Genomic DNA, 57671 nt, shown 5'->3' on the forward strand with positions numbered 1-57671 from the left:
GTTTATTAACGTCTGACAAGGCTTTATGCGCAAAAAAATACTGATCGGTTTATTTTTCGACAACAAATGTAGAAATTCAGGGATCGCGGCAGCATTTACAACATTTGTCCCGCCATCAAGACGCGCGAAAGTTTACTATGAAGTTAATTAAATCAGTACAGGACAGGCCACGATGCACTTAACAGCGCAACAGCAAGCCGCACAGCGAAACCTCTCCTACCTTCTGGCCGAAAAACTGGGGCAGCGTATTTTGGCCGGTGAGTATGTTGCTGGGGAGATACTGCCCGGAGAAATTGAACTGGGCGATCTTTTTGGCGTCAGCAGGACGGCGGTAAGGGAAGCGGTAAAAATACTGGCCGCGAAAGGGATGCTTTTACCCAGGCCGCGAATCGGTACCCGGGTATTGCCGCGACATCAGTGGAATTATCTCGACCAGGAATTGCTGAGTTGGTGGGTGACCCGGGAAAACTTCGATGATGTCATGGCGCATTTCTTGATTATGCGCACCAGCCTTGAACCGCAGGCCTGCGCACTGGCCGCCATCAACGCGGCGGAAGACGAGAAGTATAAACTGGTGCTGCTAATGGAGGAAATGAGCACGCTGCATAAGTGTTTTGACCGGGAAAGGTGGATAAGCGTAGACGCCGAATTCCACAGACACATTTACGAGATCAGCGGAAACCCGTTTCTTTCCTCGTTTGCCAATCTGTTCAGTTCCATTTATCAGAACTATTTTCGCGCCATCGTCAGCGATGAAGTGGTTAAATTAGGTTCACATCAGGCAATCGTGGACGCCATATTGGCATCCGACTCGCCGGCAGCCTTGGCCGCCTGCCAGCGATTGCTGGCGGAAAATGATTAATTGCTGACAGCGGCGATGGAGAAAAACCTACCCGGTGTGAAAGAACATTCGTCTAGAGCTGCACCGGGCAAGGGCCGTCAGATTTCCACCTGGGTGCCCAGTTCAATCACCCGGTTAGGGGGGATCAGGTATTGATCCGGCGCCCGCAAGGCATTACGGCTCAGCGCTATAAACAGCTTACCCCTTACAAGCAGATACCATGGTCGTTTACCCAGAATCAGCGATTCATGGGACATAAAAAACGATGTCTCCATCATCCGGCAGGATAAGCCTTCCAGACCGCAGCGGTGAAAAATTTCCTCCATGTCAGGGGTTTCCTTAAAGCCATAGTTAGCCACAACCCGCCAAAACGTCGGCGAAAGCTGCTCTATGGTGACGCGGCGGACATTATGTACAAACGGCGCGTCTTCTGTTCTGAGGGTCAACAGCACCACCCTCTCATGCAGGACCTTATTGTGTTTGAGATTATGCAGCAGTGCAAACGGAATGACATTCATGGCACGGGACATAAATACCGCCGTACCGGACACTCTTACCGGCGGAGATTTTTCCAAAGACGCAATCATGGCCTCAAGGGAATTGCCATGTTCATGCAAGCGTCGCAACAATCGAAAACGTTCGCTTTTCCATGTTGTCATAACGATAAACATCAGGAAACCCAGCAACAATGGCAGCCAGCCGCCGGAAAATATCTTGAGGGCATTGGCGGCAAACATCGGGATATCCATTCCCAATAACACCACCAGCAAAATAATCACCAAAAAGCGATTCCAATGCCAGTTTTGCACGGCGACGGTACAGGACAAAATACTGGTAATCACCATGGTACCCGTCACGGCGATGCCGTATGCCGCCGCAAGATTGCTGGAGTGTTCGAAACTCAGGATCACCAGAACTACTGCCGTATAAAGCAGCCAATTTATAAAGGGGACATAGATCTGTCCGGATTCCATCTCGGAAGTATGGACGATACGCATGGGGGGCAAATACCCCAAACGAACCGCCTGGCGCGTTAGAGAAAAAACGCCGGATATCACCGCTTGCGAGGCAATAACCGTGGCGAGCGTCGCCAAAATCAATAAAGGAATTAACGCCCAGTCCGGCGCTAGTAAAAAGAAGGGATTTTTTATCGCAGCGGGATATTTCAACAATAACGCCCCCTGGCCGAAATAATTCAATACCAGAGAAGGTAATACCGCACTGAACCAGGCGAGGCGAATAGGCAGTTTGCCGAAATGCCCCATATCGGCATAAAGCGCTTCCACCCCGGTGATGGCCAGCACCACTGCGCCAAGGGCAAAAAAGGAAACCGCTTTATATTGGACAAAAAAGGTCACAGCCCATTTAGGATTCAATGCATACAGCACTTCGGGATTGATCCAGATTCCCCTGATGCCGAGAACCGCCAAGGTAAAAAACCACACCACCATGACCGGGGCGAATAATTTACCGATCCCGCCGGTCCCTTTTTTCTGTATGGCAAACAATAGGGTCAGGACCAACACCGACAACGGAACGATGTAGGTGTCGAGGGAGGGGGCGGCAATCTGCAGACCTTCAATCGCAGAGAGCACTGAAATAGCCGGGGTTATCACCACCTCGCCATAGAAAAAGCTGCCGCCAATCAATCCCAGGATAACCACAAACCAGGTTAAACGAGCAGAGGTGTTCCTGCCGGCTAACGACATCAACGTCAATATCCCGCCTTCACCGGAGTTATCCGCTTTCATGACGAAGGTCAGATATTTGAACGAAACGATGAGTATAAGCAGCCAAAAAATTAATGAGAGGAAGCCGAATACCGCTCCCCGCTCAACACCAAAGCCATAATGACCGGCCAGGCATTCTCTGAGGGTATATAGAGGACTGGTACCAATATCTCCATAAACCACGCCGATTGCAGCTAAGGTGACCGCCGGCAAGGATTGCTTTGTCTCTCTGCTCATAACCTCTTCGCGCTGTTGTGTATCCGTTAGCGTTTGGTGGGCTTCGTCCTGAGCTCATCAAAAAGCGCACAGTATGCATGAAACTTGAAGAATACCTAATTTAATATCATCTTTATAAGTATTAAAGATGGTTGATGGGTTCGCCCACCGGCCGTTCAGTATACCGTTTCAAGCCTATCATTCTAAAAATGAGAGGTTTATTGTTCTGGAATCATTCCTTTTGGGTTAACGCATTCATTATGGCTCATTCATCCCTTCTGGTTGAGAGAATTTATCGTCTGAGCAATGCTTTGGAAAGCGGACTCTATGAGCGGCAGCATACTATCCGCCTCTGTCTGCTGGCGGCATTGTGTGGTGAAAGCGTTTTTTTACTCGGACCGCCCGGTATTGCGAAAAGCCTGATTGCCCGGCGAATTAAACTGGCGTTCAACCATGCCAGGGCCTTTGATTATCTCATGACCCGCTTCTCCACGCCGGAAGAGGTATTCGGTCCACTGTCTCTTCAGGCATTAAAAGAAGACGGTCGTTATGAACGCCTGACCAAGGGATATTTGCCGGAAGCGGAAATCGTTTTTCTCGATGAGATCTGGAAAGCGGGCCCGGCTATTTTAAATACGTTATTAACCGCCATAAATGAACGTCGATTTCGTAACGGTGATAAAGAGCAATCTCTTCCTATGCGATTACTCATTACCGCCTCCAATGAATTACCGGATGCCGAAAGCGGCCTGGAGGCCCTTTATGACCGCATGTTAATTCGTCTGTGGTTGCATAAGGTAAAGGATAAGTCCAATTTTCACGCCTTGCTGACCCATCCGGCGGAACCTGGCGCGCAGGCCATACCCGAATCAGTGAAAATAAGCGATGAAGAGTATCGTTCTTGGCAGTCGCAAATCGACCAGGTCAGTTTATCTTCGGAATGCTTTGAGTTGATTTATCAATTACGCCAGCGCCTGGATGCACTTCCGGATGCGCCCTATGTTTCCGATCGGCGCTGGAAAAAAGCGTTACGTTTATTGCAAGCCTGCGCATTTTTCAGCGATCGGCAGGCCATAGCACCAGTGGACATCATTTTGCTCACCGAATGTTTGTGGCATGACCCCGACAGCCTAAGCCTCATTGAACAACAAGTGGAAGGGGTAATGCTGGAACACGGTTACCAGCAGCAGGCCATGCTATTGAAAATACAGGACATCGTCCGACAGAAAGTAGAGCATCGTCATCAACATAACACGAGTGAGTCCATCACGGTGGATTCGCGCAAGGGTCTGATAGCCCGTCGGCCCATCTACTCCCTGCCGGAAACGCTGGATGACAAAACGCTGTTGCTGGTATTACAAACTCCCTTGGTTTTACAGGATATTCCGGTCACTCATATCACCGTGGAACGGGATATTTTACAGCAATGGCTGGTAAAGGGCGGGACATTAAAAGCACGACTGAATAATATTGGTTTTGCCCAGCCGCTGGAGGCGAGGATAAATGAACATCAGCAGTTGGAAGTGCTGGATATCAGCCGGCGAGTATCGCTTCTGGCGCGGGAGAGCCGAACCCCCACGGCGGAACTTCCCGCCGAGCTGAATGAAGCGCTTATCGCTGTGGAACGGCAATTTAATCAGCAACGCAGCCGTTTCAGCGAGCATCAATCCTGTCTGTTTATCACCAAAGACTGGGTGGCGAAGATCGAAGCCAGCCTGTTGGAAGTCTCACAACAGCTTCAGCTAGCCAGACAAGGCTAACCTATCATGCTGGCCTTAACCACGCTGGACATGTTTTTGTCGATTAACGACAGCGAGCTGCTGGATAACTTTATCCTGACGCTGCTTGCCAGTCCGCAATTGGCGGTGTTCATGGAGAAATACCCTTCGCTTAAGAAAGCCCTGCTCCATCGTACGCCGCTGATCAAACAGCGATTGGAACAAACGGTAAAAGAGACCCGGGTGCCTCCGGATCTGGCGGCGGAATTCCAAGCGTTCCAAGAGTGCCAGCTCTTGCCGCTAAACGCCTTTAATACGGCATTGCCGCAAATATTGACTCGGCTGGATCAACTGGGTTCGCCTTTTTCATCTCAGGCCCGGACGCTGACCAGAAACGCAACTCTGAACAATACCCGGCCCGAAAACAGCTTCCAGATACTTTTTCTCCAACGCTGGCGGATAAGCCTGACCTTACAGGCCACCACGCTGCATCAACAACTGCTGGATCAAGAGCAAGAGATATTGCTCGATGAGTTGCGACAACATCTGGTGGCTAGCGCTGCGTTGGCGCCTTTATTAGCGGAAAACGATAATTCGGCGGGAAGATTGTGGGATATGACCGCCGGCCAGTGGCAGCAGTTGGATTATCGTCAACTGGTGCATTATGGCGAATTTTTGCAGCAACAACCTGAACTGCGGGCCTTGGCCGATCAATTGGGCCGCAGCCGGCACGCGAAAACCCTGGCGGTGGCGGAAACTACCCAGCAATGGGTACGATTGCGGATCCGCGAACCGGCGGTTCTCCCCGAGGAGGTCAACGGTATTCATCAAAGCGATGACCTGCTGCGATTATTGCCTTCCGAACTGGTCACCCTCGGCATAAGCGATCTGGAGTTTGAGTTTTATCGCCGCCTGCTGGAAAAGCGCCTTCTGACCTATAGACTGCAAGGGGATACCTGGCGAGAACGAATAAGCCAACGGCCGGCACGAAGCGAACGTATGGAATCGCAGCCGCGGGGACCTTTTATTGTGTGTGTGGATACATCCGGTTCCATGGGGGGCATTAACGAGGAGTATGCAAAGGCCTTTTGCCTGGCGTTGATGCGTATTGCCCTGGCGGATGACCGACGTTGTTATATCACCCTTTTTTCAACCGGGATGGTCAGTTATGAACTGACGGCGCCGTCAGGACTGGAACAGGCCATCCGGTTTCTCGGGCAGCGTTTTAGGGGAGGGACCGATCTTGTCGCCTGCCTGAGCACATTGGCGGATAAACTGGATACCCGTCCCTGGCGGGATGCGGACGCGGTGGTGATCTCCGACTTTATAGCCCAACGCCTGCCGGATGAGCTGATTTCCCGCATCAAGCAGCAGCAGCAGTGGCAAGAACAGCGTTATCATGCCGTCGCCCTGTCGGCGATGGGAAAACCGGGTATTCTGAAGATATTTGATCATATCTGGCGGTTCGATACCGGCCTGAGAAGCCGGATGATGCGTTTCTTGCGCCGTAGAAACTAAAAAAATTTAGCCTGATGCGCCGCTATGGCGTGGATTGTCCATCGGCAATACAGAGGGAACCATGTCGGACATATACCAGATAGATGACCTTGACCGCGCTATTTTGAAGGCATTGATGGCTAATGCCCGTACCGCCTATGCCGAGCTGGCCAAGCAGCTGGCGGTGAGTGCGGGAACTATTCATGTGCGGGTGGAAAAAATGAAGCAGGCAGGCATTATCACCGGTGCTCGCGTGGATGTCAGCGCCAAGCATCTGGGTTATGACGTGTGCTGTTTTATCGGCATTATTCTGAAAAGCGCCAAGGACTATCCCTCGGCGCTTAAGAAACTCGAGGATCTTGAGGAAGTGGTGGAAGCGTATTACACCACCGGACATTACAGTATCTTTATCAAAGTCATGTGCCGCTCCATCGATGCCCTGCAACAGGTACTTATCAACAAGATCCAGACGATTGATGAGATCCAGTCCACCGAGACCCTAATCTCCCTGCAGAACCCCATCAGCCGCACCATCGTCCCCTGACGGATATTTGTTATACCCCTATTATCCACAGGTAGATCCCAGGCCGTACACAGCGTACAATATCGGCTCATTTATCAGGCGGGAATACTATGGCCGACGTAACGATCGTCTCCGGCAGTACCTTGGGTAGTGCCGAATACGTAGCCGAGCATATTGCCGGTCTGTTGGAACAACAGGGATTTACCACCGAAGTCTTGCACGGTCCCGAATGGGAAGAGCTGAATCCGCAGGGGTTTTGGCTGATTGTGACCTCTACCCACGGCGCCGGCGATCTGCCCGACAATTTACAGCCTTTATTTGAACAGTTGGCTGCCGTGAGTCCCTCGCTTTCCAAGGTGAAATATGGCGGCATCGGGATCGGCAGCAGTGAATACGATACTTTCTGTGGCGCGATCGAAACGGTGGATCGTCAAATGATCGCATTGGGAGCGGAGCGGATCGGCGAGATATTGAAGATCGACATCACCCAGCATGAAATTCCCGAGGATCCGGCGGAAGAGTGGGCCAAAAAGTGGATCGGTTTAATAAATTTATAAAAAAGATCTTCTTTTTTCTGTGTATAAGTAAGCGTAAAACCGGCCTATAACCGGTAGTTATCCACTGTATAACCTTTGCTCGCTTATTGAGCTGTGTATAAGTAGCGATCTTGATCCCAGCTTATACCGTTCAGGATCACCACTCATTCACAGCAAACGATCGGATCCAATAAGTTGTTTTTCAAGCTGAAAAATGGGTTATCCACAGAAGATCGCGATCCTAGTAGTAGTGATAATAAAGAGATCTTTAAATAAAAAGATCTTTCTTTAATTACCCGGGGATCCCCGGGGCTTGTATCACTTCCAAAGTTGAGTAGAATCCACATTCCCGGAAGCCCCAGACGAACCTTTGCCCCCAAAATGAGGTGTATGCAAGATGTTTTATCCCGATCAGTTTGACGTCATTATCATTGGTGGCGGCCATGCCGGAACTGAAGCGGCCATGGCGTCGGCTCGCATGGGATGTAAAACACTGTTATTGACGCATAATATTGATACCCTTGGGCAAATGTCCTGTAACCCTGCCATCGGCGGCATCGGTAAAGGCCATTTGGTGAAGGAAATCGATGCAATGGGCGGTCTGATGGCAAAAGCCATCGATCGGGCCGGTATCCAGTTTAGGATACTAAACGCCAGCAAAGGCCCGGCGGTTCGCGCCACTCGTGCCCAGGCGGATCGGCTGCTCTATCGTCTGGCGATCCGGACCGCCCTGGAGAACCAGCCCAACCTGATGATCTTCCAGCAGGCTGTGGAGGATCTGATCGTTGAAAACGATCGGGTGGTGGGCGCGGTAACCCAAATGGGGCTTAAATTCCGCGGTCGTTCGGTGGTATTAACGGTCGGAACCTTCCTGGACGGCAAGATCCATATCGGCATGGATCACTTCAGCGGCGGTCGGGCCGGCGATCCCCCGTCCATCGCCTTGTCAAAACGCCTGCGGGAATTGCCTTTCCGGGTGAAACGACTGAAAACCGGCACCCCGCCGCGCATCGACGCGCGCACTATCGATTTCAGCGTCCTGGCCACGCAGCAGGGGGATAACCCGCTGCCGGTCTTTTCGTTTATGGGTTCCGTGAGCGATCACCCCCGCCAGGTGCCTTGTTATATCACCTATACCAATGAACAAACCCATGAGGTTATCCGCCAGAATCTCGATCGTAGCCCGATGTATGCAGGCATCATCGAAGGCGTGGGTCCGCGCTATTGCCCTTCCATCGAAGATAAGGTCATGCGCTTCGCCGATCGCGATTCCCACCAGATTTTTCTTGAACCTGAGGGGCTGACCAGCAATGAGGTCTACCCAAACGGCATATCCACCAGTTTGCCCTTCGATGTACAGATGAAAATCGTGCATTCCATGAAGGGCCTGGAAAACGCCCTGATCGTCCGTCCGGGTTATGCCATCGAATATGACTTCTTCGATCCCCGCGACTTAAAACCGACGCTGGAAAGCAAATACATCGCCGGCCTGTTCTTTGCCGGTCAGATCAACGGCACTACCGGTTATGAAGAAGCCGCTGCCCAGGGCATGTTGGCAGGTATCAACGCAGGGCGCGCATCCAAGGATCTGGAGGGATGGTTCCCGCGGCGGGATCAGGCCTACCTGGGCGTTCTGGTGGACGATTTATGCACCCTGGGGACGAAAGAGCCTTATCGTATGTTCACTTCTCGCGCCGAATACCGCTTGTTGCTGCGTGAAGACAACGCTGATTTACGGCTTACCGAAACCGGCCGGGCCTTAGGGCTGGTGGATGATGAGCGCTGGGCGCGCTTTAGCGAAAAACAAGAAGGCATCGAACGGGAACGCCAGCGCCTACGCGACCTGTGGGTACACCCCCGCACCGATGAAGTGGAAAAGATCAACGCCCTGCTGAAAAGCCCGTTGACCCGTGAGGCCAGCGGAGAAGAGCTGCTGCGCCGTCCTGAAATGACCTATGACATCCTCACTTCTTTACCGATGTTTTCGCCGGCGTTAGCCGATGCGCAGTCGGCGGAACAGGTGGAAATCCAGGTCAAATACCAAGGCTATATTTCACGCCAGCAGGATGAAATCGACAGGCAGCTGCGCCATGAAAATACTCTGCTGCCGGTTGATATGGATTACGTGCACGTGGCGGGCTTATCCAATGAGGTGATTGCCAAGCTCAACGATCACAAACCGGGCTCCATCGGTCAGGCGTCCCGGATTTCTGGGGTGACACCCGCCGCCATCTCTATTTTGCTGGTCTGGCTTAAAAAACAGGGTTTATTGCGCCGCAGCGCCTGAGAGGCTGATAAGTCAGGACATTCGGCACCGTAAAAGGATGTATCTATGTTGAGTAAACTGGACGCCTTACTGGCCCAGGCGGAAATTATCCTGTCCGATGGTCAAAAACAGCAACTGCTGCTTTACATTCGGCTGTTGGACAAATGGAACAAGGCTTATAACCTTACGTCGGTGCGTAACCCTGAGCAAATGTTGATACGCCATATTATGGACAGCATCGTGGTGAATGACCATTTACAGGGGCAGTCCTTTATCGATGTCGGTACCGGCGCCGGCTTGCCGGGCATTCCCTTGGCCATCGTCCGTCCCACCTCCCGCTTTACCTTGTTGGACAGCCTGGGCAAGCGTATCCGGTTTTTACGCCAGGTACGGCATGAGCTGCAGCTGGACAATATTGAAACAGTGCAAAGCCGGGTTGAAGACTATGTTCCGCTTGCGCCCTATGACGGCATTATCAGCCGCGCCTTCGCTTCCGTTAACGATATGCTGTCCTGGTGTGAACATTTGGCCGCGCCAGGCCAGGGGCTGTTTTACGCCCTTAAGGGAACCGTTCCGGAAACCGAGCTGGCGATGCTGCCCGAGGGGTTCGACATTGAATCGGTGATAAGACTCAACGTCCCGACATTGGCTGAAGAGCGACATTTAGTCGTTCTGAGGCGCCGCTAAAATTGTTTTTTATCAATAAAAAGTTGAATAGCGTCTTAGGGAAAATAGAGCAATAAAACGGACATTGAATCCTAACTATTTCAAATATCGTTCACTATTATTTAACAATTAATTATCATCATTACGATCGAATATTTAGTTTAGACCCTAATAATCACTATGGAAAATATATGTGTCTAAAAATGTCAATGATATTCCCTAATATGTTTGGAAAAAAAAGCAAGAGTATTTTCCCTTTGACAGGATTGGAAGCCTATAAGGCTTGTTTTTCAATAAATAATAGATAACTTGCTGATTAAAAATCTGTTTCCGTTAGATTCGCTGCTAAAGACCATAATGTGAATCCAGCTGACAGGGAGAACAACGTCTTTTAAATGTGATCATGCGCACAGTTTGATATGTAATAATTGCTGAAGCAGTATGAAGTTATGCATGGTATGATTCCTGCGCTTTATAGCGAAAAGCGGGCAAATCCACGGGATTTAAATTATTGTTCACCTTTTCGCTACTTATGGATTGAATTCATAGTATCGACCCGTATAATTTGCACGTTTTTAGCTGCTTGACTCATGACGCTAAAGGCAGTTTTATACTCCTTCAGTCTGACCAGAACGGGTGCGGAGAGAAGTTAAGTCATGTCCTTATCCCTCTACAGCGGGAAAGTCGCCGGAAAGTTGTTATTTATCCAGCTAATGACTTTTGTTCTGGTAAGCGCACTGTTTGCGCTGTTCAATTCGCATTGGAGCGCCTCCGCCCTGGGCGGTGGACTGGCGGCTTGGCTGCCGAATTTATTGTTTGTGCTGTTTGCCTGGCGCCATCAGGTAAAAGTTCCCGCCGCGGGACGTGTTGCCTGGTCGTTTGCCATCGGAGAGGCGCTCAAGGTCGTCGTTACGATAGTCTTGCTTATCGTGGCGCTTGGGGTGTTCAGGGCTGCGTTTGTTCCATTGGGCCTGACCTATTTATCGGTGCTGATTGTGCAGATATTGGCACCGGCCGTAATTAACAACAAAGGGTAAGAGGCATCATGTCTGCATCAGGAGAAATCTCTACTCCACAGGAATACATAGGGCATCACCTGAATAACCTTCAGCTGAACCTGCGTACTTTCGAACTGGTTAATCCCCACAACGGCCCGGCAACATTCTGGACGCTGAACATCGACTCCATGTTCTTTTCCTTGCTGCTGGGCGTGATCTTTATCTGGATCTTCGGTCGTGTCGCCAAAAGCGCCACCAGCGGCGTTCCCGGTAAACTGCAAACCGCCGTTGAACTGATTATCGGGTTTGTTGATGGCAGCGTAAGGGATATGTTTCACGGTAAGAGCAAGCTTATCGCTCCGTTGGCCTTAACCATTTTCGTCTGGGTTTTTCTTATGAACCTGATGGATTTGCTGCCAATCGATTTGTTGCCTTATATCGGCGAGCATGTGCTCGGGTTACCGGCGCTACGTGTTGTCCCTTCCGCCGATGTGAATATTACGATATCGATGGCGCTGGGCGTTTTTATCCTCATTCTGTTCTATAGCGTGAAGATGAAAGGCATCGGTGGTTTTATCAAAGAACTCACCATGCAGCCGTTCAACCATTGGGCCTTTATCCCCGTCAACTTTATTCTCGAAGGCGTCAGCCTGCTGTCCAAACCGGTTTCACTGGGCCTTCGGTTGTTTGGCAATATGTACGCGGGTGAGTTGATTTTCATCCTGATTGCCGGTCTGTTACCGTGGTGGTCTCAATGGATCCTCAATGTGCCATGGGCCATTTTCCATATACTGATCATTACGTTACAAGCCTTTATCTTTATGGTGCTGACGATTGTCTATCTTGCGATGGCGTCTGAAGAACACTGATACTTTTTACAATAATGTTGCGTTTAATCTGAAACAAACTGGAGACTGTCATGGAAAACCTGAATCTCGATCTGCTGTACATGGCTGCCGCTGTGATGATGGGTCTGGCGGCAATCGGTGCTGCGATCGGTATCGGCATCCTGGGTGGTAAATTTTTGGAAGGTGCTGCGCGTCAGCCGGATTTGATTCCCCTGCTGCGTACACAGTTCTTTATCGTTATGGGTCTGGTTGACGCCATCCCCATGATCGCTGTAGGTCTGGGACTGTACGTGATGTTTGCTGTAGCGTAGTGTGTATCACTGCGTGATTTTAATACAACATCAATCCGTTAACTTTATAAGAGGCATTGTGCTGTGAATCTTAACGCAACAATCCTCGGCCAGGCCATCGCGTTTGTCCTATTTGTCCTGTTCTGCATGAAATACATATGGCCGCCGCTGATGGCTGCCATCGAGAAGCGTCAAAAAGAAATTGCTGACGGCCTCGCTTCTGCGGATCTTGCCAAAAAAGAGGTGGACATAGCGCAAGCCAATGCGACCGATCAACTGAAGAAAGCGCGAGCCGAAGCCCAGGGAATCATTGAGCAAGCCAATAAACGGAAAGCTCAGATTGTGGACGAAGCGAAAGCGGAAGCAGAAGACGAACGCAATAAAATCGTGGCGCAGGCTCAGGCTGAAATCGAAGCCGAAACCAAACGCGCTCGCGAAGAGTTGCGCAAGCAAGTCGCACTGTTGGCTTTAGCGGGTGCCGAGAAGATTATCGAACGTTCCGTGGATGAAGCTGCCAACAGCGACATCGTAGATAAACTGGTCGCTGAACTTTAGGGAGGGAGGGGCTGATGTCTGAATTAGTAACCGTAGCTCGCCCCTACGCCAAAGCAGCTTTTGACTTTGCCGTCGAGCACCAAAGCGTTGAACATTGGCAAGATATGCTGTCGTTTACCGCTGAGGTAAGCCGCAACGATCAGATGGCAGAACTGTTGTCCGGTGCTGTTGCTCCGGAGACGCTGTCGGAAACGTTTATCGCTGTATGTGGTGACCAACTCGACCCGGCGGGCCAAAACCTGATTAAGGTCATGGCCGAAAATGGGCGCTTGGCAGTTTTGCCTGATGTGCTGGAACAGTTTATTCATCTGCGCGCGGCGCAGGAATCAACTGTGGAAGTGGAGGTCATTTCTTCCAGCGCACTGAAAGATGAGCAACTGGCGAAGATTACTGCCGCGATGGAAAAACGTCTGTCACGCAAAGTTAAGCTGAATTGCAAAATTGATAAGTCTGTCATAGCCGGCGTGATTATTCGCGCGGGCGATATGGTGATAGACGGCAGCGTTCGCGGTCGTCTCGAACGCCTGACAGACGTATTGCAGTCTTAAGGGGACTGGAGCATGCAACTGAATTCCACCGAAATCAGCGAACTGATCAAGCAGCGCATTGCTCAGTTCAATGTGGTGAGCGAAGCTCACAATGAAGGTACTATCGTCTCCGTGAGTGACGGTATTATCCGTATTCATGGTCTGGCTGAAGTGATGCAGGGCGAAATGATAGCGCTGCCCGGCAATCGCTTCGCCATCGCCCTTAACCTGGAACGCGACTCTGTCGGTGCCGTGGTGATGGGGCCTTATGAAGACCTGGCCGAAGGCATGAAGGTTAAATGTACCGGCCGTATTCTGGAAGTGCCGGTGGGTCGCGGCCTGTTGGGTCGTGTGGTAAATACCCTGGGTGCGCCTATTGACGGCAAGGGCCCGGTGGAAAACGACGGTTTCTCCGCTGTCGAGGCGATTGCCCCGGGCGTTATCGAACGTCAATCCGTTGACGAGCCGGTGCAGACCGGTTACAAATCCGTCGACGCCATGATTCCTATCGGTCGCGGACAGCGCGAACTGATTATCGGCGACCGTCAGACCGGTAAATCCGCTCTGGCAATCGATGCGATCATCAACCAGCGCGATTCCGGCATAAAATGCGTTTATGTCGCCATCGGCCAGAAAGCCTCCACCGTCGCTAACGTGGTGCGTAAACTGGAAGAACACGGTGCCTTGGCTAATACCATCGTTGTGGTGGCCACCGCGTCCGAATCCGCAGCCTTGCAATATCTGGCGCCGTATGCCGGCTGTGCCATGGGTGAATATTTCCGCGACCGTGGCGAAGATTCCCTGATCATCTATGATGATTTGTCGAAACAGGCCGTGGCATACCGTCAAATTTCCCTGTTGCTCCGTCGTCCGCCAGGACGTGAAGCCTATCCTGGGGACGTATTTTATCTCCACTCCCGTTTGCTGGAACGGGCATCCCGCGTAAATGCCGAATATGTTGAAGCGTTTACCAAGGGTGAAGTGAAGGGCAAAACCGGTTCCCTGACCGCATTACCGATCATCGAAACCCAGGCGGGCGACGTTTCAGCGTTTGTTCCGACCAACGTGATTTCCATCACCGACGGCCAGATCTTCCTGGAATCCAGCCTGTTCAACGCCGGTATTCGTCCTGCGGTAAACCCCGGTATTTCTGTTTCTCGCGTGGGCGGTGCCGCTCAAACGAAAATCATGAAAAAACTGTCCGGCGGTATCCGTACAGCATTGGCGCAGTACCGTGAATTGGCGGCCTTCTCCCAGTTTGCATCCGACCTGGATGAAGCCACCCGCAAGCAGTTGAATCACGGTCAGAAAGTTACTGAATTGCTTAAGCAGAAACAGTATGCGCCCATGTCGGTGGCTCAGCAGTCACTGGTGCTGTACGCGGCGGAACGCGGTTACTTGGAAGATGTTGAACTGGCGAAAGTCGGTGACTTCGAAGCCGCACTTATAGCTTATGTTGATCGCGAACAGGGCGATTTGATGCAACAAATCAACCAGACCGGCGCTTATAACGACGATATCGAAGGCAAGCTGAAAGGTATCCTCGATAACTTCAAGGCAACCCAGTCCTGGTAATGCAACGTGGCCTGCTTGAGTGGGCCGCTAAGCTATGAGGAGGAGCAGAGATGGCCAACGCAAAAGAAATACGTACCAAGATCGCCAGCGTGCAGAACACGCAGAAGATCACCAAAGCGATGGAGATGGTTTCCGCTTCTAAAATGCGTAAATCTCAAGATCGCATGGCGGCCAGCCGTCCTTATGCAGAAACGATGCGTAATGTGATTGGTCACCTTGCTTTGGGGAATCTGGAATATAAACACCCCTACCTGGAAGAGCGCAAAGTTAAGCGTGTCGGGTATCTGGTGGTATCCACCGACCGTGGTCTGGCCGGCGGTCTGAACATTAACCTGTTCAAAAAAGTGCTGACTGATATGAAGGGTTGGAGCGAGAAAGGCGTTGAATCCGAACTGGCTGTTATCGGGTCCAAGGGCGTCTCTTTCTTTAACGCCATCGGCAGTAAAGTTGTTGCCCAGGTCACCGGTATGGGGGATAACCCCACCTTGTCGGAACTGATCGGTCCGGTAAAAGTCATGCTGCAGGCCTATGACGAAGGCCGTCTTGATAAGCTCTATATTGTCAGCAATAAATTCATTAATACCATGTCCCAGGTTCCGCAGCTTTTGCAGGTTTTACCCCTGCCGCCCGCGGAAGACGATGAAAATCTGAAGAAAAAAACCTGGGATTATCTGTATGAGCCTGATCCTAAGTCGCTACTGGATACGTTGCTGCGTCGTTATGTGGAATCACAGGTTTATCAGGGCGTCGTTGAAAATCTGGCCAGTGAACAGGCCGCGCGCATGGTGGCGATGAAAGCTGCAACGGACAACGGCAGCAGCCTCATTAAAGAGCTGCAACTGGTTTACAATAAGGCTCGTCAATTCAGCATCACTCAGGAAATCACCGAGATCGTTTCGGGAGCCGCCGCAGTTTAGGTTAGGGTTACGAATTACGTAGAGGATTCAAGATGGCTACTGGAAATGTTATCCAGGTTATCGGCGCCGTGGTTGACGTCGAGTTCCCGCAAGATGCCGTACCTAAGGTGTACAATGCGCTTGAAGTGGAAAACGGTGCCACCAAATTGGTGCTGGAAGTTGAACAGCAATTAGGCGGCGGCGTCGTACGTTGCATCGCCATGGGCACATCCGACGGTTTGCGCCGGGGCCTTAAAGTGACCAACCTGGAACGTTCGATTGAAGTCCCAGTGGGTAAAGCCACATTGGGACGTATCATGAATGTGCTGGGTCAGCCTGTTGATATGAAAGGCGATATCGGTGAGGAAGAACGTTGGTCAATCCATCGTCCGGCGCCGAGCTATGAAGATTTGTCGAGTTCCCAGGAACTGCTGGAAACCGGCATCAAGGTAATCGACCTGATGTGCCCGTTTGCGAAGGGCGGTAAAGTGGGTCTGTTTGGCGGCGCCGGTGTCGGTAAAACCGTTAACATGATGGAACTTATCCGTAATATCGCCATTGAGCACTCAGGTTATTCGGTATTTGCCGGCGTGGGCGAACGTACCCGTGAAGGGAACGACTTCTATCATGAAATGACCGAATCCAACGTAATCGACAAAGTATCGTTGGTTTACGGCCAGATGAACGAGCCGCCGGGAAACCGTCTGCGCGTGGCGTTGACCGGGCTGACCATGGCGGAAAAATTCCGTGATGAAGGCCGCGACGTCCTGCTGTTTATCGATAATATCTATCGTTATACCCTGGCCGGGACGGAAGTGTCCGCGCTGCTTGGCCGTATGCCGTCGGCGGTAGGTTATCAGCCGACACTGGCGGAAGAAATGGGCGTGCTGCAAGAACGCATCACCTCCACCAAAACCGGTTCAATCACCTCCGTACAGGCCGTATACGTCCCTGCGGATGACTTGACCGACCCGTCTCCGGCAACGACCTTTGCCCACCTTGACGCCACCGTGGTATTGAGCCGTCAAATCGCTTCCCTGGGTATCTACCCGGCGGTTGACCCCCTCGACTCCACCAGCCGTCAGTTGGACCCGCTGGTTGTCGGACAGGAACATTACGATGTGGCCCGCGGTGTGCAGTCCATTCTTCAGCGTTATCAAGAGCTGAAAGATATTATTGCCATCCTGGGTATGGACGAGTTATCGGAAGGCGACAAGCTGGTGGTATCCCGTGCTCGTAAGATCCAGCGCTTCCTGTCTCAACCGTTCTTCGTTGCTGAAGTATTTACCGGTTCGCCGGGTAAGTATGTTTCCCTGAAAGACACGATTCGTGGCTTTAAAGGCATCATGGACGGCGAATATGATCACCTGCCTGAGCAGGCGTTCTATATGGTGGGTTCCATTGATGAAGCAGTGGAAAAAGGCAAGAAACTGTAACGCTGTGAAAGGAGGGTGATATGGCTGCAAATACTTACCATCTGGATGTCGTCAGCGCGGAACAGAAAATGTTCTCCGGGCTGGTGGAAAAAATCCAGGTGACGGGGAGCGAAGGCGAGCTGGGTATCTATCCCGGTCACGCCCCGCTGCTCACTGCCATTAAGCCCGGTATGGTGCGTATCGTTAAAGAGCATAACGAAGAAGAGTACATTTACCTGTCCGGTGGTGTGCTTGAGGTGCAACCCAGCATCGTTACCGTGCTTGCCGATACCGCTATTCGAGGCAAAGATCTGGATGAAGCGAGAGCGATGGAATCCAAGCGCATGGCGGAAGAGCATATTAATAATTCCCACGGCGACGTGGATTATGCTCAAGCCTCGGCTGAGTTGTCCCGGGCTATCGCCAAATTGCGGGTTATTGAATTAACCAAACGTTCCATGTAATCAAGCAATCATTCGTAAAAGGCCGGTTCATATTGACCGGCTTTTTTTATAAAAAAAATTCTCTATTTTAAAAATCCTCTATTTCAATAAATTATCCAATCTATTAAAAATAATTCAATAACTCATCAAAACGCTGTTATACCACTGAAAGTGGTTCAGCATTAAATTGGCGTTGACACGTTTCATCACGAGTGATAATCATAATCCTGAGGTGATTTGATAAAAACGCTTAAGTTTAACGTTAATTGATTTCTATAAATTATAATCAATGAAGGTATAAAAAATAATATATTAATCTCATTGATGATAAAGCTAATGAGATAACTAGTGCACCAAATGGATTTCAAATAATTAAACCAGGGAAGATAACACTATGAATTATGGCTTCAACAAAAATCCGTCTTATTTCAAACACAGCTATTGGAACAACAATATTGGAGCAAGTGGCTCACAATTTAATTTTTCTTCCCCCTATCAAGTAGGGAACATCCCACACCATTTTAATGCGCCTCCGGTAGTGCGGTTTTCCTCGCAGGGTCCACAGGTTGGTAGAATGGTGTGGGGTTGGCAAGTCAATGCTAAACCCTGCTCGACTCCACCGAGAAAAAATAATGGCATTGAGGTTATTACACTATGTGGGGGACTGCAACCTCAGCTCAAATACGAATTTGTTCCCTATAAAGACGGGCCTTCAATAAGCACTATCCGCAACGATATCAGCGCTCGCTTATTGAAAGCAGGGCAAGCGCCTGATATCGGTCATCATGTCCTTGCCGACCATGAGCGTCCTGATTTTATGCGGGTGATAAGACAGCCAACGCGAGAATTTCATTTAGCGCATCCCGCAACGGCAGATGCGCAAGAATGTATAAATGCCGGCCATAAGGAGCAAGAACACTACTTTAACTCGCCGATGCCGTTTACGCTCCCTGAAGCGGAGCAAGCCTTGGCGTGGAGAAACCAGGAATTAGATAACCTCATAAAAGCCAGAAATGAGGTAGAAGCGAAAATCAAAGAAAATCATGAGTGGATTTCCGGGATCCAAAGGGGCACGCGTGGTCCTCGAAGTAAGAAATTCTTAGCCCAATTACGCGGTCAAAATCATAAATTATGGCAAACCAGTCAAGCCCTTGAATGGCGTTGTCAAAACGCCACCACGCGCAGAGATGAAACCGCCGAAAACCTGCAAAAAATCAAGCAAGCCCTCGAGCATAATAAAGAAGCTTATCGAGATAGCATAAAGTCTGTCGAGAGGCAGCGGTTTCCAAAAGATCATGTCATTTTTAATGATGAAAGGGCGCGGACTGATGCAACCAGGCAAGAGGAGACGAGATTAGCCGCTTTAGTCAGGCAAGAATTGGAGAATTACTCTAACGCCTCAATGCCCGCAACGTTGGATGAAGCCCGTGCCACCGCCGAGTCAGGGAAAAAGCATTTAGAGAACTGCGTCAGGGATAAAAACGCCAGTGAGGCCCTGTATAATGAAAAGCAATCGCGCCTTGAAGCCACCAGAGCTTTGTTAGCGGAAGAGTGGAACGTTATCGCGGAGCATGAGGTGGCGTTTCTGGAGGAAGAAGTCGCGGCACTCAAGCGCAGCGTTGAAATCCAGGATCAGCGGATTGCCAATGCCCTCACCCGTGCAACAGAATCTTACCGACAAAAAATACTGGGCTTACACTCAAAAGCTGATTTCGATACGTCTCATGCACTGGCTGAGGAAGCGCAGGCGCAATTCTTTCAACGCCTGGCGAATCAGCCTGATGACGCTTTAGCGCCGGCGGAGGCCGACGAAGGACAATCGCCAGCGGCGCATATCTCCCCTACACCGCCTGTAAATCAGGAAAACAGGCCAGAAAGCGCAACGACATCCTTAGGCAAACAGCGTATTCCCGCATTGGTCAGCCTGGCCGCCCTCTCTTCTGAGATTGTCGACAGAGCCGCCCGGCGTGCTGAGCGGCAAGCCAATCAGCACGCTGTTTTAGCGAGCCCTGGAGGGGCGGTATCGGCTGTGGCTGAACATGAATCCAGCGCACACCCGAGCAGCACAAACCCGCCGCCGGCAAATCACGCGGTCGTAAGCACCGCCCTTGGCGCTTCAGCTCTAGCTTTAGCGTCTACCAACACCTTAGCCGCCTCAGGCGCAATCACCGGTGCATCAGTGGATCTCGGCGGGCTTGCGGCAACAGCGGCACGAACACTAGGCGCAGAGTTTGCCGGGGCAGCGGGCCAAATGCTATCAGCTCCAGCCATCGCGATAGGGGCGATGCTCTACTCGCCAAAAGTCGGGGTAGGCAGCGATATTGTGCCGGGCCGTAGTCAAAAGCCGATTATCAAACCCAAGCCCCAATTTGGCGCCAAAACACCGGCACAATCAATCAATAGACCTGTTACTTCAAGGGTCCCGGCCGGAAACGGCATAAAACCGCCGCTGGCGACCAAGCCCGCGTTTGACCGTGCCAGTCTTGATGCACAACGGCTTCAAGCATTGAAACAGGCAACCGCTCAAACTGGTATAACTCCCTTGTCGAGCCCCGTCGCCGCAGAACCATTCAAACAAGCTGCTGCGGCGCTTGATAAAGCTGCCGCCGCGCTGCAAGACGCCGCTTGTCTCGACAATCCGCTGTGCGTGGGGAAACTGATTCTGGGAGGAGATGGCCGTAATACCACGGAAACCGTGCCTGTCGCGGATAACCTGACAGGCGGTAAACTTGAAAACCCGCTACCGATCCATGATAATAAAACCGTACTGATTTCACCGGATCAGCGGGGGGAGCAGGGAGCCCATCATACCGGGAACGCGGATAGCATGGAGAGCCGCGACGAAGAGAACGGTAGGTCTAAGCCAAATTTGGGCAAGGACATAGCGAATGCCACCGTTGCTGATAAAGCCGAACTTGGCGGAGTAAGCTCGGGAACGCCAGGGAGTTGGGAACCTGGGGATGAGCAAAAAGCCCGCAATGAAGAATCTCAAAAGACAAATGAGATTCAGAGTCAGGATAAAACTTCGCCTGAAGGTGCTGAAAAATTAGTTTGGGATTCTTGGCAAAATCAGCCTAAGGCAACTATCAATGGCCGTCAATATGCCCAAATTGGTGATCGATATTACGCGCAACATGCGGTAGACAGGATGCAGCCATCAAGCCTTGGCTCACCCGCAGGTACAGTCGGACCTGGCAGGAACGTCACTCCTAACATGGTAGAACACGTTATCAAGACAGGTTCGCCTCAAAACAATATTGTTGATGGAGTAGCTCGTACTACTTTTTGGAGCGGTGACGTAGGAGTTGTAACTGAAAACAATGGCAATGTAGTTGTTACTATTTTGCGTAGGAGTGGCATATGAGTGATTGGATCTATCCTGAGGTAATTAATCATCTCAAGAAATCATGTAATGATTTTCTCGATGAAAAAATAACGATTCAAAATATTCAAGAAGAGATTCTTAGTGCCGAAAATCAGGTGGTTGCGCTTGAAGAAAAATGGCTTCGTACTATCTTGTTTGACGCAGAAAACAAGATTGAACTTTTAAATTATACCATCAATGAAAATGAATTGGTAAGTTCAATAAAACCTATAGTCCAGCATGTCTTGAATAAAATACAATAACACCCCGACGGCCTCATGGTGTGAGGATGGGGCCTAATAGTCATAATACCGCGCCAGCCGCTCAACAGTTGTAACGACAAAACTATTGCTAAGCAAAAAAGTCGGATGTGGCCGGAAACGGCATAAAACCGCCGCTGGCGGCCAAGCCCGCGTTTGACCGTGCCAGTCTTGATGCACAACGGCTTCAAGCATTGAAACAGGCAACCGCTCAAACTGGTATAACTCCCTTGTCGAGCCCCGTCGCCGCAGAACCATTCAAACAAGCTGCTGCGGCGCTTGATAAAGCTGCCGCCGCGCTGCAAGACGCCGCTTGTCTCGACAATCCGCTGTGCGTGGGGAAACTGATTCTGGGAGGAGATGGCCGTAATACCACGGAAACCGTGCCTGTCGCGGATAACCTGACAGGCGGTAAACTTGAAAACCCGCTGCCGATCCAGGATAATAAAACCGTACTGATTTCACCGGATCAGCGGGGGGAGCACGGAGCCCATCATACCGGGAACGTGGATGGTAAGCCGGATACGGACGGAAATACGACGGTAGGTCCGATATATGATACAGTAAATAAAGTTGTTCCGAATTATGTTTCTGAAAATCAGGAAGACCGCGATAATTTAGGTGATTTTACAGGGAAAAGTGGTGCGCCAATTAATGTATTACCGGGTTCGAACGCTCCTACGACTATCAATGGTAGAGAATTCTCAGCTCATGCACTAGATAGAATGCAGGAAGAGGTATACCACCGTCAGCTATTGATAGTGCCATAAAAAATGGTAGTATTTATCCAACCAAACCAGGAACTACCGGATATTTTGATCCGATTAATAAAATACGAGTTATAATTAATTCTGAATCAGGAGCGGTAGTTACTGTGATCCCTGGAGCACCCACTAATGAAAAAAAATGAAAATTTCTCACAACAAGTGAAAACAATCTTGTTGAATGATTGGGATCCGATTGGAATAAAAGATCTACCAGAAGCTAATGATGAATATGATGATTATGTGTTTACAGTATGTGAAATGATTTCAGAGGGTAAACATGAATCTGATTTTTATGATTTTTTATTCTGGGTAGAGTCAGAAAGGATCTGTTTACATGTAAATACTGAGCATATTAAATCAATAGCAGAAAAATTAGAGAGATTGACATTAGCATCTTCATCTTAAACAGTCTGGCCGGTTGAAAGCCCGGCTTCTCCGTTAGCATTATTCTCAGCCATAGTAATTTGCCTTATTTGTCGCTTGTGGTAAGCGTGTCGGAGGGTAGCGCGGGCGAGTGTCGCAGCTTTAAGGACGCTCGACGCCGGTGGACTATAAACTTAAAGGCAGTCTCCGGCTTCTGCTATAGCCGCTGTGCCTAGTGTGGAATGAAGTACTCTCTAGATGTTCACGTCGTAGTCATCATTCCCCAACTTATTTTGTATTCAAAAAAAAGTCTTCTCGTTATGTCGCCTTACATCGCTCGTTTTGACCTGTTTTTCCTCCTGGAACCCCCTTCCGCCGCCGCCAATTGCCCAATTCACCCGGTTCAGGGTAATATTTTATCCACTACGGCTAATCTGCGGCCATAATGCATTTTGCTGACCAAAATATGTAGTAATCCCGGTTATGAACGGGTTTACTTTCGTCTATTGAATTTGATTCATCAGGATAGTTATGTCGAATCGAGCAATGAGCGTGGTGATACTTGCCGCGGGTAAAGGTACCCGCATGTATTCCGATCTGCCGAAGGTGTTGCATCCCCTGGCGGGCAAGCCACTGATTGGCCATGTTATCGATGCCGTTAATACGCTGAACACCGAACATATCCATCTGGTTTACGGTCATGGCGGCGAATTGTTACGGGATAAACTGGCCGGCTGCAACCCGCGGTTGAACTGGGTTTTACAATCCGAACAGCGCGGCACCGGACATGCGGTACAACAGGCGTTGCCCTTTTTGTCCGATGATGAAGATGTGCTGATCCTGTATGCCGACGTTCCGCTCATCGCTCCGGGGACCCTCCAGCGTTTGCTGGCGGCCAAACCGGACGGCGGCATCGGCCTGTTAACCGTGACGCTGGACGATCCTTCCGGCTATGGTCGCATTGTGCGTGAAAACGGACAGGTCACCGGCATCGTGGAGCAAAAGGATGCCTCGGAAGAGCAGCGCCGGATTAACGAAATCAATACCGGCATTATGGTGGCGGCCGGTGGAGATTTGAAGCGCTGGCTAGGCTCGCTGAACAATAATAATGTGCAGGGCGAGTATTACCTTACCGACATCATCGCCATGGCCTGGAATGAAGGACGGCAAATCAACACCGTGCAGCCCGGGCGGCTGTGGGAAGTGGAGGGGGTGAATAACCGCCGCCAGTTGGCGGTGCTGGAGCGGGTTTATCAGCAGCAGCTGGCGGAGGGGCTGCTGCTGGCCGGCGTGATGATTTGCGATCCTGCGCGCTTTGACCTGCGCGGCGAGCTTAAGCACGGGCGCGATGTGACCATCGACACCAACGTGATTATCGAAGGCCGGGTGGTGCTGGGCAATAACGTGGCCATCGGTACCGGCTGTGTGCTCAAGGATTGCGACATCGGCGATAACGTGATTATCAGCCCCTATTCGATAATAGAGAGCGCCGTGTTACGCGCCAACGTCACCGTCGGGCCGTTTGCACGCCTGCGTCCCGGTTCTGAACTGGCGGAAGGCGCCCATGTGGGTAACTTCGTCGAAATGAAAAAGGCCCGGCTCGGTAAAGGCTCCAAAGCCGGCCATTTGAGTTATCTCGGTGATGCGGAAATCGGTGCCGGGGTCAATATCGGCGCCGGCACCATCACCTGCAACTATGACGGCGCCAATAAACATCAGACTATTATCGGCGATGACGTTTTTGTCGGGTCGGATACCCAGCTCGTCGCCCCGGTTACCGTGGCCAAGGGAGCGACCATCGCCGCCGGGACCACCATAACGTGCGATGTGGGTGAAAACGAGCTGGTGCTTAGCCGGGTGAAGCAAACGCATATTAGCGGCTGGCAGCGGCCGGTAAAGAAAAAACAATAATACATAGACCTTAAATAGTTCGAGTTGCGGGAAGGGGCCGAGTATTGCCAACGCAGCTGCAACGTGAAGTATGACGGGTATAACAATACCCCCGCTCTACAGGCTCGGGGGAATCCGGATAACCGGAATCGGTCAGATCAACGACATCGAAACGGCGTGTCAGCGCCGTTCATTTAGGAATAACACAGATGTGTGGAATAGTAGGTGCAGTTGCCCAACGTGATATTGCTGAAATACTGTTGGAAGGGTTACGCCGCCTTGAATATCGCGGTTATGATTCCGCTGGTTTGGCGGTAGTGGATAATCAGGGACATTTGCAACGCATACGCCGGGTAGGCAAGGTAAGCGTGTTGTCCCACGCGGTGGAGGAACATCCCCTGGGCGGCGGCACGGGTATAGCCCATACCCGTTGGGCCACCCACGGCGAACCGTCGGAATCCAATGCCCATCCCCATGTTTCCGGTCATATCGTGGTGGTGCATAACGGCATTATTGAAAATTATGAACCCTTGCGTAATGGCTTAATGGAGCGCGGTTACCGCTTTGCTTCCGAAACGGATACCGAAGTGATTGCCCATCTGGTCCATTGGGAGCAGTCGCAGCGCGGCGGTACGCTGGCGGAAGTGGTATTGCGGGTTATCCCGCAATTACGCGGCGCCTATGGCACGGTTATTATGGATAGCAACGACCCCAGTGTGCTGGTGGCGGCGCGTTCAGGCAGTCCGCTGGTGATTGGCCGGGGCGTGGGTGAAAATTTCCTGGCATCCGATCAGTTGGCCTTGTTGCCGGTTACCCGCCGCTTCATGTTCCTGGAAGAGGGCGATATTGCCGAAGTAACCCGCCGTACCGTGCGGGTGTGGGATACCCAGGGCAATCCGGTGGAACGGGAGGAGATTGAATCTCAGGTGAAGTACGATGCCGGTGATAAAGGCCTCTATCGTCATTACATGCAAAAAGAGATTTTTGAACAGCCCCAGGCTATTAAAAATGCCCTGGAGGGCCGTTTCAGTCACGGCGAAGTTACTCTGCCGGAGTTGGGCGAACAGGGTAACCAGCTGTTATCGCAAGTGAAATATGTTCAGATTATTGCCTGCGGGACTTCCTTCCATTCCGCCATGGTGGCGCGTTACTGGTTTGAAGAGCTGGCCGGTATGCCTTGCGACGTGGAAATCGCCTCTGAATTCCGTTATCGAAAATCCGCCGTGCGGCCCGGCAGTCTGCTTATCACCCTGTCCCAGTCCGGCGAAACCGCCGATACCCTGGCGGCGTTGCGTCTGACAAAAAGTCTCGGCTATCTGGGTTCCCTGGCGGTTTGTAATGTGCCCGGCTCCTCACTGGTGCGGGAATCGGATCTGGCGCTGATGACCAAAGCCGGTACTGAAATCGGCGTGGCTTCCACCAAGGCTTTCACTACCCAGTTAACGGTGCTGTTGATGCTGGTGGCCCGTATCGGTCGTCTGCGAGGCGTCGACACTGAGGTTGAACGGCAAATCGTTCATGCCCTGCAAGCGCTGCCGGCGCGCATTGAGCAAATGTTGGCGTTGGATGATACCATCGAAGCGCTGGCGGAAGGATTCATGGACAAACACCACGCCTTGTTCCTGGGCCGGGGCGCTTTGTATCCCATCGCCATGGAAGGAGCGTTGAAGCTGAAGGAAATATCTTATATCCATGCCGAAGCCTATGCCGCGGGGGAATTGAAGCATGGCCCGCTGGCGCTCATTGATGCCGAAATGCCGGTCATTGTCATTGCGCCGAATAATGAATTACTGGAAAAGCTGAAATCCAATATCGAGGAGGTCCGTGCCCGGGGCGGCCAGCTGTATGTTTTTGCCGAACAGGATGCCGGATTTATCGATGATGAAAATATGACAATTATTCCTTTACCCCATGTGGAAGAGATTGTTGCGCCAATTTATTATAGTGTCCCTCTGCAATTATTAGCTTATCATGTGGCATTGATTAAAGGCACTGATGTAGACCAGCCGCGTAATTTAGCGAAATCGGTTACCGTTGAATAATATTTTTCAGCTCAATGGCCCCTGTATGGGGGCCATATTTCACCCGGCAGACTGTCATAAAAATGTCACATTACTGACATGTGACTGTCACCCAATTGTCCTATTTTCCTTCCTGCAGCTCTATAATTAAAGCAAGCGGCCTATGGCCGATTTTAATATCCCACAGGAGGGATTATGAAACAGATGCATACAGCCGTTGCCAGTCTTGTTGCAGCCACATTCGCCTTAGCGAGTTTCTCTTCGTTTGCTGCAGCCAGCCTGACCGGTGCCGGCGGCACATTCCCCGCCCCGGTTTATGCTAAATGGGCCGACACCTATCAAAAAGAAACCGGCACCAAAGTAAACTATCAAGGTATCGGTTCCTCTGGCGGCATAAAACAAATTGAAGCAAATACCGTGGATTTCGGCGCTTCCGACGCTCCGTTAAGCGATGCTGATCTAAAAGCAAACGGCCTGTTCCAATTTCCCACCGTTATCGGCGGTGTAGTGATGGCGGTTAATATCCCCGGCATCAAAACCGGCGAGCTGACCCTGGACGGCCATACCCTGGGAGAAATCTACCTGGGCAATATCAAAAAATGGAACGATCCGGCCATCACCAAGCTTAACCCGGGCGTGAAATTGCCTAACCAGAGTATCGCCGTGGTTCGTCGCGCCGACGGTTCAGGCACCTCTTATGTTTTCACCAGCTATCTATCCAAGGTCAATGATTCCTGGAAACAGAAGATTGGCACGGGCACCACGGTTAACTGGCCGGTGGGTTTGGGCGGTAAAGGCAATGACGGCGTAGCCGCTTTTGTTCAGCGTTTACCCGGTGCCATCGGTTATGTTGAATATGCTTACGCCAAGCAAAATAACCTGCCTTATACCAAACTCATCTCTGCCGACGGTAAGCCCGTTCTGCCGAACCAGGATAACTTCAGCAACGCGGCTAAAGGGGCTAACTGGCAGCAATCATTCGCTCAGGACCTGACCAATCAGACTGGCGATAACGCTTGGCCTATCACCTCAACTACCTTCATAATGCTGCATACCGCGCAGACCAAGCCGGAACAGGCAAAGGAAGTCTTCAAGTTCTTTGACTGGGCTTATAACAAGGGTGGCGATCAGGCCAATGCTCTTGACTATGCTACCTTGCCGAAAGACGTGGTTGCACAGATTCGCGCCGCCTGGAAAGCCAATATCAAAGACACTAACGGTAACCCGCTGTATTAAGCAAATGTGTTTCGTCCCTTCCTTGACAGGAAGGGAATACGAACCCACTAAAAGAGTAATCTATGGCTGACAATATGCCGGTACAGCATGCCCCCGGTAAAAAAGGCGACCTGATTTTCGGTGCGTTGGTCAGACTGGCCGCCCTCATTACGCTGTTAATGTTGGGCGGCATTATTGTCTCGCTGATTGTTGCCTCATGGCCGAGCATTGAAAAATTCGGTTTTGCATTTCTCTGGACCAAGGAATGGGATCCCCCCGGCGAGCAGTTTGGTGCTCTGGTGCCGATTTACGGTACGCTGGTCACCTCTTTTATTGCTTTGCTGATAGCCGTGCCGGTGAGTTTCGGCATCGCGCTGTTTCTGACTGAATTGGCGCCTAATTGGTTAAAACGGCCGCTGGGCGTCGCCATTGAACTGTTGGCCGCTATCCCGAGCATCGTTTACGGTATGTGGGGCCTGTTTGTCTTTGCACCATTGTTCGCCCAATATTTCCAACAACCCCTGGGTGACGTGCTGTCCAATATTCCCTTCGTCGGCGTGTTATTTCAGGGACCTGCGTTCGGTATCGGCATTTTGGCGGCCGGTATCATTTTGGCCATTATGATCATTCCCTATATTGCCGCGGTAATGCGCGATGTCTTCGAGCAGACACCGGTAATGATGAAAGAGTCGGCCTACGGCATAGGCTGCACCACCTGGGAAGTGATCTGGCGTATCGTTCTGCCGTTCACTAAAAACGGCGTTATCGGCGGTGTTATGCTGGGCTTGGGGCGTGCGCTGGGTGAAACCATGGCGGTTACGTTCATTATCGGTAATACCAACCAGTTAACCAGTATTTCCCTCTTTATGCCCGGCAACAGCATTACCTCGGCGCTGGCGAATGAATTCGCGGAGGCGTCGGCCGGCCTGCATACCGCGGCGTTGATGGAGCTGGGGCTGATTCTGTTTGTTATCACCTTTATCGTATTGGCCTGCTCCAAGCTCATGATCATGCGTTTGGCGAAAAATGAGGGTGTGAAATAATGGCCGCCACTTTAGAACATCAGTTGACCCATACCCCCACGCAAATGGAGGCCCGGCGTAAACGGCAAGCCTGGCGTCGCCAAAAAAACAGGCTGGCGCTGTTTTTATCGCTTATCACCATGGCGTTCGGTCTGTTTTGGTTATGCTGGATTTTATTTACCACCGTAAGCCGCGGGTTCGAGGGCCTTTCATGGTCCCTGTTCACCGAAATGACGCCGCCGCCCAACACCGCCGGCGGCGGCTTGGCCAATGCGCTGGCGGGCAGTGGCTTATTGATCCTCTGGGCGACTATCGGCGGCACGCCGCTGGGCATTATGGCCGGGATTTATCTGGCGGAATATGGCCGCAAATCGTTTCTGGCGGAAGTGATTCGTTTTATCAACGACATTCTGCTGTCCGCGCCTTCCATTGTTATCGGTCTGTTTGTCTATACCCTGGTGGTGGCGAAAATGGAGCACTTCTCCGGCTGGGCCGGCGTTATCGCCCTGGCGCTGCTGCAGGTGCCCATCGTTATTCGCACCACGGAAAATATGATGCGGCTGGTGCCTGATACCATGCGCGAGGCCGCTTATGCCCTGGGCACGCCGAAATGGAAGATGATTTCCGCCATTACCTTTAAAGCGTCGATTTCCGGCGTTATTACCGGTGTGCTGCTTGCGGTGGCGCGTATCGCCGGCGAGACGGCGCCATTGCTGTTTACATCGCTCTCCAACCAGTTCTGGAGCACCGATTTGATGCAGCCTATCGCCAATCTTCCGGTCACCATATTCAAGTTCGCCATGAGCCCGTTTCCCGAATGGCAACAGCTGGCCTGGGTAGGGGTGTTACTGATTACCCTGTGCGTGCTGCTGTTGAATATCCTCGCACGGATCATTTTTGCCAAAAAAACCAATTAAGTGTCAGGCGCCGACGCGTCTTTGAAAGAAAGAGAGAGTGTGCATGAGCAGGATAAACAACGCCACCGACAGCAAAATACAGGTCCGGGATCTGAATTTTTATTACGGCAAATTCCATGCGCTTAAAAACATTAGTCTTGATATTGCCCGTAATCAGGTGACAGCATTTATCGGTCCATCCGGTTGTGGTAAATCTACCCTGTTGCGCACCTTCAATAAAATGTATCAGCTTTATCCCGATCAGCATGCGGAAGGAGAAATTCTGCTGGATGGGGAGAATATTCTTACCGATAAGCGCGACGTGTCTTTATTACGCGCTCGTGTGGGTATGGTTTTTCAGAAGCCGACGCCTTTCCCAATGTCTATTTATGACAATATTGCTTTCGGGGTGCGTTTATTTGAGAAGCTTTCCAGAACGGAAATGGAAGAGCGGGTACAGTGGTCGCTGACCAAGGCGGCGCTGTGGAACGAGACCAAAGACAAGCTGCATCAAAGCGGTTACAGCCTGTCCGGCGGTCAACAGCAACGCTTATGTATTGCGCGCGGCATTGCCATCCGACCGGATGTTTTGCTATTGGATGAGCCTTGTTCCGCGCTGGATCCTATCTCCACCGGGCGCATTGAAGAGCTGATTTCAGAATTGAAAACGGATTATACCGTGGTGATTGTTACTCATAATATGCAACAGGCAGCGCGTTGCTCGGATCACACGGCATTCATGTATCTCGGCGAGTTAATTGAGTACAGCGATACTGACAGTATTTTTACTGCTCCAAAGAATAAACAAACCGAAGATTATATTACTGGCCGCTATGGTTAATAACGGGATATATCATGGAAAATCTAAACCTTAATAAACATATCTCCGGCCAGTTTAACGCTGAACTGGAGCACATCCGCACGCAGGTCATGGCAATGGGTGGTCTGGTGGAGCAACAGCTCACCGACTCCATCAGCGCCATGCACAGTCAGGATGAGGAGCTGGCCAAACGGGTGATAGCCGGCGACGTCAAAGTGAATATGATGGAAGTGTCCATTGATGAGGCCTGCGTGCGCATCATCGCCAAACGCCAGCCCACCGCCAGCGATTTGCGGCTGGTGATTTCCATCATCAAAACCATTTCAGAGCTGGAGCGCATCGGCGACGGGGCCGACAAGATCTGCCGTACCGCGTTGGAAAAATATTCCCAGCAGCATCTGCAAATGCTGGTGAGTCTGGAGTCGTTGGGCCGACATACCATTCAAATGCTGCATGATGTACTTGATGCGTTTGCCCGCATGGATCTTGATGAAGCCATCCGGATTTATCGGGAAGACAAAAAGGTGGATCAAGAATACGAGGGCATTGTGCGTCAGTTGATGACCTATATGATGGAAGATCCGCGCACCATCCCGAGCGTGCTCACCGCGCTTTTTTGCGCCCGGTCCATTGAACGTATAGGCGACCGCTGCCAGAATATTTGTGAATATATTTTCTACTTTGTTAAAGGCCAGGATTTTCGGCATGTGGGTGGCGATGCGCTGGAAACATTGTTGACCGGTACCGGCAGGGATGTGTCTAACGACCTGGCGGCGCAGGCGCCGGATGAGAATCCCATCCCGCCGGCGGAATAAAGGAAGCGTTTTACAATTGCTGGTTATCAAACGTGATAACCAGCGTTAGCCGGTCTGCCCGTATTGGGTTCAATTGCCCCATCTGTCCCCTGCCGAATTAAGCGACCCGATCATATCAATGCCGCCGGCGTCCGCGTTAGTATCCAGCCCCGGTCACGCCACAAGCCCGGTAATTGGTTCATGGCATCGAAGCGGGTCACCAGCGGATGGTGGATGGGGGGATTAAGGGGATCGGCGCAGTAGTAAAATACCGGAATGCCGGCGGCAATACCGGCCTGGGCACCGGCGGCGGAATCCTCCACCAACAGGCATTGATTCACCGGCACCTGCAATTCGGCGGCGGCGTGGTAAATAATGGCCGGGTCCGGCTTCCAGCGCTGCAGTTCGTAACCGCTGTATAGCCGGTTCTTGAAAAAGGGTAATAATTCCGTCAGCCCCAGGGAGTGCTGCATTTTGCTCACCGGGCCGTTGGATACCACCGCCAGCGGTACAATAATCTGTTGCAACAGCTCCCGTATACCCTCGATAGGCACCAGGCGTTCATCAAACAGGCGCGCCACTTCGGCACGGTACTCGGCCTCCAGAATATCCACTCGCTGCGTTAGGGGATACCGCTGTTTAACGCGGTCGATGATTTCGTAGAGTTTTATCCCCTTGAACTCCTTGATGACCTGCTCAAGCGTGATATGAAAACCGTACTTGGCGAACAAAATGACATAGGCTTCACAGCAGAGAATTTCACTGTCCACCAGCGTGCCGTCGCAATCAAACAATACGCATGAAATATCCGTCATTACACCGGGCCTTATCTTTGAATGAATCATCTCTCTTGATACTTTACCTCAATGCTCCGGTGAAAGGGGGGTAAAAACGCGTCAAGTCCCAGGGTTGCCACTCTCGCCCTGATGTAAAAACGCTCTTCTACGCGCTTTCCAACCGGCTTCGTCAGCCGGACCGCCTCGCTGTTATTTGTTTAATTCTTGTCCTTTAGCCATGTAAGATCAAAAAATAATTGTTATGAATAGCGTATTTTATGTTATCCATTTCCATGAGCAGCCATCCGGCCGACCTCATTGAAACGGCAGGATTAGTACATCAGTTCCGGTTACCGTCTTTTGAATAGCAATGAAAATAACTATTTATCAACAGGGTATAAAATGCTTAACGTTAAAGATACCGGGGCGAAAAAGAAAGCCCTCTCCCTGCTGGTTCTGTTGCTGGCGGCCAATATTGTCGCCTGGGCATGGGCCCTGCTGGAATTTAATCATAACGCCGCCCTGATAGGCGCGGCACTGCTGGCTTACAGTTATGGTTTACGCCATGCGGTGGATGCGGATCATATTGCCGCCATCGATAACGTTACCCGCAAACTGATGCAGCAAGGACAGCAACCGGTCTGTGTCGGCGCCTGTTTTTCGTTAGGCCACTCCACCATCGTTCTTCTTGCCTGCGCCGCCATCGCGGCGACCTCCCTGGCATTTCAGGGACGAATGGGATGGATTCATGACTACGGCGGGATCATCGGCACCTTGGTTTCGGCTTTATTCCTGCTGATAGTTGCCCTGATAAATTTAGTGATTCTGCGTACCGTTTATAAAACCTTCCAGCGCATCAAAAAAGGCGAAGCCGTCAGTGACGGGGATATCGATAGGTTGGCCACAACAAATGGTGGCTTAATGACACGGATATTTCGTTTCGCGTTTAAATTCGTGAGTAAAAGTTGGCACATGTACCTGGTGGGATTTCTGTTCGGTTTGGGATTTGATACCGCCACCGAAGTGGGGCTGCTGGGAATATCCGCCGCCGGCGCGACGTCGGGTATGTCCCTGTGGTCGATTATGGTGTTTCCGGTGCTGTTCGCCAGCGGTATGGCGCTCATCGACTCGTTGGACAATTTCGTCATGGTGGGGGCCTATGGTTGGGCCTTCACCAAACCGGTGCGCAAGCTTTATTACAATATGACCATTACCGCCACTTCGGTGATTATCGCGCTGTTTATCGGCGGATTGGAAACGCTGGGATTAATTGCCGGCCAGTTTGAATTGCATGGCGGTTTCTGGGATCTTATTGCTTATCTTAACGACAATATGGGCAATGTAGGTTATTGGGTTATAGGGCTATTTATCTGCTTCTGGATTGTCTCTGTCCTCAATTTCCGCTGGAGAAAATACGATAGTCTGGCGGTCCTTTAATAAGTAGATGAATGGATAATGTTTTGCTGTTTAGCGGGCGTTTAGTCATAGGCCGATAAAAAATAGGTATTTCCCCAGGATGATGGTGATTATTACCCTCATCCTTTCGGGCGTTAACCAGCAAGGATTGTGCAATGAAAGCGTCTAATCTGAATCTTCCTAAGCCCTCTCTTCCACCCCTTAATATCAATTCACCCGAAAACGCCGTGGTCGCGGCGGAAGGTAAATTTACCTCCAGACTAAGGCGGATCGGACAGACGCTGGCGACATTGGCTTATCGTATTTTACCTACGGCCCGGGATCTTTTGCCTGGTATTAAAAATTCGATATTGGCGATGATGTTGAATTCCTTAAAGGCTATCGACAATTATTTTTCGGATGCTTTTAATAAAACATTAAGCCGGTCTTCGTTTTCGCCGCCGGCCAAACCCTGCCAGTTTACTCTTGATGAAACAGCCAGGGATACTGCCGAGAAAATTATTGATGAGTTCGCTATTCCATTGGAATCGGAGTGGGAAAGAAAAAACGGCATGACAGGCAGCCTCGAAAAACTCATTTATCGTATCGGTATTGCCCTGACCCGGGTGGCTGCCGACTCCGGCGACGAAGGTGATCAAAGCCGTGCTAAACAGGAGGCCAGATATCTCAAGGACGAAAAAATCCCCGGTCTGGCCATGTTGATTTATCTTTACGAAAACCGGGTGGGCGAAGGTATTTATGAAAGCCTGTTACTTTCCCAGGCGGGAAATTTCGGTGAACGCTATGAAAGGGATAATCAGCATCCTCGGCATCCGCAAGCCGTTCACGCACTCGAGGTGTGGTGGTCAATGATTATCGCCATGCGTTCCGGCAACTGGCCATTGCCGATCGAAGGCCAACTGTTCGGGCCGGATGCCGGTACGGCGTCGCCCCCCCGGTGATTCAGCCGGCCACCAAATTGCCGCGAATCACCAGCGGGCCGCCGTCCTGTAATTTACCGGTGATCATATCCAACGCTTTTTCCGCCAGTTTCTCCAAGGGGTATTCGATGGCCGGCAAGGGTAGCAACGAACCGGGCAGGGATGTGGAACCCTCCAGGCTGATTATCGCCAGGCTATCGGGCACGGAGCGTCCAAAGGCATGCAGCACCGACAAGGCCTCACGGGCATCCGCCGGGTTCACCACCAGCAGGCCGTTAAACGGCGTGCCGCTGTTGATGAGGCTTTGCAGCGCCACGCTTGGCGAGGGATCGCGGCAGGCCACCCGCTGTCGGTTATAAGGCAGAAGATGATATTCCAGTCCGCGGCGGTAGCCTTGCAATAGCTGTTCGGCGGTTTCGCCGTCGGCATAATTGAGCAAGACCAGTTGCCGGCGGCCGTGATTGATCAAATAGTGGCAGGCGGTTTCTGCGGCGAAGGCATGGTCAAAACTGATGCTGTTCTCCCCTGGCGCGTCCAGGCAATCGATTAAGATCACATCCTTGTCCAGGGACGGCAGCGGGAAACGCGCGCCGATAATGATCATGGCGTCGCATAACCCCCGCCCCATTGAAAACAGGGCGTCCTCGACCCCCATGGCATCATCGGCGAACCGCAACAGCAGGTGTTTGTTATGGCGGCTGAACTGTTTTTCCAGCGCCGGCAGGTAATTCACCGCAAGCTGCATGGATTCCATTGCGCAGATCACCCCCACACAGCCGGTGGACTGGCCGCTTAATGACTGAGCGACCTGATTGGGCTGGTAATTCAGCGCACCGGCGGCTTTCAGCACCGCCTGTCGGCTTTCGTCCCTGACGCCGCGGCTGCCGCTGAGCACACGGGATACGGTGGCTTTAGAGACCCGGGCCAAACGGGAGACATCATTTATGGTCGCCATAATCCTGCTGTTGCCGTTGATAAAGTATCACCATCTCATTAATCATTTCGCGCGCCAACAGCGCGGTCATCAGATGATCCTGTGCGTGAACCATAATCAGTGTGACCGGCATTTTACCGGACCCCTCGTCCTGTTCTATCAATTGCGTTTGGACGCGGTGGGCGGCCCTGAAAAAATTGTCAGCCTCCGCCAATAACATTCCAGCCCGATCAATATCACCCTCCCGTGCGTAGCGCAACGCCGACATACACAAGCTGCGAGCCTCGCCGGCGTTAACGATAATGGTCATCACCGCATTTTCACTGTCCATCGTTAACCTCTTTATGGAATCCATGCCGGCGCGCCACCTCGGCAAACCAGCTGCCGCTTTTTTTGACAGTGCGGCGCTGGGTGGCGAGATCCAGCTGCACCAACCCGTAACGGTTCTTGTAAGCGTTGCTCCACGACCAGTTATCGATAAACGTCCATATATGATAACCCAGGCACCGGCTGCCTTCCTGCAGGGCGCGATGAACCCAGATAAGATGCTCGCGTACAAAGTCGATGCGATAATCGTCCTCAATCCGGCCGTCATGCAGGAAACGCAGTTCGTCTTCCACACCCATGCCGTTTTCCGAAATATAACAGCGGGGATTGTTATAATTCACCCGCAGATCGGTGAGGATATCGTAGATGCCGCGCTCATAGATTTCCCAGCCGCGCCAGGGATTCATTTTGCGGCCGGGCATTTGATAGGCTTCAAAAAACCATTCAGGCATAAACGGACTGTCGGGATTGACCTGATTCGATCGGCACTGCACCCGGCGCGGCTGGTAATAATTGATGCCGAGCAAATCCACGACGCCCGCCGCCAGTACCTCACTATCGCCGGGCCGGCTTTCGGGACGCTGGCCGTATTGCTCCAGCAAATCCACTAATGCCTGGGGATACCGGCCGCGCAGGGCCGGATCGAGAAAGCTGCGGTTAAACAGCAGATCGGCGTTTTTCGCCGCCTGAAGATCCGCCGGATGCTGTGAACGGGGATAAGACGGCGTCAGGTTGAGGATAATACCGATTTCACCGTCCCGGCCCATTTCCCGGTAACGCCTTACCGCCCCGGCGTGGGCCAGCATGGTGTGGTAAGCCACGGTGGCGGCGCGTTCGAAATCCACTACGTTGGGGTAGTGGAAATCATACAGATAGCCCCCTTCCACCGGCACGATGGGTTCGTTAAAGGTAAACCAATATTTAACCCGATCACCGAATAACCCGAAACACAGGGCGGCATATTCAGTATAGGCCTCCACCACCAGCCGGTTTTCCCACCCCCCCAGATCTTGTAGCACCTGCGGCATGTCGAAATGGAATAAATTGATAAACGGGGTGATGCCCTGTGCCAGCAATTCATCTATGACCTGATTATAGAAAGCCACCGCCTGCTGGTTGATTTTGCCGCGACCGACGGGAAGCAGGCGCGCCCAGGATAGCGAGGTGCGAAAACTGTTATGGCCGGTCTGTTTCAATAGCGCTATGTCTTCCCGCCAATGCTGATAGAAGGTAGAGGTATCCCGCGGCCCCACCTGTTGAAAAAAGCGTTCCGGTTGTAAAGCGAACCAGTGATCCCATATCGTGGCGCTTTTACCTCCTCCCAGTGAATTTCCTTCGGTTTGCGGCGCCGAGCTGGCGCTACCCCACCAAAAATCGTGCGGAAAGGCGTAGTGCATGTGATTTTCTCCTTTGGCTTGCTCAGGAATTCAACGCCACCCGGGCGTCCCGTTGCAGCTCATCCTGCTGTTTTTTGAGCAGTGAACGTTCATAGGCTTTGAGGAAGGGGTAATACATGGCCGCCGACATCAGCATGCAGAACAGGCACATCACCACCGGGCTTAAGGTCCAGTTGGCGGCCCAGGACGCGCCGATGGGGGCCGGGGTGGTCCAGGGGGTCAATTGCACCACCTGCGATACCCAGCCCAGTTTCGTGGCGGTCCAGGCGAAGGTGGCGTTAATCATCGGTATCAGGGTAAAAGGTAAAAACATTACCGGATTCATGATGACCGGCGTACCGAACAGAATGGGTTCGTTGATATTAAAGAAGCTGGGCACGATACCCATCCGGCCGATGGTGCGCAGGTGTACCGACTGGCTGACCAGCAGCAGAAACGCCAGCGGCAAGGTAGAGCCCACTCCTCCTATCAGCAGGTAATGATCCCAGAAACCCTGCAGATAAATGTGCGGCAGCGGCTCGCCGGCGGCAAGAGCGCTTTGGTTCTGCGCCAGATTAGCGAGCCAGAACGGATTCATGATGCCGGTGACAATCAGCGCGCCGTGAATACCGGCAAACCACAGAATTTGGCATACCAGCACCGACAACAGCATGGCCGGTAACGAGTCCGAGGCGGAAACCAGCGGCGCCAGCAGTTGCATGATGGCCTGGGGAATAATCATGCCGGTAAAGTGTTCCACCAGCAGGTTCAGGGGATGCAGCGTGGCGACGATGGCCACCACCGGAATCAGTATTTCGAACGAACGGGCCACGCCGGTGGGAACCTCTTTCGGCAGGCGGATGGTGACGTTGCGTCGTTTCAGGAAAGCATAAGTCTCACAGGCGTAAATGGCGGTAATAATGGCGGTGAAAATTCCCTGGCCGGAAAAATAAGCGACGGATATTTGTTTGTCGTGATAAGGCGCCGCCACCAGTAGAAAAGCCATGAACGACAGCAGCCCGGTCATGATGGGATCAAGCTTATAATGTTTGCCCAGGCTGGCGCCGATGCCCACGGAAATGAAAAAGGTCATGACGCCCATGCTGAGATTAAACGGCAGCATCAGTTGATCGCGGTAGCGCACCGAAAAGTCCAGCCAGGCGCGGGCGAATGCCCAATGGGTATCCGGGGCGAAGGGCGGAAAGATAAACACGATCATAAACGAACCGATGATCATGAACGGCAGGGCGGCGATAAACCCATCACGGATGGCGATAATATATTTTTGCTGGCCGACGCGCCCGGCCAGGGGAGTGATATGGCGTTCGATGACGCTGACCATCGCGTCGTAAAGAGCACTCATGGCGTCGTCCTGTTAGTGGTTATCAATGAGGGAAAGGGCAAAGTCCAGCACTTTGTCACCGCGTTGCATGCCGTAATCCATCATATCGATTGCCGCCACCGGAATGCCCTGGGCGCCGGCCTTGGCGGACAATGTCTCTAGCATATATTTCACCTGGGGCCCAAGCAGTACCACCTGATAATGGGGGAACTCTTCGTCAAACTCACTGACGCCATAGGCGGCAATATCGATTTCCAGGCCGCGCTGTTCTGCTTCAGCCTGCATTTTTCTCACCAACATACTGGTGGACATTCCCGCGGAACAGCACAACATGATGCTTTTCATTGCTCACCTTGCCAGGTAAAGAGGAATTTCTCCCGGCCATTGGATACAAAACGGAAACCGGTTTCCGTGAGTTATGACGCGTTTTATGAAGGCTTTCTTGGAAAGTCAGTAGCAGGGAAAGTATTTGTGAATGGCATCACTAGAACAATGACAATCAGGGTCGGCGAGGGCGTTTTATATCCTTAATCGGGGATTTTATCGCCATAAGCAGTGGATTTTCCACCGATTAAACGACATCTTGGTGGTGTTTAATGGTCTGGGTTTGTCGATAATGGCGCTGTAAGGAGATTTTTAACGTGTGGAGTTTGCCGATGAGTCAGTTCTGTCAGGACAGGTACCGGTATTTCATCCCCAGGCTGTGGCTGGGCGTTGCCGTGCTGTTTTTGTCCGCCTGCGGTACTAACATGGCCACCAAGCAGAGCGGCTTTCTCAGCGACTACCACCGCCTGTCGCCGGCATCCGGGGACGGCGGCAGGTGGCTTAAGACGCCGGTCACGCTGGATCCGGCCCACACTGTTGTCACCCAGGTGGAATGGCGCGCTAAGAACGATGGTTTATCGCCTGAGGAACGCACCGCCTTATTAAGCGCGCTACGGACCGATTTACAGCGTCAGCTTGACCGTTTACCTCCCTCATCCGACGGTCGGCCCGCAGAGGTGCGTGCCGCCATAACCGATGTTTCCACCGTCTCTCCGTCCTTGAATGTGCTGAGTACCGCCATGTTCGCCGCACCCCTGGAACGGGGCGGGGCCGCCATTGAGATAGAGGCGCTGGAAGCCGGCAATCATCGGCAACTGGCCGCGTTGAGTCTGGGATATTACGCACCGATGAGCGATTTGAAAGCGCGCTTCAGCAAATTGGCGTCGGCGCAGATTGCTTTGGACAAGGCCGCCGGCGATTTCGGCCCGCTGTTGCACCCCTGAGGATGCAACACGGTGATTAGAATCCGCCGGCGATTTCGGCCCGCCGTTACATCCCTGAGAATGCAAGACGGGGATTGGAGTTTGCTGGTGTTTGATAGGACCTGAAGGCGGCCCGCACTTATTGGCTGTGATGGTGCTGCAATAAACCGACTTTAGGGATGAATGTTAACGCATATAAGGCGCAAATCCCTACCAAGGTATAAACCACACGCGCCAATGTGGCCTCTTGTCCGCCGAAAATAGCGCCCACCAGGTCATATCTGAACAATCCCACCAGTAACCAGTTCAGCCCGCCAATAATCAACAATACCAGTGCAACCATGCTTAAAGCTTTCATAAAACCTCCCGCCATAAAATAAAAATCATATCCGATAAATACCGCCGGATACCTTTATTACTGCTTTGTAAAAGAATAAAAAAGTAAATGATAAATTCAGTATACATTCGATAATTGTTTACGACTTGATTAACAGGACAGATCACTTTTCTTGATTCGCATCGAATGGCAAGAGGTGAATGGACAGAATATTTATACTTTTCTTCATGTCGTTTAACCTTTTTTTACTTGGCCTGCTTAGCATATAGGCGTTCCGCGAGAGCGAGAAAAGAGAGTAGCATTGAGACCGGCCGGCTCAGGGGCATTCGGATCGACACACCAGCTAGCCCGCTTAAGGCCATTTGGGCCGAGGCGATGATAAGTTCCCCCGTTTGCGAGAGTCCCGCGGTTGCCGGTTGAGGCGGCAGGGCTACCTGGTGAAAGTTAAATCTGTCATTTTTGGTAGATCTGTAATAAAAACTAACAAATTTAAATTTTTTTAATTCTTAAGGTAATCAAAAGGAATGGCGTATATCCTATTGTTATTAATGATTTTTATGAGGATTGGGCTGCCCTTCCCAAAATCGTTTAAATGTAACAAGATAAGCGAAACATAAACGGCACCACAACATGATGTTGGATTCAGCCACTGCCGTTTTATTTGCTCGATATAATAACTTTCACTAGACATAATTAGCCATATTGCCAAGTTGATTCTTGGTCGGAGATGTAATGTTATGACGCTTTCTGAAGCACAGATGTTGGAAGATGAGGCAAAGTATTGTTCACATGGAGACACTGTCCATTATGTGAATCCTCCGAAGATTTTCCAAAGATGTCAAGGCAGCTATATATTTGATGGAAAAGACATTCCTTACCTTGACCTGCAAATGTGGTACTCCGCTGTCAACTTTGGTTATGCCAACCCGCGGTTGGACAACGCATTAAAAAAACAGATTGATGTGCTACCGCAAATCGCCAGCCAATATCTGCATCCGACCAAAATTGAACTCAGTAAAATCATCGCTCAGGACATGGAAAAGAAATTCGGCCTGCCCGGGCGTGTTCATTACAACGTCGGTGGTTCGCAGTCTATCGATGATTCACTGAAACTGGTGCGTAACTTCTGCAACGGCAAGAGCCGCATGTTCGCTTTTGAAGGCGGCTATCACGGACGGACGCTGGGTGCTTCCGCCATTACGTCCAGTTACCGTTATCGCCGCCGGTTCGGCCACTTCGGCGAAAGAGCGCAATTTATCCCCTTCCCTTATCCCTTCCGCCGTCAAAAGGGCATGAGCCCGGAAGAGTATGCGGAAAAACTGATTGCTGACTTTGCCCGTCTGTTTGAAAATGAGTACCACGGCGTGTGGGACCCCAAAGTCCAGCAAGCCGAGTTTGCCGCATTCTATATCGAACCCATCCAGGGCACCGGCGGCTATATTATTCCGCCGCGCAACTTCTACAAAGGGTTGAAAAAAGTGCTGGATGATCACGGCATTCTGCTGGTGGTGGATGAAATCCAGATGGGTTTCTACCGCACCGGTAAATTGTGGTCCATCGAACACTTCGGTATTACCCCTGACGTGCTGGTATTCGGTAAAGCGCTGACCAATGGTTTGAATCCGCTGGCAGGTATCTGGGCCCGTGAAGAAATGATCAATCCGGTCACCTTCCCGGTGGGTTCGACCCATTCCACCTTTGCCTCGAACCCGCTGGGCACTGCCGTCGGCCTTGAAGTCATGCATATGCTGGCGGAAAAAGACTACGAAACCCAAGTCATGAACAGCGGCGCCTATTTCCTCGAAGGGCTGAAAGCGCTGCAACTCCGTCATCCGGAAATCGGCGATGTGGACGGGCTCGGCCTGGCTCTGCATGCTGAACTTTGCCAAGCCGACGGTTTCACGCCGAATAAAGCACTGCTGGATAAAATGGTGGATATCGGCTTGTCCGGCACCCTGGATTATAAAGGCCAGAAAATGGGTCTGGTGCTGGATGTGGGCGGCTATTACAAAAACGTCATTACCTTTGCGCCGTCGCTGGAAATCAGCCGCAGTGAAATCGATCAGGCCATGGAACTGCTGGATCAACTAATTAGTCGTGCAAAACGGGAAATGTAAGTGTATTCTCGTAAAAAGCGCACATTGGTGCGCTTTTTTTTTGAATTTTGATTTCGGACACGACTTATGACTGGCCATAGTCGCCCGGAGGTTCTTTATGTCAACAATATTGAACCCCAGGCACTCATATTGAATTTTAACCGGTACCCACCGGCTGGTTTTAAAGTCCGGATGTCAGAACAGGGACTGCCGTATTTTTCCACCCGGTTTGATTTATTGACCACGGTGGATAACGACGTGCGTACAAAACTACTTCGCTGGCCCGGGTCTGGTTTATGGCGCCGATTGCTCACTATCGATACTAATTTTATCGGCACCACCGTCAATGAATATTCCCCTTTTCCCGCCGATATGACGCCACAGGCATTATCAGGATGGATTCAACGCCATTGCGCCGGCGATAAAAAAATCACCATTATTAAAGACGTACCGCAACATTCGCCTTTGCTGCAAGAGCAGGATAACCAGTATTCCCAAGCGTTGATCGCCGAATGCACCCGGCGGGGATTTATTCTGGTGGAAGGGCAGGCGTTAGCCTACGTGCCCATTGATTTCAACAGTGTTGACGACTATTTGTCGCGCTTGTCCCATAGCCGCCGGCGTAATATCCGCCGGAAGCTGCGCAGCAGGCGGGATTTAAGGCTGGAAGTGTTGCATACCGGGGATAATCGATTTCACGACGCCGGCTGGCGGCAACATCTTTATCAGCTTTATCAGGCGGTCTATAACCAAAGCGACATCCATTTCGATCTACTCAGCGCGGAATTTTTTGCCGGACTGCTATTGGACGCCGAGAGCGGCGGGCGGGTATTCTGCTACTGGCTGGGGCAAGAATTGGTGGGATATAATCTTTGTTATCAACGGGGTGATAAGCTGATTGATAAATACATCGGTTTAAATTACCCGCTGGCATTAGAATATAATCTTTACGTGGTGAGCTGGTTTGCCAATCTGGAATATGCCTTGGAAAACCGGTTGGGTTATTACGTGGCGGGCTGGACCGATCCTCAGATAAAGGCCGATCTCGGCGCTCAATTCACCTTTACCGTTCATCTGGCGTGGGTGCGTAATCCCCTGCTGCGCCGGATTTTAAACCGGTTTCGGCACTATTTTGAAAGCGATGCCCGTTGGCATCAGGATCAGCAATCATGACCCAGCGCCGACCGCCGTTGATTTTGAATTTTGATGATTCCGTCGCGCCGGAAAGAGCGCTGAAAAAAGCGCCGATGGGAGCGCCGGCAGTAGTGCAAGCAGCAGGGCCGGTGAATATCGACGGCGCAGTTCAGATTCCCCTGCAAGACTGGCAGGAAAGCATCCGTTTCGGCTGCCGCTGGCCTACGTTCAGGCAACTCGCCGCCGCGCTGGAGCCACAGCTGGCCGGCGATTACGGCTGCGTATTCACCGGCAGCGGCGATTACCATCACCTGACGCATCTGTTGTTGCAGCGCTTGGCTAAGCAGCCGCCGTTTACCCTCGTGATTTGCGATAATCATCCGGATAATATGCGTTATCCTTTCGGTATCCACTGTGGATCCTGGGTTTATTGGGCCAGCCTGTTACCGCAAGTGGCTCATATTCATGTTTTGGGTATCGGTTCATCCGATATCGCCCTTGGCCATGCCTGGGAGAATCACTGGCGCCCATTGATGAGAAAAAAACTCACCTATTGGAATATTAATGTCGGCACCGGCTGGCTTAAGTGGCTGGGAGCAAAGGAAAGCAGCCGTCGTTATGCCGATGCCGATGGGTTAATGACGGATTTTTTATCGCGCTTTCATCGCGACGGCGCGCAGCCGGTGTATCTTTCCATCGATAAAGATGTGCTGAGTCCGCAGGTAGTGAATACCAACTGGGATCAGGGCTCCTTTGAGGAACGTCATTTAACCGATTTGATTGATGCCTGTCGAGGCCGGCTTATCGGCGCTGATATTACCGGCGAGGTCTCGATTTACCGCTATCACAACCGCTTTAAGCGCTGGCTCAGTGCGGCGGACGGACAGCGGGAACCCTCGGTTGCCGAGGCTGTTGCCTGGCAGCAACGGCAAAATCTGTTGAACCAGCGATTATTGGCACGGATCAACGACTGCTGGGATTAACCCAGCGCGGCCTGCAACCGCGCCAGTATCGTGGCGAACATCCGATCGGAGAGCCAGGGACTGTTGCTGATGGACAGGCCGCGGGTCGCCAGCGCTTGCGCGTTTGGAAAAGGACTTCCCGGTTGCAAAAAAGGCGTTACCGCCGGATAGCCCGCCAGGGTATGAATAAATAAGCGGGTAACGCCCAAACCCGAGGTCCACAGGCTATCCATTGCCGCATCCCGCGTTTTATTATCCGGCATCAGCAGCAGAATAAACGGCCAGGTGCCCTGCTTGCCCGGCGAATCCGTCACTACGCTGATACCGGTTACCTGTCTTAACAAAGCGACCCGAAGCAGGGCGCGTTCGCATCCCTGCTGGAGAAAACCGGGCAACCGCGCCAGCGCGCCGGCGGCGACCCGCCGGCGATAATGCCCAAGGGAGTGCAACGGGATATTTTTTATCTCGAAGTCATCCCCCACCGCCGCGACCAGATCGCCACGGGACAGGGCGCGCCGCAGAGGTTTACCATAGACATAATACAGACCGCGGGGCCGGTAAAACGCCGTATATCCCCACAGTTCGACGGTGCGTCGCAGCTCCCAGCTCAAACTGAATTTCAAATCCTGCCGGCATTGCCGATGCAAGGCCTGATTGAGCTCGGGATCGCTGCTGAACAGCACGCCGCCTTCCGCGGTGGTCAGCCCTTTTCCCAGGGCCATACTGAAAAAGCCGATATCCCCTTTAAGCCCTACGCTGCGGCCGTCGTCCAGCGCGCCCATCCCCTGAGCGGCGTCCTCGATAATCGCCGCCCCGGCCTTAGCCGTTATAGCAAGTGCGCTGTCAACGTCGGCCACCCGGCCGGCAAGATGGGTCACCAATACCGCCAGCGTGTGTTCATCGCACAGCGACGCCAACTGCCCGGCGTCCAGATCGATACCGCCGGGGGCCAGATCGCAGGGAACCACGCGCAAAGGCGGGCAAAAATGGACCGCCAGCGCTACCAGCGGGCAGGTATAAGCTGGGACAATCAAGGTTGTCCGGCCGGGCAAGCGCTGTTGTAACACCCGCAATGCCACGATCAGGGCGGCGGTGCCGGAACAGGTCAACGCGGGCGGGGGAATCGCCAGATAACGAGCCAGGCCGGCTGCTAGGTTACCGGATAATGCCAGGAGATCGCGCCATTGTGCGGGTAACCCGGCGGTGGGCGGAATTTCCACCGGGGGAGGGAAATGGGTCACGAAACGGCGGTCTCGCCTTTGGCCAGACAGAGGATGCCGGATAATATCAGCAGGCCGCCGATGACCTTTACCGGATTGAGCTGGTCGTCAAATAACCAGACGGACACTAGGGTGACGCTGATAATTTCCAGATGCGACGCGGCGAAGGCCGGCCCCACCGGGGCATATTTCAACAGGGTCATCCAGGTAAAAAAAGCGCCGATATAACCGACAAAGGCGCCGTAAATCCAGGGGTGGCCGAAAACGCGGACCAGCCACTGAACGTCCAACATCAGCGGCGCGGCGTGCAGCGAGGCATATTTAAAGCTTACCTGGGCCAGGGTATCGAACAGCATCAGCGCCAGGAAGCCAAACACATAAAAGCGTTTCATCATTCAATACCTACCACTAAAACACCGCAGGCGATGAGCAAAATGCCAATCAGCCGCCATTTACTCAGGCTCTCTTTAAACCAAATGCGGCCGACCACCATGATAGCCACAATGTTGATTGAGCCCAGCATGACCCCCACGGACAGCGGCACCAGCGACAAAAAGGCCAGCCACAGCAGAAATTCAAATACATAGCTGAAAATACCAACCCAAATCCATTTATGAGTCAGCATATGGCGCCAATGGGCCATGCCGGAATAGGGGGTGCCGGATAACGCGGCGGCTTTGAACGCCAGCTGGCCCACCGTATCCACCAACACATTCAGTACCCACAAAAGAAGGGTTAATTGGCTCATGACCTGGTCTTGTATCCCTTTGTCATGCGCTTTGCATCGTCGAGTTCAGCCCTCTTTGCAGGCCCGGGGTATTAAGCGAGCTGTCGCCGGTACGATCCGTCTGCGGGACGTTTTGCTGCATGAAGGTGATGGAACGGGACACCAGCTCTCGCCGGTCGTTGTCAATCGTGATCATATGGTAGCTGTTTTTCAGTAATACCATTTTCACCGGTCCGCTAACGTTATCACGCACCAGCTCGCCGTTACGGCGATGGGCGATATCGTCATTTTCCGCATGCAGAACCAGACAAGGGGAAGTGATTTTAGGCAAGGACTGGCGCACGTTCCGCGTCAGATAAACCAGCTGGCTCAAAGAAGGCCAGGGATTACCCGCCAGACCGGCCGCGCCGCTGTCGCCGCTTAACATGCTTTGGGAAACCTTGCGGCGCAACTGCTCGTTGCGGATCCCATAGGGCGGCTCTTCGTTAAAGATGCGGCCGCGGCCGAGATGCAGAATGTCCACCAGGGTCAAAAAACACGGCGCCAGCATCCGCGATATTAGCGGAACCGTCCAGCCGTCGAAGCGGAACGTCGCGCCGTACACCAATACGCCCTGGGTACGCTCTGGAAAATCGGCGGCATATTTCAGCGCCAGCACCGCACCCATCGACAAACCGCCGACATAAAGATAATCAACCTGTGAGCGCAGCTTATCAGCGGCGTCGACGACGCTTTGATACCAGTCTTTCCAATTGGTGGCGATAAGATCATCCACATCGCCGCAGTGGCCGGCCAGCTGCATGCCGTAGACGGTAAAACCCGCCCGGTTGAATTCTCGCCCCACGCCCCGCATTTCGGTGGGGGTGCCGGTCAGGCCATGAATCAACAGAACGCCGATATTGCCGCCTTCCAGCAAAAAATCATGATGGTTGATCACACATCCCCCGGATTATCAGCTGCTCGACTGGCGCCAGGTAGGCGCTTTCCCGCTGTTGTAATAAACGCTCCAGCTCGGCGGATGCCTGGGAAAAATCCTTGATGGCGGTAAAAGGAACGCCCATTTTGCTGCATTCGGCCACCAGACTGCCTTTGGCGAAAACATGATCGGCAATTTGCGAGACGCAAAAATCGGAACGTCCGTCGCCAATCATCAGGAATTTATCCGGCGCCACGGTTTTGGCGACACCGCATTTACATACGCCGCTGGCTTTCAGGCAATTGGCGTTATGGTAAGGGAAGTCCAACGCCCAGCGCCGCTCGCTCACCTGCCGTAAACGGTTGGCAATCACCGGAATACCGCTAATGCCGTTGGCCTGCAGGATATGGTTAATGGCGTAGTCCAGCCCGTCGCTGACGATATGCAACGGTACGTTTTGCCGGCGGGCATAAAGCGCGAATTCGGCAAACCCCGGATCGATGGCCAGATTGGAAAGGCATGCATTCAGCTCAAGCCGGGAGGTATCCAACAGGGCGATTTGTCCCGCCATGCATTCCCGCGAGCCTATATCGCCGTCTTCCCATTGTTGTTCCAGCGCTTGCCAGCCCGGCATACCAAATGCATCCAATAAGGTGTCAGTGACGTCTTTGAAACTGATGGTTCCGTCAAAGTCACACAACACCGTCCATGACGGTAATCGCGGGGTTGATTGAATGGATCTTATTGCCATATATACAGCTATTAGCTCTGAAAGGAAGACGGTGATAAAAAAGAGCCACTCAGCCCCGGGAGCGATGAGGAGCCTGCATTCATTGAAACTCAGCGGATGGCGGGTATTGTACCTTAATAATAATAAATAGTTTATAAACGAAGTGATGGGATAAATAATATTATGAATGTAAAATCTAGTTGTTATCAATTGGTTGATTGTAAATAATTTTTTGTTAAAAAATAACTCTTTTACCCCTTCAAACTTAAAAATTGTAGTTTATGCCCACAGAAAACGCATAAGTTTCATCCCGATCGACCATAGGACTGTCACGAACCTCTGAAGGCAGGAAATTCCCCCGAGCGCTGGCATAGGTATCCCACTGTGGGGAGAATTTATAATCGGCGGTCAGGGAAACATAAGGGGTTATATTTGCCGACGGGCGATATTCGCTCAGGCCGCTGCGGCGGGATTCCATGGATGATACGCCGTAATAGTAGCGCGTTTGCTGGCCATTGGCCCCATCCACGCCTAACTCAGGTATCACTGTCAGCATGCCCAATTGCACCTGATTCAGGTAGGAAATATTGGCCAAAACACCCTGGCTGTTATTCAGAATATCCCCCGCCAGCTGGACATGAATCGCCCCTATCGGAGTGGTGCGCTGATAGCTTATACCGGACATCACCGTGGACCGGCGATCGCTGAGCCGGCGCATCGCCGCGTCGCTGCCCCGCCGGGCTTTATATTGCTGATCGAGGTAAAAAACTTTAAGTTTCAGCTCATTGACATCATCGTTTATCAGATATCGCCCGGCATCGTCCCCCTGGATATACCAGGTATCGTCGTCGTAGTTAACTACCGGCCATATCGAGTAATCGTCTCTGTTCACCTTATAGGGCGAAGTGGATAAAAAACCCCCTGCTCCCAGAGCGATATCCGCCGCCTGGCCGTATATGGGGGCCAATAAAACCAAGGAAATTATGATGTATGTATGCGATTTCATCGTATGATTATGGTTGAATTCTAATGATAAGTATTACTACAATGTGCTGGCGCAACAAATACGCCAACGCGCTTCCCGCAGGTCTGTGATTCACTCCCCCAGGCGTCCATGTCCTGAAGCGAAGAACGGCCTATTTTGTCTTCACGCGACGGCCATTCATAAGAGATTTACATTTCTATTCAATTCAGCTTCGGAATAGATTTAACGTCGCTTTTGCGCCACGCGATGGATAAGATCGTCCAGCCGGGACAAGAACAGCGCAAGAATCGGTGACTGGTTTGATCGGCTGTAACCCACCACCAGATCAATCCTCGGCGCTTCGCCGGCCAGGGGACGGCTGACCACTGACCAAGGCATCAGGTTCTCGACGTAGGCGGGGATCAGCGTCAAGCCCCGGGTCGATGCCACCAGAGACATGACCTTGGCGGGATTATCCACCTTCTGGGCCGGCGTTATTCGCACCCCGGCGCGTTCAAGGTAATCCTCGATGGCGGCGCGCAGCACGACTGCCTTATCCGCCATACCGATAAAAGGGTGTTGGGCAAGCTCTTGCGGCGAGATGCAATCCCGGGCCGTCAACGGGTGATCGCTGGGCATCAGCACCACCAAGGGTTCGGAATCCACTACTCGATAGGTGAGATCGACATCGGGCTCGGCGCGCAGGAACGCCAGATCTAGCTTGCCTTTGGCCAGCGCTTCGGCGAGGTCGGGAGAATAGTCGCTGGAAACGGTGATATCAATGTTAGGTAATTCGTCGCGCAAGATGTGCATGGCTTCGGGCAGCCACTTCATTTCCTGGCCGGTAAGAAAGCCCAGCACCAAACGCTGCTTGGAGGGCTCCGCCGCCCTGCGGGCCGCTTCAACCGCGGCATCCACCTGATTCATCGCCAGCCGTGCGTGGTCGATAAAGGCGCGCCCGGCGACGGTCAGCTCTACGCCGCGGGGACCGCGTATCAACAGCGCTACCCCAACCTGCTCCTCCAGATCCCGTATTTGCCTGCTCAGCGATGGCTGGGATGTGTGCAGCCTTTTTCCGGCCGCGACGGTAAGGCTCCCGGTCTCGGCGACGGCGATAAAATAGCGAAGATGGCGCAGTTCCATAGGCTTCCTTCAATTTTTCACTGTCACGGGTCCCATGCTTTTCAGGCATGCCTACCAGCTTATAAAGTCTTTTTCAGTATCATCGATACGGCCTAGATTGCTCTCTAGGGCGGCGTTGAAGACATTTCACTCTCTTCAGGCCGCGGGTCGGCGGGGCGTTGCTCCATCCATTTCAACTATACCACCGGGAGTCTGATAATGAACAATCTCACTGGCAAAACGGCGCTGGTTACCGGCGCGTCACGGGGAATCGGTCGGGCAAGCGCGCTGGCGTTGGCACATGCCGGCGCCCAGGTCCTGGTGCATTACAGCAGCGGCGGTCAGGAAGCGGAGGCTATTGTCGCCGAGATCCGCCTGGGGGGTGGCAAAGCCGAGAAGCTGGCGGCCGATCTGGCGGCGGCGAACGGACCGCACGAACTGGCCCGTCGCGTTCGGGATATTATCGGCGGCAGATTGGATATCCTGGTGGCCAACGCGGGCATATCCAGGGCCGCTACCATCGAGGATACCACCGTGGAGGATTTTGACGCCCTGTTCGCGGTGAATGTACGCGCGCCCTATTTTCTGGTGCAACAGCTTCTGCCGGTGATGTGCCAGGGCAGCAGTATCATCCTGCTGTCGTCCCTCGCCGCCCATGCCAGCGTCGGGACGCTTTCCGCCTACGCCGCCACCAAAGGCGCCATAGATACGCTGGTTAAGCACTTCGCCGCCGCCCTCGGGGAGCGCGGTATCCGCGTGAATGCCGTGGCCCCCGGCGTGGTGCCCACCGATATGTCCAGTTTTGCCAAGACTGATGCCGGGCGTGATTTCACGCTGGATATGCAGGCCATCAAACGCATGGCTCAACCTGATGATATCGGCGCGGCCGTGGCCTTTCTGGCGTCCGATGACGCCCGCTGGATTACCGGAGATACGTTGCGCGTGGACGGCGGCTCGAAGCTTTGAGGCCGTTCCCGACCATGCCTGTTAGGTGTCAATGTTTATTGAAAACGTCTTTCGCACCACATCAGGAGACATCATGAAACTCTACCAATCCGCTTCATCGCCCAATTCCCGCCGTGTTCGCATTTTCCTGGCGGAAAAGGGCATCCAATTAGACGTTATACCGGTGAATCTCGGCGCCAAGGAGCAGTTTGGCGCTGATTATCGCGCCATTAACCCGCGCCTGCAGGTGCCGACGCTGGTGCTCGATGACGGCACATCCATCGCGGAAGTCCCGGCCATCTGGCGCTATCTTGAAGAGACTCATCCGGCGACGCCTTTGCTGGGATCGTCAGCAAAAGAGAGGGCGCTTATTACCATGTGGGAGCGCCGCGTGGAACTTGACGGCTTCGCCGCCGTGATGGAAGCCGTGCGCAATACCGTGCCGGGTCTTAAAGGACGGGCGCTGTCCGGACCCTATGATTACGAACAGCTCCCCGCTCTGGCTGAGCGCAGCGTATTGCGGGTTAAGAATTTTTATGTCGACCTAGAGGATCGCCTGGCCCAAACGCCGTTCGTTGCCGGAGAAGTCTTCTCCGTCGCCGACATTACGGCCCTGGTCACCGTGGATTTTGCCACCGGCGGTATCAAGCTGCCTGTTCCCGATGGTTGCCCGGCGCTGAAGCGTTGGTATGAATCGATTTCCTCGCGTTCAAGCGCCGGTGCTTGATGTAGATTACGGATGGGAGCATTCAACAGACCGCGGGCGGCGGGTTCAATCATAGGGCGAGCTTTTTTTATCCCGCCCCGGCGGGAAAGGATCCGCCTGTCATTGTGAGCCCCGCTTTACCGCGACCCCTCTCCCTGCTCCCACTCCGGGCTATAGCCGCCTAACGCCGGGTGATACATCTCGTCGCCGGAATGTTGAGTAAACTCGACATTAAGGCGGTCTGCGCGCAGACCCAAAATCTCGATGCAATGCGCACAGAGCGCTTTTGCCACCTCCATTCGCAGCTCCGGCGTCCTGCCTTTTCGGATGTCCAGCATCATCACGGAAACCGGGGTCGGCTCGCCGCCGATATCCGGAACCCGCCAAACCCCGCCTTCGCCCAATTCACGAATGGCAACGCTGATTCGGCGGATATCCACCGACATCATTTGGGCATAGGTTTCGCTCATTTTCGCCGCGAGGCGTTTCTTGTCCGCCGCCGGGTAATGATCGTTTACGTCAAGTTGAAGATAAGGCATGTTTGACCTCCCGATGAAACCCTGGTGACCAGAAAGCAAAGCCGCTGCCAGGGGCATTGAGGAAACGATACATGCATATGCCAGTATTCGTCAATGACCAGGGGTGAAGCCTGTATTTTAAGGTCGGCAAAAAAGGGCTGATATCCCCTGGCAGTGAGGACATCGGATTATTGTTAATGATTAATCTGTGATCTTGACTACAAAAAGCTCTTATCGGTCTTGTATGGTAGATGGACAAGTGTGATGATTTGCGCTGTCTCATTAATCATTAGCATCAATCATTAATTAATAATCATTAACATATGTATTTATGTGATTTTTTGGAAATGTCATGAAAATCATGAATGTTGAAGGCTCGTTCGTCGTCTGTGTCTTTTTTTGCGCCTTTGCGGCAGTCCGAAGTCACGATGACCCTGAGGGATATCCGCCGCGTCATGCTCACCGTTGGTTAAAGTCAGCGGTGGAGGCACGCTTTGGTGAAAGCGTGGAACCCTAAGATTTTTGTTTGGGTGGAATATTCATCCAAGGAGAAAATAGTTAAAATCCCCACTCGCTTATATCTATTTAAGCGGGTATGAAATGATTTTGCCGAAGTTATGGACGTTTTGCATTTTTTTCCTATAAGGATTATGGGAGATGACGCTATTTAAATAAAAATAGATGAGGTTTTTTTTATGGCAAAGTGAATTCAAGAAACCAACGATCACAACCAGTATTTAATTTGTATAGGTAAAAAGCGATGATTTTCGTTGAAGTTGCTGTGCTTTAAGCCTAAGCGGTTTTATGGTTTGGAAAGGGTTGGCCCAGATATTCAGGCACTGGCATGCTTGGTAAGGTAATTATATAAGCAATGCTATTTGAAAAATTTCTTTCACACGGAATTATTACTTAAAATGAAAAAATCCATATTAGGGATTTCTATTGGCATAGTATTGGGTAGTGTTTCTTTTATCTCAAATGCAGAAATTACTTTGCTACAGCAAAATCCTCAACCTAATGATCCATTGAGCCGTCTTACCTTCCAGGTGGGCGGCAGCATCCGTCCGCAAATGAACGCGGTAACCGGCCAAAAATCCTTTAAAGATAATGGTTTTGACGGAGGATCTCGTTTTCGTTTTTCTTCTGATTACTATTTGTTCGATGATATCAGTTGGATTAACTATTACGAATTGGGTGTGAATTTCCCCGCTCTCTTGGATATGGATAACCATCATGCTGACGGAGCCAATAATACCATCCGTCGTCAACTCTATACCGGTTTCAAAAGTAAGACTCTCGGCCAGCTCACCTTTGGCCAACAGCTTAGCGTGTATTACGATGTGGTGGGCGGTAAAACAGACGTGTGGGATGACGATATGCTGGCCCAGGCGCCGGGTAACGGTATCAACGGTGACTATGACGGCTCTTACCGTTCACGCAAGCAATTAAAATACAAAGTTAAAGCAGGAAATGCCGATCTCTATGCCGCTTATTTGTTTGCAGATGATGACTACCTCACCCCGGATAATTTCCACTACAGACGCAATGGCGGCGGTGCGTTAGGCATCAACTATCATTTAACCCCCACCCTGAGCTGGGGTTTGGCCTATGACTACACCAACGCAGATTTGAAAGAACCGACCGCAGGCAAGTCGAAAGAATATAATCAAAGCATTATGGGCACCGGCCTCAGTTGGACGCCCGGTAACTGGATGGTATCCGCCTCCGGTGGTTTCTATCAAAACTTCCTGACCACAAAAATAAAAGATACCAATGATTACTTCGCCGGTGACGCTTACGGTATTGAATATTTTGCCGGCTACACCTTCCCCATCAACAGCTTTGCGATTAAAACCATTAAACCTTATTTCATGGGTGACCGTCTGGAATATCTCGACGATCGGAATTATGAAAAATTGGACAATGGTGTAGGTATCTCGTTCCAATTGAAATATGGCTTCCGTGTTGATTATGAACACGTCTTTACCACTGCCACCGGCGGGAACTATGGCACAAACATTATCCGCGCCTGGTACGATTTCTGATCCTAGAGGGATGAAATTGCTGATATTGCAATGAAATTAACCAAGATAACAAAATGGGCCGGTTCTGGTGTGAGCGTTACGCGGTGAACCCGCCCTTTTGTTATCTTGCCGATATCGGCCTTAGGGCTGGTCAGATTCCATAAGATATTTGTCATACTGTCAATGTACATAGTAGGATGACCATCCGTTTATCGAAATAAGCCATCCTGACCGTGACGCCAAAAGTATATGATTTCAACAATAATGAACCGATAAACCTACAAGTTTACCGTTTTTTACGCAATGAAATAATATCGTGTTCTATTGCTCCCGGTAGTTTGTTATCGGTAAAAGAAATCTCAGTATACCTCGGCGTGTCACGTCAGTTGATCAGAGAGGCCTTTATCAAACTGGCTGAGGCCGGCCTGATACAGGTTCTTCCGCAGCGCGGTACGTTTGTACGGCGTATTTCCGCCAAACGCGTCTCCGAAGTGCGTTTTATCCGGCAAGTCATCGAATGCGCCGTGGTGCGTCGCGTCTGTGAATGTATTTCTGAAGATCAATTGATGATGCTTGAGCATATTCTGCGCCGTCAGGCGCTGGCGGCGGATAATGGCCGGGTCCGGGAGTTTTTTGACCTTGATGATGGTTATCATCAGGCACTGGCCGATATCGCCGAATGCCAACTCGCCTGGAAAACCATTGAATCCATCAAGGCCACCATGGATCGCGTGCGTTTTCTCAGCTTGAGCGCCATCTCGCCGCCCTACAGTCTCGTCGCGGAGCATTATCAAATTTTAAACGGCCTGATAAAAAGAGATGCCGATGCCGCTGAGCAGGCGCTCCGCCGCCATCTCGAACACATGATTTTAACCATTGATCCTGTCGCTACACTCCACCCTGACTGGTTCGAAGGGTAGCAACTTTAAGTATTGACGTTATTTTCCACCATCGCCGGCGTCGCATTACCACTTATATTGGTAGGTTATAAGTATATAATGAATTTATCTTTTAAACGGTCCGCTGATAATCTGTCTTCCAGACGCTACTGGAACCGGAGTCTTCATGTCCACTCATCTATTGCATTACTTACCCAAACGACGTCTCTTATCTCGCGAGCCCCTGGCCTTGCTGCCGGGGCTGGCCCTGGCCGGTGCGCTGACGTCGGCGGCCATCTGGGCCGGTAATATTCCCTTAATCATGCATTTAGGCCTGGGGGCGCTGACGCTGGCCATTATTTTCGGCATTATCGCCGGCAATACGGTATATCCCTGGTTACAGCCGGCAAGTCATAGCGGCGTACTCTTCGCTAAGCAGCGATTGCTGCGTATGGGCATTATTCTGTATGGTTTTCGGTTAACCTTTCAACAAATCGCCGATGTGGGCGCCGCCGGCGTCGTCATCGATCTCTTAACCCTGAGCAGTACCTTTTTGTTGGCCTGCTGGCTGGGCAGAAAGGTGTTCGGCATGGATAGCCAGACCGCGATGCTTATCGGCGCTGGCAGCAGTATTTGCGGCGCGGCGGCGGTGATGGCCACCGAACCGGTATTAAAGGCCGAGGCCGGTAAAGTCGCGGTTGCCGTGGCTACCGTGGTGCTGTTCGGTACGCTGGCCATTTTTGTCTATCCCTGGTTGTACCGCCTCAATCTGCACTACCACTGGCTGCCGTTCAGCGAACTCTCGTTCGGCGTCTATACCGGTTCCACCATTCATGAAGTGGCGCAAGTGGTGGCAGCCGCCCATTCCATCAGCCCTGAGGCGGAAAATGCCGCCGTCATTACCAAAATGATTCGCGTGATGATGCTGGCGCCCTTTTTATTGCTGGTTTCCGGCTATCTCAGCCGGCGCCGCGGCAGTACCGATACCACCGATAAAACCGCCATCACTGTCCCGTGGTTCGCGGTGATATTTATCTTCGTGGCGGCCTTCAACTCCTTTCATCTGCTGCCGGCCAGGGTGGTGGACCCACTCATTACCCTGGATACCGCCATGTTGGCCATGGCCATGGCGGCGTTGGGCCTGACAACCCATGTCGGGGCCATCCGCCGGGCGGGATTGAAACCCATCCTGCTCGCCGGGCTGCTGTTTATCTGGCTGATTATCGGCGGCGGGGCGATAAATCAGTTGGTGCGGCACCTGATTTAAAGGCGCTTGACAGACAAGCCCAGCTGCCTTTCGGTGAAGGCGTGAGTTTACAGCTTCCAGTTCAGGCCGCCCAGCTTTGGCGTGAATTCAAACAGCTCGGCGGCGGCATCGGACTGCTGCTGCTGAAATATAATCCGTTCACCGGCCAGCCGGCCCATTTCATGGGGATTTTGGTCGATAGAGGCGATGCGTTTACCCGCCAGCAGCGGAATTTCATTCAGGTCAAAGCCCACAAAGCCAATATTGTCCCGGGACAGGGCCGCCCAGTCGTCCAGGGCCTTGATCACGCCGATGGTCATCAGGTTGTTGGTGACAAAAACCGAATCAAAGACGATGCCCTCTTCCAGCAGTTGGCGAATCGCCGTATAGCCGCCCTCGATGCGGTTATAGCCGTATTTGACCTTGGCGATATCCAGAAGGCCGGTTTTATTCACCGTGGCGGCAAACCCTTCCAGACGCTTTTCGCTGGTGGGGTTCGGCGAGCCGGCGATACAAACGGTTTTCCGATAGCCTGCAGAGGTGAGGTAATTGGCCGCCAACGCCCCGCCGGCGAAGTTATCCGTCAGCACCGTATCGTAGAGATTGTCCGGCAGGGAGCGGTCGACAATGACCACCGGGATGCCGGCTTCCGTCAGTCCCGACAGATCGGTGGCGTCCGAGGCCGGGGCAATCACCACGCCGCCGACCCGTTCGGCGATGGCGACATCCAGATAATGCCGCTCTTTTTGCGGATCGTCATCGGAACTGCCGACAAACACGCAGGTATCGCGCGGCAGGCAAATCTGTTCAAGGCCGCGGGCTAAACGGGTAAAAAAAGAGTTTTCGAAATCAGGGACAATCAGTGCCCACAGGTGCGAAGTGGTTAGTCGCAGGCGCTGAGCCGTACGGTTTGGCCGAAAGCCCAATATGGCAACGGACGCCAGTACGCGTTTAGCCAGGTCCTCGCGCACTTTTTGACCGTTGGTCACCCGTGAAACCGTTGCCACGGAGACATGGGCGTGGCGGGCCACGTCGTAAATAGTTACAGCTCGATGATCAATAGTCATTAGTGGTTTTATTCATCGCGTGCGGGGCCCGGCATAAAGAGCCGGGCCGGCCAGACAGCATTACATCGGCGTCGTTATATTTCGCGCGCGGCCCATTTCACCATGCGCTCCCACATCAATCCGTAATTTTCCCATTCGTGCAGATTACCACACCAGTGATAGACCGGATCGGTGGTATACGCGACGGAGCGCCCTTTACCGGGTTCGGCGACGGCCATAAACACATCGCCGCGCGTTTCCATTAACAATGTCGCCTCGGATTTCAAAAACACCCGATTATAACCGAGAATGATGCGCTCCTTATCAAAGGTGACACCCTTTAAAATAGGATGTTCAGGCACCAAAACATCCAGCTTGGCCCCGTCGGGCACTTCGATGCGGTCGTCGATGCCGCGTTCGCAGGTGACCGGCAATACCCCCTCCATCGGCGTACCGCCCCATAGGCCCTTGCCCTCGATACCGGAGAACGTGGTATATCCTCCGGCCATAATCAGTCCGCCGCCGTTCTCAACCCATTTGCGGAAATTACCGATGCGATCCGGCCCCATGGGGACGATGCGCTCGCGGTTGCCGGGCAGCAGCGCGAAGTTATTGTAACCGGTATCGCTGAGGATAATGACGTCCCACTGTGAGAATTCTTCTTCCGTCATGGGAAATTCAGCGCGGATACGGTCGGCGGACATATGGGTCAGCGCGATGCCGGGCCGGGGCGAGAGCGCATCGCGCAGTACCTTGGCGGAATCGCGATAGTAATTGAGAATAAAAGTATCAATGCCTTTGGCGGATATT

General features: G+C 52.1%; 56 protein-coding genes (1 of these 56 running past the window's edge). 38 read left to right on the forward strand and 18 right to left on the reverse strand.

All coding sequences use genetic code 11. From position 1 onward, the window contains the following. The first annotated feature begins 172 nt into the window (after positions 1-172). Complete coding sequence (locus tag HB631_RS23130) at positions 173-862, forward strand: FadR/GntR family transcriptional regulator (protein WP_213993536.1); 690 nt, start codon at positions 173-175, stop codon at positions 860-862. Positions 863-939: 77 nt separating this feature from the next. Here the strand turns inward: HB631_RS23130 and kup are convergent, their stop codons facing one another. Beyond that, positions 940-2808 (reverse strand): low affinity potassium transporter Kup, encoded by a 1869-nt coding sequence (gene kup / locus HB631_RS23135; protein WP_213993537.1) that lies wholly within the window; start codon positions 2806-2808, stop codon positions 940-942. Positions 2809-3047: 239 nt separating this feature from the next. Between kup and ravA the strand changes: the two genes are divergently transcribed. From ravA to phoU, 26 genes are all read left to right on the forward strand, one after another. After that, a complete protein-coding gene (gene ravA, locus HB631_RS23140) occupies positions 3048-4547 on the forward strand; it encodes an ATPase RavA (RefSeq protein WP_213993538.1) in 1500 nt (499 codons plus the stop codon). A gap of 6 nt (positions 4548-4553) precedes the next feature. Then, positions 4554-6023, forward strand: a complete 1470-nt coding sequence (gene viaA, locus HB631_RS23145; RefSeq protein ID WP_213993539.1) for an ATPase RavA stimulator ViaA — start codon at positions 4554-4556, stop codon at positions 6021-6023. Positions 6024-6084: 61 nt separating this feature from the next. Continuing rightward, positions 6085-6546, forward strand: a complete 462-nt coding sequence (asnC, locus tag HB631_RS23150) for a transcriptional regulator AsnC (RefSeq protein WP_213993540.1) — start codon at positions 6085-6087, stop codon at positions 6544-6546. Positions 6547-6635: 89 nt separating this feature from the next. Further along, positions 6636-7082: an FMN-binding protein MioC gene (gene mioC, locus HB631_RS23155; protein WP_213993541.1), complete on the forward strand. Its 447-nt coding sequence runs from the start codon at positions 6636-6638 to the stop codon at positions 7080-7082. 376 nt (positions 7083-7458) lie between these two features. Then, on the forward strand, positions 7459-9348 hold the full coding sequence (gene mnmG, locus HB631_RS23160) for a tRNA uridine-5-carboxymethylaminomethyl(34) synthesis enzyme MnmG (protein ID WP_213993542.1): 1890 nt from the start codon (positions 7459-7461) through the stop codon (positions 9346-9348). A 45-nt stretch (positions 9349-9393) separates the two neighbouring features. Next, positions 9394-10014, forward strand: coding sequence for a 16S rRNA (guanine(527)-N(7))-methyltransferase RsmG (rsmG, locus tag HB631_RS23165; protein ID WP_213993543.1), 621 nt, complete (start codon positions 9394-9396; stop codon positions 10012-10014). Between the two features lie 635 nt (positions 10015-10649). Then, positions 10650-11030: a F0F1 ATP synthase subunit I gene (gene atpI / locus HB631_RS23170; RefSeq protein WP_213993544.1), complete on the forward strand. Its 381-nt coding sequence runs from the start codon at positions 10650-10652 to the stop codon at positions 11028-11030. An 8-nt stretch (positions 11031-11038) separates the two neighbouring features. Further along, positions 11039-11860, forward strand: a complete 822-nt coding sequence (gene atpB, locus HB631_RS23175; RefSeq protein ID WP_213993545.1) for a F0F1 ATP synthase subunit A — start codon at positions 11039-11041, stop codon at positions 11858-11860. Between the two features lie 50 nt (positions 11861-11910). Further along, entirely contained in the window at positions 11911-12150 is a 240-nt protein-coding gene (gene atpE, locus HB631_RS23180; RefSeq protein WP_132924133.1) for a F0F1 ATP synthase subunit C, read from the forward strand. A gap of 63 nt (positions 12151-12213) precedes the next feature. Beyond that, complete coding sequence (gene atpF, locus HB631_RS23185; protein WP_213993546.1) at positions 12214-12684, forward strand: F0F1 ATP synthase subunit B; 471 nt, start codon at positions 12214-12216, stop codon at positions 12682-12684. A gap of 14 nt (positions 12685-12698) precedes the next feature. Continuing rightward, entirely contained in the window at positions 12699-13232 is a 534-nt protein-coding gene (atpH, locus tag HB631_RS23190) for a F0F1 ATP synthase subunit delta (protein ID WP_213993547.1), read from the forward strand. Positions 13233-13244: 12 nt separating this feature from the next. Further along, on the forward strand, positions 13245-14786 hold the full coding sequence (gene atpA / locus HB631_RS23195; RefSeq protein ID WP_213993548.1) for a F0F1 ATP synthase subunit alpha: 1542 nt from the start codon (positions 13245-13247) through the stop codon (positions 14784-14786). Positions 14787-14836: 50 nt separating this feature from the next. Beyond that, the gene (gene atpG, locus HB631_RS23200) at positions 14837-15703 is read left to right on the forward strand and encodes a F0F1 ATP synthase subunit gamma (protein WP_132924129.1); all 867 of its coding nucleotides are present in this window, start codon (positions 14837-14839) and stop codon (positions 15701-15703) included. A gap of 32 nt (positions 15704-15735) precedes the next feature. Further along, on the forward strand, positions 15736-17118 hold the full coding sequence (gene atpD, locus HB631_RS23205) for a F0F1 ATP synthase subunit beta (protein ID WP_213993549.1): 1383 nt from the start codon (positions 15736-15738) through the stop codon (positions 17116-17118). Between the two features lie 20 nt (positions 17119-17138). Beyond that, on the forward strand, positions 17139-17561 hold the full coding sequence (locus HB631_RS23210; protein WP_213993550.1) for a F0F1 ATP synthase subunit epsilon: 423 nt from the start codon (positions 17139-17141) through the stop codon (positions 17559-17561). Between the two features lie 373 nt (positions 17562-17934). Beyond that, on the forward strand, positions 17935-20904 hold the full coding sequence (locus tag HB631_RS23215; RefSeq protein ID WP_213993551.1) for a hypothetical protein: 2970 nt from the start codon (positions 17935-17937) through the stop codon (positions 20902-20904). Beyond that, positions 20901-21167: a hypothetical protein gene (locus HB631_RS23220; RefSeq protein ID WP_213993552.1), complete on the forward strand. Its 267-nt coding sequence runs from the start codon at positions 20901-20903 to the stop codon at positions 21165-21167. The genes HB631_RS23215 and HB631_RS23220 overlap by 4 nt, the downstream gene beginning before the upstream one ends. Positions 21168-21274: 107 nt before the next feature. Beyond that, positions 21275-21934, forward strand: coding sequence for a hypothetical protein (locus tag HB631_RS23225; protein WP_213993553.1), 660 nt, complete (start codon positions 21275-21277; stop codon positions 21932-21934). Between the two features lie 126 nt (positions 21935-22060). After that, positions 22061-22336, forward strand: coding sequence for a hypothetical protein (locus HB631_RS23230; protein ID WP_213993554.1), 276 nt, complete (start codon positions 22061-22063; stop codon positions 22334-22336). A 489-nt stretch (positions 22337-22825) separates the two neighbouring features. After that, on the forward strand, positions 22826-24205 hold the full coding sequence (gene glmU, locus HB631_RS23235) for a bifunctional UDP-N-acetylglucosamine diphosphorylase/glucosamine-1-phosphate N-acetyltransferase GlmU (protein ID WP_213993555.1): 1380 nt from the start codon (positions 22826-22828) through the stop codon (positions 24203-24205). 188 nt (positions 24206-24393) lie between these two features. Further along, entirely contained in the window at positions 24394-26226 is a 1833-nt protein-coding gene (gene glmS, locus HB631_RS23240) for a glutamine--fructose-6-phosphate transaminase (isomerizing) (protein ID WP_213993556.1), read from the forward strand. Between the two features lie 174 nt (positions 26227-26400). Further along, entirely contained in the window at positions 26401-27441 is a 1041-nt protein-coding gene (pstS, locus tag HB631_RS23245; RefSeq protein ID WP_213993557.1) for a phosphate ABC transporter substrate-binding protein PstS, read from the forward strand. 62 nt (positions 27442-27503) lie between these two features. Then, positions 27504-28463: a phosphate ABC transporter permease PstC gene (pstC, locus tag HB631_RS23250; RefSeq protein ID WP_213993558.1), complete on the forward strand. Its 960-nt coding sequence runs from the start codon at positions 27504-27506 to the stop codon at positions 28461-28463. Beyond that, complete coding sequence (gene pstA, locus HB631_RS23255) at positions 28463-29359, forward strand: phosphate ABC transporter permease PstA (protein ID WP_213993559.1); 897 nt, start codon at positions 28463-28465, stop codon at positions 29357-29359. The genes pstC and pstA overlap by 1 nt, the downstream gene beginning before the upstream one ends. Positions 29360-29402: 43 nt before the next feature. Then, the gene (gene pstB, locus HB631_RS23260) at positions 29403-30179 is read left to right on the forward strand and encodes a phosphate ABC transporter ATP-binding protein PstB (protein ID WP_213993560.1); all 777 of its coding nucleotides are present in this window, start codon (positions 29403-29405) and stop codon (positions 30177-30179) included. A 14-nt stretch (positions 30180-30193) separates the two neighbouring features. Then, positions 30194-30973, forward strand: coding sequence for a phosphate signaling complex protein PhoU (gene phoU, locus HB631_RS23265; protein ID WP_213993561.1), 780 nt, complete (start codon positions 30194-30196; stop codon positions 30971-30973). Between the two features lie 110 nt (positions 30974-31083). On the opposite strand, the gene yieH is transcribed toward phoU, so the two are convergent. Next, positions 31084-31767, reverse strand: a complete 684-nt coding sequence (gene yieH / locus HB631_RS23270) for a 6-phosphogluconate phosphatase (RefSeq protein WP_213993562.1) — start codon at positions 31765-31767, stop codon at positions 31084-31086. Between the two features lie 363 nt (positions 31768-32130). On the opposite strand from yieH, the gene HB631_RS23275 reads away from it, so the two are divergent. Both HB631_RS23275 and HB631_RS23280 read left to right on the forward strand, forming a co-directional pair. Further along, entirely contained in the window at positions 32131-33165 is a 1035-nt protein-coding gene (locus HB631_RS23275; protein ID WP_213993563.1) for a HoxN/HupN/NixA family nickel/cobalt transporter, read from the forward strand. A gap of 134 nt (positions 33166-33299) precedes the next feature. Further along, positions 33300-34085 (forward strand): hypothetical protein, encoded by a 786-nt coding sequence (locus HB631_RS23280; protein WP_213993564.1) that lies wholly within the window; start codon positions 33300-33302, stop codon positions 34083-34085. Between the two features lies 1 nt (position 34086). On the opposite strand, the gene HB631_RS23285 is transcribed toward HB631_RS23280, so the two are convergent. Genes HB631_RS23285 through HB631_RS23305 form a run of 5 tightly spaced genes read right to left on the reverse strand, consistent with a single transcriptional unit; the run spans position 34087 to position 38388 of the window. Beyond that, positions 34087-35019 carry a LacI family DNA-binding transcriptional regulator gene (locus HB631_RS23285; protein WP_213993565.1) on the reverse strand — a complete coding sequence of 311 codons (933 nt, stop codon included), beginning with the start codon at positions 35017-35019 and terminating at the stop codon, positions 34087-34089. Then, positions 35003-35329 (reverse strand): PTS lactose/cellobiose transporter subunit IIA, encoded by a 327-nt coding sequence (locus HB631_RS23290; RefSeq protein ID WP_213993566.1) that lies wholly within the window; start codon positions 35327-35329, stop codon positions 35003-35005. The genes HB631_RS23285 and HB631_RS23290 overlap by 17 nt, the downstream gene beginning before the upstream one ends. Continuing rightward, positions 35319-36722, reverse strand: a complete 1404-nt coding sequence (locus HB631_RS23295) for a glycoside hydrolase family 1 protein (protein WP_213993567.1) — start codon at positions 36720-36722, stop codon at positions 35319-35321. The genes HB631_RS23290 and HB631_RS23295 overlap by 11 nt, the downstream gene beginning before the upstream one ends. A gap of 22 nt (positions 36723-36744) precedes the next feature. Beyond that, the gene (locus HB631_RS23300) at positions 36745-38064 is read right to left on the reverse strand and encodes a PTS sugar transporter subunit IIC (protein ID WP_213993568.1); all 1320 of its coding nucleotides are present in this window, start codon (positions 38062-38064) and stop codon (positions 36745-36747) included. A gap of 12 nt (positions 38065-38076) precedes the next feature. Beyond that, positions 38077-38388 carry a PTS sugar transporter subunit IIB gene (locus tag HB631_RS23305; protein WP_213993569.1) on the reverse strand — a complete coding sequence of 104 codons (312 nt, stop codon included), beginning with the start codon at positions 38386-38388 and terminating at the stop codon, positions 38077-38079. Between the two features lie 311 nt (positions 38389-38699). Here HB631_RS23305 and HB631_RS23310 point away from each other — a divergent pair, with 311 nt between their 5' ends. Further along, positions 38700-39311 carry a DUF3313 family protein gene (locus HB631_RS23310; RefSeq protein ID WP_213993570.1) on the forward strand — a complete coding sequence of 204 codons (612 nt, stop codon included), beginning with the start codon at positions 38700-38702 and terminating at the stop codon, positions 39309-39311. Positions 39312-39429: 118 nt separating this feature from the next. On the opposite strand, the gene HB631_RS23315 is transcribed toward HB631_RS23310, so the two are convergent. Further along, the gene (locus HB631_RS23315; protein WP_213993571.1) at positions 39430-39648 is read right to left on the reverse strand and encodes a DUF378 domain-containing protein; all 219 of its coding nucleotides are present in this window, start codon (positions 39646-39648) and stop codon (positions 39430-39432) included. Positions 39649-40385: 737 nt separating this feature from the next. On the opposite strand from HB631_RS23315, the gene HB631_RS23320 reads away from it, so the two are divergent. The 3 genes from HB631_RS23320 (at position 40386) to HB631_RS23330 (ending at position 43840) form a co-directional block, all read left to right on the forward strand. After that, positions 40386-41744 (forward strand): aminotransferase class III-fold pyridoxal phosphate-dependent enzyme, encoded by a 1359-nt coding sequence (locus HB631_RS23320; protein ID WP_255557240.1) that lies wholly within the window; start codon positions 40386-40388, stop codon positions 41742-41744. Between the two features lie 171 nt (positions 41745-41915). Then, positions 41916-42896 carry a GNAT family N-acetyltransferase gene (locus HB631_RS23325; protein WP_213993573.1) on the forward strand — a complete coding sequence of 327 codons (981 nt, stop codon included), beginning with the start codon at positions 41916-41918 and terminating at the stop codon, positions 42894-42896. Next, entirely contained in the window at positions 42893-43840 is a 948-nt protein-coding gene (locus tag HB631_RS23330) for a hypothetical protein (protein WP_213993574.1), read from the forward strand. The genes HB631_RS23325 and HB631_RS23330 overlap by 4 nt, the downstream gene beginning before the upstream one ends. Here HB631_RS23330 and HB631_RS23335 read toward each other — a convergent pair. The 7 genes from HB631_RS23335 to HB631_RS23365 form a co-directional block, all read right to left on the reverse strand. After that, complete coding sequence (locus HB631_RS23335; protein WP_213993575.1) at positions 43837-45060, reverse strand: DegT/DnrJ/EryC1/StrS family aminotransferase; 1224 nt, start codon at positions 45058-45060, stop codon at positions 43837-43839. The genes HB631_RS23330 and HB631_RS23335 overlap by 4 nt on opposite strands. Next, positions 45057-45434 carry an EamA family transporter gene (locus tag HB631_RS23340; RefSeq protein ID WP_213993576.1) on the reverse strand — a complete coding sequence of 126 codons (378 nt, stop codon included), beginning with the start codon at positions 45432-45434 and terminating at the stop codon, positions 45057-45059. The genes HB631_RS23335 and HB631_RS23340 overlap by 4 nt, the downstream gene beginning before the upstream one ends. Next, the gene (locus tag HB631_RS23345; RefSeq protein WP_213993577.1) at positions 45431-45787 is read right to left on the reverse strand and encodes an EamA family transporter; all 357 of its coding nucleotides are present in this window, start codon (positions 45785-45787) and stop codon (positions 45431-45433) included. The genes HB631_RS23340 and HB631_RS23345 overlap by 4 nt, the downstream gene beginning before the upstream one ends. Before the next feature lie 22 nt (positions 45788-45809). Further along, positions 45810-46703, reverse strand: coding sequence for an alpha/beta fold hydrolase (locus HB631_RS23350; protein WP_213993578.1), 894 nt, complete (start codon positions 46701-46703; stop codon positions 45810-45812). Then, positions 46687-47433 (reverse strand): MtnX-like HAD-IB family phosphatase, encoded by a 747-nt coding sequence (locus HB631_RS23355; RefSeq protein WP_213993579.1) that lies wholly within the window; start codon positions 47431-47433, stop codon positions 46687-46689. The genes HB631_RS23350 and HB631_RS23355 overlap by 17 nt, the downstream gene beginning before the upstream one ends. A 244-nt stretch (positions 47434-47677) precedes the next feature. Further along, positions 47678-48418: a MipA/OmpV family protein gene (locus HB631_RS23360; RefSeq protein ID WP_213993580.1), complete on the reverse strand. Its 741-nt coding sequence runs from the start codon at positions 48416-48418 to the stop codon at positions 47678-47680. A gap of 201 nt (positions 48419-48619) precedes the next feature. After that, the gene (locus HB631_RS23365) at positions 48620-49519 is read right to left on the reverse strand and encodes a LysR family transcriptional regulator (RefSeq protein ID WP_213993581.1); all 900 of its coding nucleotides are present in this window, start codon (positions 49517-49519) and stop codon (positions 48620-48622) included. Between the two features lie 198 nt (positions 49520-49717). Between HB631_RS23365 and HB631_RS23370 the strand changes: the two genes are divergently transcribed. Then, positions 49718-50464: an SDR family oxidoreductase gene (locus HB631_RS23370; protein WP_213993582.1), complete on the forward strand. Its 747-nt coding sequence runs from the start codon at positions 49718-49720 to the stop codon at positions 50462-50464. Between the two features lie 73 nt (positions 50465-50537). Continuing rightward, entirely contained in the window at positions 50538-51170 is a 633-nt protein-coding gene (locus HB631_RS23375; RefSeq protein ID WP_213993583.1) for a glutathione S-transferase, read from the forward strand. Between the two features lie 116 nt (positions 51171-51286). On the opposite strand, the gene HB631_RS23380 is transcribed toward HB631_RS23375, so the two are convergent. Next, on the reverse strand, positions 51287-51688 hold the full coding sequence (locus tag HB631_RS23380; protein WP_213993584.1) for a hypothetical protein: 402 nt from the start codon (positions 51686-51688) through the stop codon (positions 51287-51289). 893 nt (positions 51689-52581) lie between these two features. On the opposite strand from HB631_RS23380, the gene HB631_RS23385 reads away from it, so the two are divergent. The 3 genes from HB631_RS23385 (at position 52582) to HB631_RS23395 (ending at position 55836) form a co-directional block, all read left to right on the forward strand. Next, complete coding sequence (locus HB631_RS23385; protein ID WP_213993585.1) at positions 52582-53712, forward strand: autotransporter domain-containing protein; 1131 nt, start codon at positions 52582-52584, stop codon at positions 53710-53712. Between the two features lie 212 nt (positions 53713-53924). Then, on the forward strand, positions 53925-54611 hold the full coding sequence (locus HB631_RS23390; protein ID WP_213993586.1) for an FCD domain-containing protein: 687 nt from the start codon (positions 53925-53927) through the stop codon (positions 54609-54611). Between the two features lie 145 nt (positions 54612-54756). Beyond that, the gene (locus HB631_RS23395; protein WP_213993587.1) at positions 54757-55836 is read left to right on the forward strand and encodes a YeiH family protein; all 1080 of its coding nucleotides are present in this window, start codon (positions 54757-54759) and stop codon (positions 55834-55836) included. A 47-nt stretch (positions 55837-55883) separates the two neighbouring features. Here HB631_RS23395 and HB631_RS23400 read toward each other — a convergent pair whose 3' ends face one another. After that, a complete protein-coding gene (locus tag HB631_RS23400; protein ID WP_213993588.1) occupies positions 55884-56882 on the reverse strand; it encodes a LacI family DNA-binding transcriptional regulator in 999 nt (332 codons plus the stop codon). Positions 56883-56956: 74 nt separating this feature from the next. Continuing rightward, positions 56957-57671, reverse strand: the 3' portion of a protein-coding gene (locus HB631_RS23405; RefSeq protein ID WP_213993589.1) for a glutamine amidotransferase. 47 nt of this gene lie beyond the right edge of the window; 715 of the gene's 762 nt are visible here — the last part of the coding sequence; its start codon lies beyond the right edge, outside the window; it ends in the stop codon at positions 56957-56959.

Source organism: Sodalis sp. dw_96, assembly GCF_018449575.1.
GTDB lineage: Bacteria > Pseudomonadota > Gammaproteobacteria > Enterobacterales > Enterobacteriaceae > Acerihabitans.

Excerpts from the sequence above, each read along its gene's own strand:
- HB631_RS23130 (WP_213993536.1), top strand. The coding sequence starts at position 173 with ATGCACTTAACAGCGCAACAGCAAGCCGCACAGCGAAACCTCTCCTAC.
- kup (WP_213993537.1), bottom strand. The coding sequence starts at position 2,808 with ATGAGCAGAGAGACAAAGCAATCCTTGCCGGCGGTCACCTTAGCTGCA.
- ravA (WP_213993538.1), top strand. The coding sequence starts at position 3,048 with ATGGCTCATTCATCCCTTCTGGTTGAGAGAATTTATCGTCTGAGCAAT.
- viaA (WP_213993539.1), top strand. The coding sequence starts at position 4,554 with ATGCTGGCCTTAACCACGCTGGACATGTTTTTGTCGATTAACGACAGC.
- asnC (WP_213993540.1), top strand. The coding sequence starts at position 6,085 with ATGTCGGACATATACCAGATAGATGACCTTGACCGCGCTATTTTGAAG.
- mioC (WP_213993541.1), top strand. The coding sequence starts at position 6,636 with ATGGCCGACGTAACGATCGTCTCCGGCAGTACCTTGGGTAGTGCCGAA.
- mnmG (WP_213993542.1), top strand. The coding sequence starts at position 7,459 with ATGTTTTATCCCGATCAGTTTGACGTCATTATCATTGGTGGCGGCCAT.
- rsmG (WP_213993543.1), top strand. The coding sequence starts at position 9,394 with ATGTTGAGTAAACTGGACGCCTTACTGGCCCAGGCGGAAATTATCCTG.
- atpI (WP_213993544.1), top strand. The coding sequence starts at position 10,650 with ATGTCCTTATCCCTCTACAGCGGGAAAGTCGCCGGAAAGTTGTTATTT.
- atpB (WP_213993545.1), top strand. The coding sequence starts at position 11,039 with ATGTCTGCATCAGGAGAAATCTCTACTCCACAGGAATACATAGGGCAT.
- atpE (WP_132924133.1), top strand. The coding sequence starts at position 11,911 with ATGGAAAACCTGAATCTCGATCTGCTGTACATGGCTGCCGCTGTGATG.
- atpH (WP_213993547.1), top strand. The coding sequence starts at position 12,699 with ATGTCTGAATTAGTAACCGTAGCTCGCCCCTACGCCAAAGCAGCTTTT.
- atpA (WP_213993548.1), top strand. The coding sequence starts at position 13,245 with ATGCAACTGAATTCCACCGAAATCAGCGAACTGATCAAGCAGCGCATT.
- atpG (WP_132924129.1), top strand. The coding sequence starts at position 14,837 with ATGGCCAACGCAAAAGAAATACGTACCAAGATCGCCAGCGTGCAGAAC.
- atpD (WP_213993549.1), top strand. The coding sequence starts at position 15,736 with ATGGCTACTGGAAATGTTATCCAGGTTATCGGCGCCGTGGTTGACGTC.
- HB631_RS23210 (WP_213993550.1), top strand. The coding sequence starts at position 17,139 with ATGGCTGCAAATACTTACCATCTGGATGTCGTCAGCGCGGAACAGAAA.
- HB631_RS23215 (WP_213993551.1), top strand. The coding sequence starts at position 17,935 with ATGAATTATGGCTTCAACAAAAATCCGTCTTATTTCAAACACAGCTAT.
- HB631_RS23220 (WP_213993552.1), top strand. The coding sequence starts at position 20,901 with ATGAGTGATTGGATCTATCCTGAGGTAATTAATCATCTCAAGAAATCA.
- HB631_RS23230 (WP_213993554.1), top strand. The coding sequence starts at position 22,061 with ATGAAAAAAAATGAAAATTTCTCACAACAAGTGAAAACAATCTTGTTG.
- glmU (WP_213993555.1), top strand. The coding sequence starts at position 22,826 with ATGTCGAATCGAGCAATGAGCGTGGTGATACTTGCCGCGGGTAAAGGT.
- glmS (WP_213993556.1), top strand. The coding sequence starts at position 24,394 with ATGTGTGGAATAGTAGGTGCAGTTGCCCAACGTGATATTGCTGAAATA.
- pstS (WP_213993557.1), top strand. The coding sequence starts at position 26,401 with ATGAAACAGATGCATACAGCCGTTGCCAGTCTTGTTGCAGCCACATTC.
- pstC (WP_213993558.1), top strand. The coding sequence starts at position 27,504 with ATGGCTGACAATATGCCGGTACAGCATGCCCCCGGTAAAAAAGGCGAC.
- pstA (WP_213993559.1), top strand. The coding sequence starts at position 28,463 with ATGGCCGCCACTTTAGAACATCAGTTGACCCATACCCCCACGCAAATG.
- pstB (WP_213993560.1), top strand. The coding sequence starts at position 29,403 with ATGAGCAGGATAAACAACGCCACCGACAGCAAAATACAGGTCCGGGAT.
- phoU (WP_213993561.1), top strand. The coding sequence starts at position 30,194 with ATGGAAAATCTAAACCTTAATAAACATATCTCCGGCCAGTTTAACGCT.
- yieH (WP_213993562.1), bottom strand. The coding sequence starts at position 31,767 with ATGACGGATATTTCATGCGTATTGTTTGATTGCGACGGCACGCTGGTG.
- HB631_RS23275 (WP_213993563.1), top strand. The coding sequence starts at position 32,131 with ATGCTTAACGTTAAAGATACCGGGGCGAAAAAGAAAGCCCTCTCCCTG.
- HB631_RS23280 (WP_213993564.1), top strand. The coding sequence starts at position 33,300 with ATGAAAGCGTCTAATCTGAATCTTCCTAAGCCCTCTCTTCCACCCCTT.
- HB631_RS23285 (WP_213993565.1), bottom strand. The coding sequence starts at position 35,019 with ATGGCGACCATAAATGATGTCTCCCGTTTGGCCCGGGTCTCTAAAGCC.
- HB631_RS23290 (WP_213993566.1), bottom strand. The coding sequence starts at position 35,329 with ATGGACAGTGAAAATGCGGTGATGACCATTATCGTTAACGCCGGCGAG.
- HB631_RS23295 (WP_213993567.1), bottom strand. The coding sequence starts at position 36,722 with ATGCACTACGCCTTTCCGCACGATTTTTGGTGGGGTAGCGCCAGCTCG.
- HB631_RS23300 (WP_213993568.1), bottom strand. The coding sequence starts at position 38,064 with ATGAGTGCTCTTTACGACGCGATGGTCAGCGTCATCGAACGCCATATC.
- HB631_RS23305 (WP_213993569.1), bottom strand. The coding sequence starts at position 38,388 with ATGAAAAGCATCATGTTGTGCTGTTCCGCGGGAATGTCCACCAGTATG.
- HB631_RS23310 (WP_213993570.1), top strand. The coding sequence starts at position 38,700 with ATGAGTCAGTTCTGTCAGGACAGGTACCGGTATTTCATCCCCAGGCTG.
- HB631_RS23315 (WP_213993571.1), bottom strand. The coding sequence starts at position 39,648 with ATGAAAGCTTTAAGCATGGTTGCACTGGTATTGTTGATTATTGGCGGG.
- HB631_RS23320 (WP_255557240.1), top strand. The coding sequence starts at position 40,386 with ATGTTGGAAGATGAGGCAAAGTATTGTTCACATGGAGACACTGTCCAT.
- HB631_RS23325 (WP_213993573.1), top strand. The coding sequence starts at position 41,916 with ATGTCAGAACAGGGACTGCCGTATTTTTCCACCCGGTTTGATTTATTG.
- HB631_RS23330 (WP_213993574.1), top strand. The coding sequence starts at position 42,893 with ATGACCCAGCGCCGACCGCCGTTGATTTTGAATTTTGATGATTCCGTC.
- HB631_RS23340 (WP_213993576.1), bottom strand. The coding sequence starts at position 45,434 with ATGATGAAACGCTTTTATGTGTTTGGCTTCCTGGCGCTGATGCTGTTC.
- HB631_RS23345 (WP_213993577.1), bottom strand. The coding sequence starts at position 45,787 with ATGAGCCAATTAACCCTTCTTTTGTGGGTACTGAATGTGTTGGTGGAT.
- HB631_RS23355 (WP_213993579.1), bottom strand. The coding sequence starts at position 47,433 with ATGGCAATAAGATCCATTCAATCAACCCCGCGATTACCGTCATGGACG.
- HB631_RS23360 (WP_213993580.1), bottom strand. The coding sequence starts at position 48,418 with ATGAAATCGCATACATACATCATAATTTCCTTGGTTTTATTGGCCCCC.
- HB631_RS23365 (WP_213993581.1), bottom strand. The coding sequence starts at position 49,519 with ATGGAACTGCGCCATCTTCGCTATTTTATCGCCGTCGCCGAGACCGGG.
- HB631_RS23370 (WP_213993582.1), top strand. The coding sequence starts at position 49,718 with ATGAACAATCTCACTGGCAAAACGGCGCTGGTTACCGGCGCGTCACGG.
- HB631_RS23375 (WP_213993583.1), top strand. The coding sequence starts at position 50,538 with ATGAAACTCTACCAATCCGCTTCATCGCCCAATTCCCGCCGTGTTCGC.
- HB631_RS23380 (WP_213993584.1), bottom strand. The coding sequence starts at position 51,688 with ATGCCTTATCTTCAACTTGACGTAAACGATCATTACCCGGCGGCGGAC.
- HB631_RS23385 (WP_213993585.1), top strand. The coding sequence starts at position 52,582 with ATGAAAAAATCCATATTAGGGATTTCTATTGGCATAGTATTGGGTAGT.
- HB631_RS23395 (WP_213993587.1), top strand. The coding sequence starts at position 54,757 with ATGTCCACTCATCTATTGCATTACTTACCCAAACGACGTCTCTTATCT.
- HB631_RS23400 (WP_213993588.1), bottom strand. The coding sequence starts at position 56,882 with ATGACTATTGATCATCGAGCTGTAACTATTTACGACGTGGCCCGCCAC.